51 protein-coding genes and 1 pseudogene are annotated in these 49,993 nt (G+C 55.7%); 34 read left to right on the forward strand and 18 right to left on the reverse strand.

Annotated features, from left to right (window positions below; all coding sequences use genetic code 11):
- Window positions 1–213 (forward strand): annotated as a pseudogene (locus tag GRPL_RS19305) (ATP-binding protein); the annotation flags it as partial.
- A gap of 92 nt (window positions 214–305) precedes the next feature.
- Here GRPL_RS19305 and pckA read toward each other — a convergent pair.
- The 5 genes from pckA to GRPL_RS19280 form a co-directional block, all read right to left on the reverse strand.
- On the reverse strand, window positions 306–1,928 hold the full coding sequence (gene pckA, locus GRPL_RS19300) for a phosphoenolpyruvate carboxykinase (ATP) (protein ID WP_032690447.1): 1,623 nt from the start codon (window positions 1,926–1,928) through the stop codon (window positions 306–308).
- Window positions 1,929–2,291: 363 nt separating this feature from the next.
- Window positions 2,292–3,170 carry an Hsp33 family molecular chaperone HslO gene (gene hslO / locus GRPL_RS19295; RefSeq protein ID WP_032690448.1) on the reverse strand — a complete coding sequence of 293 codons (879 nt, stop codon included), beginning with the start codon at window positions 3,168–3,170 and terminating at the stop codon, window positions 2,292–2,294.
- 46 nt (window positions 3,171–3,216) lie between these two features.
- On the reverse strand, window positions 3,217–3,618 hold the full coding sequence (hslR, locus tag GRPL_RS19290; protein ID WP_032690449.1) for a ribosome-associated heat shock protein Hsp15: 402 nt from the start codon (window positions 3,616–3,618) through the stop codon (window positions 3,217–3,219).
- Complete coding sequence (yrfG, locus tag GRPL_RS19285; RefSeq protein ID WP_032690450.1) at window positions 3,615–4,298, reverse strand: GMP/IMP nucleotidase; 684 nt, start codon at window positions 4,296–4,298, stop codon at window positions 3,615–3,617. The genes hslR and yrfG overlap by 4 nt, the downstream gene beginning before the upstream one ends.
- Window positions 4,299–4,357: 59 nt before the next feature.
- A complete protein-coding gene (locus tag GRPL_RS19280; protein WP_032698696.1) occupies window positions 4,358–6,487 on the reverse strand; it encodes an intracellular growth attenuator family protein in 2,130 nt (709 codons plus the stop codon).
- Window positions 6,488–6,816: 329 nt separating this feature from the next.
- Between GRPL_RS19280 and nudE the strand changes: the two genes are divergently transcribed.
- Window positions 6,817–7,377, forward strand: a complete 561-nt coding sequence (gene nudE / locus GRPL_RS19275; protein ID WP_032696898.1) for an ADP compounds hydrolase NudE — start codon at window positions 6,817–6,819, stop codon at window positions 7,375–7,377.
- Window positions 7,378–7,464: 87 nt separating this feature from the next.
- Here nudE and mrcA read toward each other — a convergent pair whose 3' ends face one another.
- A complete protein-coding gene (mrcA, locus tag GRPL_RS19270) occupies window positions 7,465–10,023 on the reverse strand; it encodes a peptidoglycan glycosyltransferase/peptidoglycan DD-transpeptidase MrcA (protein ID WP_032698697.1) in 2,559 nt (852 codons plus the stop codon).
- A 118-nt stretch (window positions 10,024–10,141) separates the two neighbouring features.
- Here mrcA and GRPL_RS19265 point away from each other — a divergent pair, with 118 nt between their 5' ends.
- The 12 genes from GRPL_RS19265 (at window position 10,142) to trpS (ending at window position 20,245) form a co-directional block, all read left to right on the forward strand.
- Window positions 10,142–10,927: a type IV pilus biogenesis protein PilM gene (locus GRPL_RS19265; RefSeq protein ID WP_032696896.1), complete on the forward strand. Its 786-nt coding sequence runs from the start codon at window positions 10,142–10,144 to the stop codon at window positions 10,925–10,927.
- Between the two features lie 2 nt (window positions 10,928–10,929).
- Window positions 10,930–11,469, forward strand: a complete 540-nt coding sequence (locus tag GRPL_RS19260) for a PilN domain-containing protein (protein WP_032698699.1) — start codon at window positions 10,930–10,932, stop codon at window positions 11,467–11,469.
- Between the two features lie 155 nt (window positions 11,470–11,624).
- The gene (locus GRPL_RS28210; protein WP_228134572.1) at window positions 11,625–11,900 is read left to right on the forward strand and encodes a HofO family protein; all 276 of its coding nucleotides are present in this window, start codon (window positions 11,625–11,627) and stop codon (window positions 11,898–11,900) included.
- Window positions 11,890–12,279: a HofP DNA utilization family protein gene (locus GRPL_RS19255; protein WP_032690457.1), complete on the forward strand. Its 390-nt coding sequence runs from the start codon at window positions 11,890–11,892 to the stop codon at window positions 12,277–12,279. The genes GRPL_RS28210 and GRPL_RS19255 overlap by 11 nt, the downstream gene beginning before the upstream one ends.
- A complete protein-coding gene (hofQ, locus tag GRPL_RS19250) occupies window positions 12,218–13,456 on the forward strand; it encodes a DNA uptake porin HofQ (protein ID WP_032690458.1) in 1,239 nt (412 codons plus the stop codon). The genes GRPL_RS19255 and hofQ overlap by 62 nt, the downstream gene beginning before the upstream one ends.
- A 393-nt stretch (window positions 13,457–13,849) precedes the next feature.
- Complete coding sequence (aroK, locus tag GRPL_RS19245) at window positions 13,850–14,371, forward strand: shikimate kinase AroK (RefSeq protein WP_004868452.1); 522 nt, start codon at window positions 13,850–13,852, stop codon at window positions 14,369–14,371.
- 55 nt (window positions 14,372–14,426) lie between these two features.
- Window positions 14,427–15,521 carry a 3-dehydroquinate synthase gene (gene aroB, locus GRPL_RS19240; protein ID WP_032698701.1) on the forward strand — a complete coding sequence of 365 codons (1,095 nt, stop codon included), beginning with the start codon at window positions 14,427–14,429 and terminating at the stop codon, window positions 15,519–15,521.
- Window positions 15,522–15,605: 84 nt separating this feature from the next.
- Window positions 15,606–16,898 (forward strand): cell division protein DamX, encoded by a 1,293-nt coding sequence (gene damX, locus GRPL_RS19235; protein WP_032698703.1) that lies wholly within the window; start codon window positions 15,606–15,608, stop codon window positions 16,896–16,898.
- 77 nt (window positions 16,899–16,975) lie between these two features.
- On the forward strand, window positions 16,976–17,800 hold the full coding sequence (dam, locus tag GRPL_RS19230; protein WP_032690461.1) for an adenine-specific DNA-methyltransferase: 825 nt from the start codon (window positions 16,976–16,978) through the stop codon (window positions 17,798–17,800).
- Between the two features lie 16 nt (window positions 17,801–17,816).
- Window positions 17,817–18,494, forward strand: coding sequence for a ribulose-phosphate 3-epimerase (gene rpe, locus GRPL_RS19225; RefSeq protein WP_004868444.1), 678 nt, complete (start codon window positions 17,817–17,819; stop codon window positions 18,492–18,494).
- Entirely contained in the window at window positions 18,487–19,248 is a 762-nt protein-coding gene (gph, locus tag GRPL_RS19220; protein ID WP_032696894.1) for a phosphoglycolate phosphatase, read from the forward strand. The genes rpe and gph overlap by 8 nt, the downstream gene beginning before the upstream one ends.
- Window positions 19,241–20,245, forward strand: coding sequence for a tryptophan--tRNA ligase (gene trpS / locus GRPL_RS19215; protein ID WP_032696893.1), 1,005 nt, complete (start codon window positions 19,241–19,243; stop codon window positions 20,243–20,245). The genes gph and trpS overlap by 8 nt, the downstream gene beginning before the upstream one ends.
- Before the next feature lie 120 nt (window positions 20,246–20,365).
- Here the strand turns inward: trpS and cysG are convergent, their stop codons facing one another.
- The 3 genes from cysG to nirB form a co-directional block, all read right to left on the reverse strand.
- A complete protein-coding gene (gene cysG / locus GRPL_RS19210; RefSeq protein WP_032690464.1) occupies window positions 20,366–21,739 on the reverse strand; it encodes a siroheme synthase CysG in 1,374 nt (457 codons plus the stop codon).
- A gap of 155 nt (window positions 21,740–21,894) precedes the next feature.
- Complete coding sequence (gene nirD, locus GRPL_RS19205) at window positions 21,895–22,221, reverse strand: nitrite reductase small subunit NirD (protein WP_004868437.1); 327 nt, start codon at window positions 22,219–22,221, stop codon at window positions 21,895–21,897.
- A complete protein-coding gene (gene nirB / locus GRPL_RS19200) occupies window positions 22,218–24,761 on the reverse strand; it encodes a nitrite reductase large subunit NirB (protein WP_004868435.1) in 2,544 nt (847 codons plus the stop codon). The genes nirD and nirB overlap by 4 nt, the downstream gene beginning before the upstream one ends.
- A gap of 240 nt (window positions 24,762–25,001) precedes the next feature.
- Here nirB and GRPL_RS19195 point away from each other — a divergent pair, with 240 nt between their 5' ends.
- Window positions 25,002–26,327 carry a cytosine deaminase gene (locus GRPL_RS19195; protein ID WP_032690465.1) on the forward strand — a complete coding sequence of 442 codons (1,326 nt, stop codon included), beginning with the start codon at window positions 25,002–25,004 and terminating at the stop codon, window positions 26,325–26,327.
- On the opposite strand, the gene tsgA is transcribed toward GRPL_RS19195, so the two are convergent.
- The gene (tsgA, locus tag GRPL_RS19190) at window positions 26,324–27,508 is read right to left on the reverse strand and encodes an MFS transporter TsgA (RefSeq protein ID WP_032690466.1); all 1,185 of its coding nucleotides are present in this window, start codon (window positions 27,506–27,508) and stop codon (window positions 26,324–26,326) included. The genes GRPL_RS19195 and tsgA overlap by 4 nt on opposite strands.
- A 276-nt stretch (window positions 27,509–27,784) precedes the next feature.
- Between tsgA and ppiA the strand changes: the two genes are divergently transcribed.
- The 5 genes from ppiA (at window position 27,785) to argD (ending at window position 31,127) form a co-directional block, all read left to right on the forward strand.
- Complete coding sequence (ppiA, locus tag GRPL_RS19185; RefSeq protein ID WP_004868429.1) at window positions 27,785–28,354, forward strand: peptidylprolyl isomerase A; 570 nt, start codon at window positions 27,785–27,787, stop codon at window positions 28,352–28,354.
- A gap of 107 nt (window positions 28,355–28,461) precedes the next feature.
- On the forward strand, window positions 28,462–28,629 hold the full coding sequence (locus GRPL_RS26595) for a YhfG family protein (protein WP_049267913.1): 168 nt from the start codon (window positions 28,462–28,464) through the stop codon (window positions 28,627–28,629).
- Window positions 28,619–29,209, forward strand: a complete 591-nt coding sequence (locus tag GRPL_RS19180; RefSeq protein WP_032698705.1) for a putative adenosine monophosphate-protein transferase Fic — start codon at window positions 28,619–28,621, stop codon at window positions 29,207–29,209. Before GRPL_RS26595 ends, GRPL_RS19180 begins: the two co-directional genes overlap by 11 nt.
- Window positions 29,210–29,253: 44 nt before the next feature.
- Complete coding sequence (pabA, locus tag GRPL_RS19175) at window positions 29,254–29,817, forward strand: aminodeoxychorismate synthase component 2 (protein ID WP_032698707.1); 564 nt, start codon at window positions 29,254–29,256, stop codon at window positions 29,815–29,817.
- Between the two features lie 89 nt (window positions 29,818–29,906).
- The gene (argD, locus tag GRPL_RS19170; protein WP_032696889.1) at window positions 29,907–31,127 is read left to right on the forward strand and encodes a bifunctional acetylornithine/succinyldiaminopimelate transaminase; all 1,221 of its coding nucleotides are present in this window, start codon (window positions 29,907–29,909) and stop codon (window positions 31,125–31,127) included.
- Here argD and GRPL_RS19165 read toward each other — a convergent pair.
- Both GRPL_RS19165 and crp read right to left on the reverse strand, forming a co-directional pair.
- Window positions 31,117–33,195 carry a YccS/YhfK family putative transporter gene (locus GRPL_RS19165; RefSeq protein ID WP_032698708.1) on the reverse strand — a complete coding sequence of 693 codons (2,079 nt, stop codon included), beginning with the start codon at window positions 33,193–33,195 and terminating at the stop codon, window positions 31,117–31,119. The genes argD and GRPL_RS19165 overlap by 11 nt on opposite strands.
- A 52-nt stretch (window positions 33,196–33,247) precedes the next feature.
- Window positions 33,248–33,880 (reverse strand): cAMP-activated global transcriptional regulator CRP, encoded by a 633-nt coding sequence (gene crp / locus GRPL_RS19160; RefSeq protein ID WP_000242758.1) that lies wholly within the window; start codon window positions 33,878–33,880, stop codon window positions 33,248–33,250.
- Between the two features lie 305 nt (window positions 33,881–34,185).
- Here crp and GRPL_RS19155 point away from each other — a divergent pair, with 305 nt between their 5' ends.
- Window positions 34,186–34,590 (forward strand): OsmC family protein, encoded by a 405-nt coding sequence (locus GRPL_RS19155; protein WP_032690471.1) that lies wholly within the window; start codon window positions 34,186–34,188, stop codon window positions 34,588–34,590.
- Between the two features lie 100 nt (window positions 34,591–34,690).
- Here the strand turns inward: GRPL_RS19155 and GRPL_RS19150 are convergent, their stop codons facing one another.
- From GRPL_RS19150 to GRPL_RS19130, 5 genes are all read right to left on the reverse strand, one after another.
- Complete coding sequence (locus tag GRPL_RS19150; RefSeq protein WP_032690472.1) at window positions 34,691–35,560, reverse strand: phosphoribulokinase; 870 nt, start codon at window positions 35,558–35,560, stop codon at window positions 34,691–34,693.
- Window positions 35,561–35,595: 35 nt separating this feature from the next.
- Window positions 35,596–35,814, reverse strand: a complete 219-nt coding sequence (locus tag GRPL_RS19145) for a YheU family protein (RefSeq protein ID WP_004868412.1) — start codon at window positions 35,812–35,814, stop codon at window positions 35,596–35,598.
- Window positions 35,811–36,809, reverse strand: a complete 999-nt coding sequence (locus GRPL_RS19140; protein ID WP_181890754.1) for a hydrolase — start codon at window positions 36,807–36,809, stop codon at window positions 35,811–35,813. The genes GRPL_RS19145 and GRPL_RS19140 overlap by 4 nt, the downstream gene beginning before the upstream one ends.
- A gap of 232 nt (window positions 36,810–37,041) precedes the next feature.
- On the reverse strand, window positions 37,042–37,494 hold the full coding sequence (locus GRPL_RS19135; RefSeq protein WP_032690473.1) for a nuclear transport factor 2 family protein: 453 nt from the start codon (window positions 37,492–37,494) through the stop codon (window positions 37,042–37,044).
- Window positions 37,495–37,606: 112 nt separating this feature from the next.
- Entirely contained in the window at window positions 37,607–39,511 is a 1,905-nt protein-coding gene (locus GRPL_RS19130) for an ABC transporter ATP-binding protein (protein WP_032698709.1), read from the reverse strand.
- Window positions 39,512–39,684: 173 nt separating this feature from the next.
- Between GRPL_RS19130 and kefG the strand changes: the two genes are divergently transcribed.
- From kefG to slyD, 4 genes are all read left to right on the forward strand, one after another.
- Entirely contained in the window at window positions 39,685–40,248 is a 564-nt protein-coding gene (kefG, locus tag GRPL_RS0125555) for a glutathione-regulated potassium-efflux system ancillary protein KefG (protein WP_032690475.1), read from the forward strand.
- Window positions 40,235–42,040, forward strand: a complete 1,806-nt coding sequence (gene kefB, locus GRPL_RS19125) for a glutathione-regulated potassium-efflux system protein KefB (protein WP_032690476.1) — start codon at window positions 40,235–40,237, stop codon at window positions 42,038–42,040. The genes kefG and kefB overlap by 14 nt, the downstream gene beginning before the upstream one ends.
- A 13-nt stretch (window positions 42,041–42,053) precedes the next feature.
- Complete coding sequence (locus GRPL_RS19120; RefSeq protein ID WP_013364433.1) at window positions 42,054–42,254, forward strand: YheV family putative zinc ribbon protein; 201 nt, start codon at window positions 42,054–42,056, stop codon at window positions 42,252–42,254.
- Window positions 42,255–42,348: 94 nt separating this feature from the next.
- Window positions 42,349–42,933, forward strand: a complete 585-nt coding sequence (slyD, locus tag GRPL_RS19115; protein WP_004868397.1) for a peptidylprolyl isomerase — start codon at window positions 42,349–42,351, stop codon at window positions 42,931–42,933.
- A 187-nt stretch (window positions 42,934–43,120) separates the two neighbouring features.
- On the opposite strand, the gene GRPL_RS19110 is transcribed toward slyD, so the two are convergent.
- The gene (locus tag GRPL_RS19110) at window positions 43,121–43,339 is read right to left on the reverse strand and encodes a protein SlyX (RefSeq protein WP_004868395.1); all 219 of its coding nucleotides are present in this window, start codon (window positions 43,337–43,339) and stop codon (window positions 43,121–43,123) included.
- A gap of 222 nt (window positions 43,340–43,561) precedes the next feature.
- Between GRPL_RS19110 and fkpA the strand changes: the two genes are divergently transcribed.
- From fkpA to GRPL_RS26600, 9 genes are all read left to right on the forward strand, one after another.
- Entirely contained in the window at window positions 43,562–44,392 is an 831-nt protein-coding gene (gene fkpA / locus GRPL_RS19105; RefSeq protein WP_015585625.1) for an FKBP-type peptidyl-prolyl cis-trans isomerase, read from the forward strand.
- A gap of 357 nt (window positions 44,393–44,749) precedes the next feature.
- A complete protein-coding gene (locus GRPL_RS19100; RefSeq protein WP_004868391.1) occupies window positions 44,750–45,472 on the forward strand; it encodes a helix-turn-helix transcriptional regulator in 723 nt (240 codons plus the stop codon).
- Complete coding sequence (tusD, locus tag GRPL_RS19095) at window positions 45,472–45,858, forward strand: sulfurtransferase complex subunit TusD (RefSeq protein WP_032690478.1); 387 nt, start codon at window positions 45,472–45,474, stop codon at window positions 45,856–45,858. The genes GRPL_RS19100 and tusD overlap by 1 nt, the downstream gene beginning before the upstream one ends.
- Window positions 45,858–46,217 carry a sulfurtransferase complex subunit TusC gene (gene tusC, locus GRPL_RS19090; RefSeq protein WP_032690479.1) on the forward strand — a complete coding sequence of 120 codons (360 nt, stop codon included), beginning with the start codon at window positions 45,858–45,860 and terminating at the stop codon, window positions 46,215–46,217. The genes tusD and tusC overlap by 1 nt, the downstream gene beginning before the upstream one ends.
- 7 nt (window positions 46,218–46,224) lie before the next feature.
- Window positions 46,225–46,512, forward strand: coding sequence for a sulfurtransferase complex subunit TusB (gene tusB / locus GRPL_RS19085; protein WP_032690480.1), 288 nt, complete (start codon window positions 46,225–46,227; stop codon window positions 46,510–46,512).
- A gap of 124 nt (window positions 46,513–46,636) precedes the next feature.
- Complete coding sequence (gene rpsL / locus GRPL_RS19080) at window positions 46,637–47,011, forward strand: 30S ribosomal protein S12 (protein WP_002920115.1); 375 nt, start codon at window positions 46,637–46,639, stop codon at window positions 47,009–47,011.
- Between the two features lie 95 nt (window positions 47,012–47,106).
- Window positions 47,107–47,577, forward strand: coding sequence for a 30S ribosomal protein S7 (gene rpsG / locus GRPL_RS19075; protein ID WP_004106370.1), 471 nt, complete (start codon window positions 47,107–47,109; stop codon window positions 47,575–47,577).
- A 96-nt stretch (window positions 47,578–47,673) separates the two neighbouring features.
- Window positions 47,674–49,788: an elongation factor G gene (fusA, locus tag GRPL_RS19070; protein ID WP_004868382.1), complete on the forward strand. Its 2,115-nt coding sequence runs from the start codon at window positions 47,674–47,676 to the stop codon at window positions 49,786–49,788.
- A 70-nt stretch (window positions 49,789–49,858) separates the two neighbouring features.
- Window positions 49,859–49,993: GTP-binding protein (locus GRPL_RS26600; RefSeq protein ID WP_009484166.1), on the forward strand; the 135-nt coding region annotated here is incomplete at its 3' end.

A 49,993-nucleotide genomic window follows, 5' to 3' on the forward strand; every position in this document is an offset into this window, starting at 1 on the left:
CGAGCATCTGTTCCAGCCGTTGTGCGTGGCGATAGCGCCCGCAGCACCAGCGGTACCGGGCTGGGACTGGCGATTGTGCAGCGTATTATCGATAACCATAACGGTCGCCTGGAGATTGGCTCCAGCGAGCGGGGCGGGCTGTTAATTCGCGCCTGGCTGCCGGTTCCGGTTCAACGTGCGTTAATGCCGACGAAACAGAGCAAAGAGAGTTAAGCGGCCGCTCGCGGCCGCCTGAATCGCGCGAGTCGGCGCGAGAGCATAAAAAAAGCCGGGCATTGCCCGGCTTATTCTTTATGGATACACGGTTAGCGTTTCGGACCGGCAGCGACCAGCGCGGCGCCCGCTGGCGTATCGGTGTACTTCTCGAAGTTCTCTACGAACAGCTTCGCCAGCTGCTCGGCCTTCTCCTGCCACTGCTCTGGCGAACCGTAGGTGTTGCGCGGGTCGAGGATGTGCGTATCGACACCTGGCAGCGAGATTGGGATCTGCAAATCGAACATCGGCAGCGTGAAGGTTTCCGCATCGTCCAGCGACCCGTCAAGAATGGCGTCGATAATGGCGCGAGTATCTTTAATCGAGATACGTTTGCCGGTGCCATTCCAGCCGGTGTTGACCAGATAAGCCTGCGCGCCGGACGCCTGCATGCGCTTCACCAGGACTTCCGCATACTGCGTCGGGTGCAGCGACAAAAACGCGGCGCCGAAGCAGGCGGAGAAGGTTGGCGTCGGCTCGGTGACGCCACGCTCGGTACCGGCCAGTTTAGCGGTAAAGCCAGAGAGGAAGTGATACTGGGTCTGATCTGCCGTCAGGCGCGATACCGGCGGCAGTACGCCGAATGCATCCGCGGTCAGGAAGATAACTTTGGTGGCATGGCCCGCTTTCGAGATCGGCTTAACGATGTTCTCGATATGATCGATCGGGTAGGAGACACGGGTGTTCTCGGTTTTCGAACCATCGTCGAAATCAATCGTGCCGTCCGCGCGAACCACCACGTTTTCCAGCAGCGCATCACGACGAATCGCGTGATAGATATCTGGCTCTGCGGCTTCGGAGAGTTTAATGGTCTTGGCATAGCAGCCGCCTTCGAAGTTGAAGACGCCATCGTCATCCCAGCCGTGCTCGTCATCGCCGATCAGGCGGCGTTTCGGATCGGTGGAAAGGGTGGTTTTGCCGGTGCCGGAGAGGCCAAAGAAGACCGCCACGTCGCCTTTCTCGCCGACGTTAGCGGAACAGTGCATCGACGCGATACCCTGCAGCGGCAGCAGGTAGTTCATGATAGAGAACATCCCTTTCTTCATTTCGCCGCCGTACCAGGTCCCGCCGATCAGCTGGATCCGCTCCGTCAGGTTGAAGGCAACGAAGTTTTCAGAGTTGAGTCCCTGCTCCTTCCACTGCGGGTTGGTGCATTTGGCGCCGTTCATCACGATGAAATCCGGCTTAAAGTTGGCCAGTTCTTCATCGCCTGGGCGAATAAACATGTTCTTGACGAAGTGTGCCTGCCAGGCCACTTCGGTAATGAAGCGTACGCTCAGACGTGTGTCGGCATTGGCGCCGCAGAACGCATCAACGATGAACAGACGCTTGCCGGAAAGCTGATGAGTGACCAGATCTTTCAGGTGCTGCCAGGTTTCCTGAGAGAGCGGTTTGTTGTCGTTTTTACCGTTGCCTTTATCAGACCACCACACGGTATCGCGAGTTGTATCGTCACGAACGATATATTTATCTTTCGGCGAGCGACCGGTAAAAATACCGGTATCGACGGCGATCGCTCCCAGATTGGTTAGTACGCCGCGCTCATACCCTTCCAGAGTGGGATCGAGTTCTTCTTGATACAACGTATCGTAACTAGGGTTGTGGACGATATCCTGGACGTCATTGATACCATAAGCCTTGAGATCCTGCGGGGTTAAACCATTATTAACGCGCATGTCACTGCTCCTTAGCCAATAATATATACTGCTTTAAATTGTAGGGGTTCTTTCGGGGTATAGACCGCGACCAGGCTCATAGATTTACGTATCTCGACAAACGCCTTACTTACGAAAAACACGGTGACTCCTGTCACGAAACATGCGTGATTATCTCAGGAAATTGGCCGTTGGTGGGGATAGATGTTTCTTATTGGTTAAAAAGTAATTAAAAAAACTGCTGAATTGTGAATGTAATCGCTTTCTTGAAAGAAAATTACGTAACTCTTTCAGTGAAAATCGATTCATCACGCGAGGAAATGTTTGACAACAGGCGCGGCGGAGGCTGAAAACCTCCGCCGCGAGCTCTGGCGGACAGGATTATCAGTGAACCTGCGGGTCAGCCGGAGAGGCATTATTGCGAATCTCGGCGATATCCATGGCGTTGAAGAGATAATGATTGCCGCAGTAATCGCAGTGCATATCAATTTCCCCTTCGTCTGCGAGAATGCTGTCGATCTCTTCATCCGGCAGCGTTTTCAGCGCCCCGGCGCAGCGTTCGCGGGAACAGGTACATTTAAATTCCACATTCTGCGGATCGTACACGGTCACTTCTTCTTCGTGATACAGACGCCACAGGACGTCAGTGGCAGAGAGGGTGAACAGCTCCTCGGCTTTGATGGTCTCAGTGAGCGTAGCCAGATGTTCGAAATCATTGGCCTGGGTCTCTTGTGCCGGCATGACCTGAAGCAGCATGCCGCCCGCCATCGGTTTCCCTTCATGTTCGCCGGTGCGAATGATAAGGCGCGTCGGCAACTGTTCTGAGCGCTGGAAATAATCTTCCAGGCAAGCCGCCAGGGTGTCGCCTTCCAGACCGACCACGCCCTGATAGCGCTCACCTTCATCCGGTGAAATGGTGATGACCAGGTACCCGTTACCGACCAGCGTTTTCAGGTCCGCATCTTCCGGAATATCGCCCTGAGTCCGCGCTACGCCGCGCAGCTGCTGCTGATTCGTCCCGTTGATAACCGCCAGAGACAGAGGACCATCGCCCTGCAGCTGCACGGTGATATCGCCGGCAAACTTCAGCGTGGCGGTCAGCAGGCTGGTGGCGACGAGCAGCTCTGCCAGCACGGTTTTGACCGGCTGCGGGTAGCTGTGGTTCGCCAGAATCTGTTCCAGGGTTTCCGAGACGGTAACCAGTTCACCGCGTACGGCATAGTTTTCAAACAGATAACGATGTAATTGATCGTGTTGAGTCATAATGGTCTCTCTTGCTGGCAACAGCGGTGCCTACAGGTATAGGCGGTTACTCACTGTCGCCGTGTTTAAATCTCATCAGGTCGCGGCGTTCTTTCTTGTCCGGACGTCTGTCGGGATGCGGCATGGTCAGCGCGTTCATTTTGCGCGCCAGCGCCATTTTCTCGCGTTTCTCGATGCTCTCTGCCGTCTCTTCATACAACGCGACGGCTTCACTGGCAGGTCGGCGCTGTTCCGTTATCCCTTTGACCAGCAGGGTACGTTCGTCGTTGCCCTGGCGTAGCGTCAGGGTGGCGCCCTGTTCAACGACTTTACCCGGCTTGCTGCGTTGGCCGTTGTAATGCACCTTGCCGCCTTCAATCATCTCGCGCGCCAGCGCACGGGTTTTATAAATGCGGGCTGCCCAAAGCCATTTGTCCAGCCTGACGGCTTCGACGGGCTTCTCTTTCATGGCCTCTCCTTTAGGGTCAGCGAAGGGATCAGGCGCCGGTAGTCGTTCAGTCCCGGATGGCGGGCATAGCTTTTTTCCGCCAGTCCGGAATCCGGATTCGTGACGCCCAGGCAGTAACGAATACCAAACTGAGCCGCGGCATCGAGAATCGCCTCGCTATCGTCAACAAAGAGCGTTTTGCGCGCATCGAAGCCGGTTTCTTCCGCTACCGCACGCCACAGACGCTGATCTTCTTTCGGATAACCAAATGTGTGGGTAGAAAGCAATAAATCAAGGTGTGCGTCGAGACCGGTATGTTCAAGCTTTACCGCCAGATTGTGCGGATGGGCGTTGGTCAGCAGGATGCGCCGCTTGCCGCTGGCCTTGAGGGCATCAAGGAACGGGACGGTATCTTCACGCAGCGCCGCTCGCGGCCCCTGCTCGCTGGTCATCGCACGAATATCCAAATTCAGGCGCTCGCTCCAGTAGTCCAGACAGTACCAGTTTAGCGTATGCTGCACCGCGTGATACTCCTGGTGCATCGCCTCTTTGGCCTCCTGCAGGTTGAGGCCACGTGCCGCCCCCCAGGTTTCCGGCACCAGCTTTTGCCAGAAATAGTTGTCGAAGGCGAGGTCGAGCAGCGTGCCATCCATATCCAGCAGAACGGTATCAACCTCCTGCCAGGCGATATCAAAATGCATGGTGAGTCTCCAGCGAGGGGAAATGCGCGACAGGGTATCACACCCCGCCGCGCAGGGAATTACTCTTGATGTTCCGGCGAGGGGATGAGTACCGGATTCAGACAGCTTTCATAGTATTTCTGAATATCTTCCATTCGCTGGCGATGACGCTGGTAGCGACGAATCGTCAGGATCCCGTGCCACGACAAGCAGCCCAGCATGGTCAGCAGAAGCAGCGTCGTCCCCAGATAGCGCCACAGACCTGAACGGTCCGGAATGCGATGCAGGTTGATGTGCTGCGTGCCATTGGCATCGGTATAGAGATTGGTAACAATCCCCTCGGCGTGGAATGGCGTATGCATCAGCATTCTGGCCAGCCGCTGCAGTTCGCCCCACTGTTCATGCGCCGGATAGTCATACAAGCTGGTGGTCGGCCACGGCTGATTTACCAGATCGCTGCCTTCGTCACTGACAATCAGGAAACCGCCGGGAGCCGGACTGTTAAGGGCCTGCGCTGCGCGTGAGGTCTCACGAATGACAAACGGTGCCGTTGAGGTGGTCACCAGATTTTCCAGCGACTCGGCGCTTACCGGGCGCAGCAGAACGTTGACGCCATCCAGCTTGCCCGAGTTGGCGCGTTTGGTCAGCGCTTCCCAGTTACGCGTATTGCCCAGGTTAACCAGCGCGTTTTTCAAACGGGTGCAGTCATCTTTTGCCGCGCACAGGTTGTTGGTTTTAATGACGATATCGCCAAAATCATCCAGCAGCACCATCCCTGATTTCTGAATCGCCGAGCGTAGCGCGGGGCTGACGTGCGAATCATCGTCCGGATCGGGATGTAGCTGGCGCTGCACGGATTGCATCAGCGCCGTGGCTTTGCTGACGACGTCGGACTCCGGGAGCGGTAGGGGAGGCGCGCCATTCCAGATGATCTGCGAGCAATCAAACGGCATAAACGGCGAGTTCTCTTTCGCCGTCCAGGTATCCGGCGAGTGGATATTGCAGGTTCCGGTACCTTTCAATCGCAGCGTATCGCCAAGACGAACCTGCGACTTCTCCAGTTGGGCGACGGTGGTCGCTTCAATGGTTTGCGCCCCTTTCAGCCACGAAAGCGTAAACTTAAACGGCATATTCAACGGTACGCTGGCCCACAGCATCACCACCACCAGCAGTGCGCCGGTGGCGATAATGGCGCTACGCAGCCAGTACTGAAGCGGGAAGTGTTTCACTTCATCGTGCAACGACAGGAAGCGGCCCTGGCGCACGACGTGACGGCTGAGATAGATATCGATATCCGTCTGCTGGCCGAGATCCTGGGCAATCCAGGGCTGCCAGTGGCGCGGATAGATCAGATCGATAATCCCCAGGGAGATATTATTGATATGCTCCTGGTCATTTTCGCCAAACAGACCCCAGCGTTTGGGCATCCCGCGCAGGCAGTGGATCTCCCGGAGCGCCGTTTTACGCGGCGGCGCGTAGATCCCCCACAGGCCCGCAGCCAGTAACAGCAGCCCGCCGAGCATTAGCCACGGGGTAAACACGTAGGGGCTTATCAGGCTGAAGTAAAACAGCAGGAACGAGGTGACGATAAAGATCGCTTCACGCAGCCCATCCGGCCGACTCAGCGCGTATTCCTCAGCCGTTTCCTGGCGAATACTTAACAGCTCGATCTGCTCGCTCTCTTCCCCGCGGATTGACGCCTGGGTTGACGACGCCCGTTCAAGGGCGTAACCGCGGCTCTCCTGCGGGTAGTCGCTGAGCGCGTGGCCATTGAGCGCAATGACCAGCGGCAGGCTGTCGGTGGGTATCAGCTCAACGCTATTTTCGTCATTGATATACTGCTCCCAGAAGGGCGGCAGATGCACCTCCACCGAGTCGAGGAAGTAGCGCCATTTGTTCGGGTCATCGGTGGTAATGCCATAGCGCGTAATGGCGCGGGTCACCGTGAAGACGGTATCGCTCTGTTGAGTGAGAGACAGTGCGGCAGGGGCAACGCTTGCCCCCGATGCCGGCATCTGTCGGGCGTGGTTGAGACCTTCAAGGTACTTTTCCACCGCGCGGCGTTCTTGCTCAGAAAGCTTGCGGGTGACGGCATCGCTAAAGGCATGCAGGAGGGGGAGGCGGCGACGTCTGGCATGCGATCGATACCACCACCCGATAAGCAATGCGCAGATTAGCAGAGCTGTGAAAGAAATCAGAAAGGTGCCCATGCCCATCCCATCGTAGTTATTCTTTTCTTACAGGTGTCTTTAGTTGCTTAACACTTTGCGTGAACCTGCAGTGTGCTCTCGGCAGATAGCGTATGTATACGGGAAAATTTATTGTGCGATACAGCAGCATACAAGCTTATCAAAATCGTTAAAATCCAGGAATCAGTAAATTCTCAAAAACATTTCAACCTATTGACTTTTTTATCTTTCTGATTCTCGTGTTTTGGGCGTGCAAGTTGCAACTATGTAAATAAGTGGCGAATTGAATTGCCGAAACCGTGCTGCGTATCGCACAATGACTTCTGGAATCACAGCATAGATCGATAACAATGAGCAAATCATTACAAAAACCCACCATTCTCAATGTTGAAACAGTAGCGCGTTCGCGTCTTTTTAACGTTGAAAGCGTGGACCTGGAATTCAGCAACGGCGTGCGTCGCGTTTATGAACGCATGCGCCCTTCGACGCGTGAAGCCGTGATGATTGTACCGATTGTCGATGACCATCTCATTCTGATTCGTGAATATGCCGTTGGCACCGAATCTTATGAGCTTGGGTTTTCTAAAGGGCTGATTGATCCGGGCGAAACCGTTATGGAAGCCGCGAACCGTGAGCTGAAAGAAGAGGTCGGTTTCGGCGCGAATAAGCTGACGTTCCTGAAAAAACTGAGCATGGCACCGTCCTATTTCTCCAGCAAGATGAATATCCTGGTGGCTGAAGATCTGTACCCGGAATCGCTGCCTGGCGATGAGCCGGAACCCTTACCGCAGGTACGCTGGCCGCTGTCGCAGCTGATGACGCTGTTGGATGATGAAGATTTTAATGAAGCGCGCAACGTCAGCGCCCTGTTTTTGGTCCGCGAGTGGCTGCGGGCTCAGGGACGCTTGTAGACTGCCCGACGCCTTGCCAGACATCTGGCCTGCAACCATGGCCTGCAAACAGAAGCAGAAAAAAAGCGCCCGCAGGCGCTTTTTTTATCAGAACAATTCGTGGGTCTCACCGCCACCATCGGTGATGGTGGTCCCCACTTCATGCACCGCCTGATGGGTCGGCTGTGTGCCGTCAATGAAGTATTCGGCGCGGCTGTTACCACCGCTTGCCAACTGGCCGGTGCTGCGGTCGATATTGACCGTTACCACGCCAGGCGGCGGGGTTAATGGCTCTTCAGGTACGCCTTCCAGCACGCGTTTCATAAAGTCATCCCAGGCTGGCTGGGCGCTTTTGGCTCCCCCCTCATAGCCAGAGATCTGATCTTTAATCGCCCCGGATGCGGTGGTTCGCCCCAGATCGCGGCGGTGATCGTCAAAACCAATCCATACCGACGTCACGACACCCGGACCATAACCGGAGAACCACGCATCTTTTGAACTGTTGGTGGTCCCCGTTTTACCGCCGATATCGTGGCGCTGCAGATCGCGACCGGCGCGCCAGCCGGTCCCCATCCAGCCCGGTTCGCCGAAGATGTTACTGTTCAGGGCGCTTTTAATCAGGAATGACAGCGGCGTGCTGATCACATGCGGCGCGTATTCCGGGGCGCCGGTTTGCGCTACCAGCGCCTGGTTGACCTGTTCAAGCTCTGGCTGCGGCGGCAGCGCGGAGTTCTGCGGTGTTGCAGAGGTCGCGACATCTTCGACATCTTTATTTTCCAGCACGTCGGATTTCGGCGTATCGCCGTAAATTACCGGCAGGTTGCACTGCGGACAGGCAACTTTAGGCCGCTCTTCAAAGATCACGCCGCCCTGATCGGTCTCGATTTTGCTGATAAAGAACGGCGTTACCAGGAAGCCGCCGTTGGCCATCACCGAATAACCGCGCGCAACCTGCAGCGGCGTAAAGGATGCGGACCCCAGCGCCAGCGACTCGGTATGCACGATATTCCCCGCCGGGAAACCGAAACGCTGTAGATACTCCGCCGCGTAATCCACGCCCATGGCACGCATGGCGCGAACCATCACGACGTTCTTCGACTGCCCCAGTCCCTGACGCAAGCGAATCGGGCCGGCGTACTGCGGCGGGGAGTTTTTCGGCTGCCAGTCGGAACCTGCGCCGGCGTCCCAACGGGAAATCGGCACATCGTTAAGCATACTGGCCAGCGTCAGGCCTTTATCCATCGCCGCAGTGTAGAGGAACGGCTTAATGTTTGAGCCTACCTGGCGCAGGGCCTGGGTCGCGCGGTTGAATTTACTTTGATTGAAGTCGAACCCGCCGACCAGGGCGATAATGGCGCCGTTCTGCGGGTTAATGGAAACCAACGCCGAGTTTACATCCGGTACCTGCGACAACCACCAGCTGTCGCCGACCTGACGGACCCAAACCTGCTGCCCGGACTGCAGGACATCGGTGACTTTCCGCGGAGTCGCTCCTTGCTGGGTATCGGAGATAAAGCGACGCGCCCAGCGGACGCCCTCCATGTTCAGCGTGACCGACGTTCCATTACTTAATAATGCGACCGCTTCCTGGGGATTTGCCGAGGTAATTACCGCCGGAGCAAGCGGCCCGTAGCCGGGCAGGCTTTTCAGCGATGCGATGATTTTCGCGTGATCCCAGGGCGTTTCGCCCACTTTCCACAGCACGTTGGCCGGGCCGCGGTAGCCATGGCGCATATCGTAATCCAGCACGTTATTGCGGACGGCCTGCTGAGCAGACTGCTGGTTTTTACGCGTGATAGTGGTGTAAACGCGATAGCCATCTTCATACGCCTGTTCGCCATAGCGGTTAACCATCTCCTGGCGCACCATTTCACTGAGATAAGGTGCCGAGAAGGCGATTTCCGGTGCGTGGTAGCGGGCGTCAATGGCTTCGTTGCGCGCCTGATCGTATTGCGCCTGCGTGATATAGCCTTCGCTCAGCATACGTGCCAGAACAACGTTGCGACGCGCGGTCGCGCGGTCCATGGAATAGAGCGGGTTAAATGTCGATGGTGCTTTAGGCAGGCCAGCGATAACGGCCATTTCGCTCAGGCTAAGCTGGTCGATAGATTTACCAAAGTAAACCTGCGCCGCCGCGCCGACGCCATAGGCGCGGTAGCCGAGATAGATTTTATTCAGGTACAGCTCAAGGATTTCGTCTTTATTCAGCAACTGCTCGATGCGAATCGCCAGGAAGGCCTCTTTGATCTTACGCATCAGCGTCTTCTCTGGGCTCAGGAAGAAGTTACGCGCTAACTGCTGGGTGATCGTACTGGCGCCCTGTGAGGCATGGCCTGAGAACATGGCAACGCTGGCTGCACGAAAAATACCGACTGGATCGACGCCGTGATGCTCATAGAAACGACTATCTTCGGTGGCAATAAACGCTTTGATCAGCTCGGGCGGCATTTGCTGCAACGTGACGGGAATACGGCGTTTCTCGCCATACTGCGCAATAAGCTCACCATCCGCGCTATAGACCTGCATCGGGATCTGCAAACGCACATCCTTCAAGGTCGCGACGTCAGGGAGTTGCGGCTCAATATATTTATAGAGGCCAAAAACCGAGCCTGCTCCCAGCAGTACGCAACAGACTGCAAGGATCAATAGATACTTTACGAACTTCACCGGAGATTTCCCATTAAGTTTAATTTGGGCAGTTTATAAACAAACGCGCGGTAGTATAAAGGCAAGCCTGGTGCATTGATAGAGTCGAGCCGTAATGGCGGACAAGGAGATCGTAAGCATGGCTTTCAGCAACTGGCGAATCGGGATGCATATTCAACAGGACGCAATCGTGCTGGTCGCACTGCGCTATGCGCGTTCCCGCTGGGCGTTATGCCGCTGGTGGGACATCGAACTGGCGCCCGGCATCGTGCGTCATGGCATGGTGGTTGACGTGACTGCGCTGGCTGAACGGTTGCAGAACTGGCGGCGGGAACTGCCTTTGCAACATCAGGTCAGCATTGCGTTTCCGGCCAGCCGAACGCTACAAAAGCAGCTGCCGCGTCCGCAGCTGTCTCTGAGCGACAGGGAGCGGGCAACCTGGATAGCCAGCGTGATGGCGCAACAGCTGGAGATGCCCGCCGCCTCGCTGTGCGTCGATTATTCCGCCGCGCCGGCAAATAACGCGTGGCGGGTGACGGCGGCACAACGCCTGGATATCGACGTTCTGCGTCAGCTCGCCGCCCGCCTGAAGCTGAGCATCGCAGGCATTGTCCCGGATGCCAGCGCGCTGGCGGCGTTCCTCCCCTGGTTACCCTCTGGCTCGCAAGGCCTGGCGTGGCGCAACGAGCCTCATTGGCTGTGGGCAACTCGGGAGGGCTGGGGCAGTTTGCCGTGCGCTGAAGCCTCTTCGTTTTCACAACTCTCCCGGCTTATCGATGCCCAATCACTCCAGCGCTGCGCCACGCGTTCTGGCGATGAGACCGCTTTTGACCCCTGGCGCGTGATTCATCGCCTGCAACCACCGCTGCCGAGCTGTGGAGACCGCTATGCCGTGGCGATTGCGCTGGCGTTAGGAGGGCGATAACGATGACGACGGCGGTGAATTTTTTGCCATGGCGTGAAGCGCGTCGCCGCCAGCAGCTGCGTGTCGCGCTGCTGTACGCGGTGGGGTTTCTACTGCTCTTGCTGACGATGGCTCAGGTTAACCGGGCTGAGCGTCACGCGGTTGAGGCGCTGGCGGCGGTGAGAACCGCGGCTGAAAACCAGCTCTGGTCCGCACTCCGTCAGCGCGAAAGCATGATGCTGGAGCGACAGCAGCAAGCACAGCGGCTGCGGCTGAGACAGCAAAGAAGGGCATTAACCGAGGCCTGGCGGCCCCGATTGCAGGCAATCGCCGCGCAACTACCGGAGCAGGCCTGGTTAACCCGGCTGGAGTATCAGCGCGATACCCTGATGTTGAGCGGTCTGGCGCTGAATCTTAATGCCGTGGCGGGGCTGGAAAAAGCGCTGGGTGCGGTTGCCGGGTTCAAACCGGCCAAAGCCGGTGAAACGCGCCGCGGTGAGTCGGGGCGCTGGCAGTTTCGCTTTTCCCTGAGCGGAGAGCACGCTGATGCAGGCACTCATTGAACGTGGAATGACGGCATTGTTTTCTCTGCGTGGCGGGCGGCTCGCGCTGCCGATTATTCTGGGGCTGCTCGTGGTGATTTTTTCGGCTGTCGGCTTCGCCTCCACCGACAGAAACCGACGGACATCTCCGGCTGCGTCAGCAGTGGCTTCGGTTAATGCCGCTGCAGACTGCCTTGCAAAATGTCCTTCCTGATGAGCAACAGCGCTCGCTGTTCTCGCCGGTTGCGCTGCCGGTATCAGGCGCCATGCTGGTGACCTGGCGCCCGTCGGGGCATGGCGGTGAGCTGCTGCTGGAGGCCAGCTGGCAGGCGGTCCCGCCGCTGTTTTCCTGGCTGGCGGAGTGCGGGATGCGCGTAACGGGCTTTTCGCTGCGTCCGGAAAAAGAGGCACTGCTGATGACGTTACAGCTGGAGGCCGAAGATGTGGGGTAAGGGTTGGCGCTTTCTATGGCTGTTGCCGCTTTCGCTACCATTGCTGGCCGGCGATCGCGATCCGTTTCTGCCTCCGGAGGATCGCTGCCAGACGGCACAGCTGGCGCAATGGCGCTATGGTGGCGCGGTCGGTCATCCGCAATATTGGGTGGGTTATTTACTGGACCATCGTAACCAATGGCTACGGGTGCGACAAGATGACGCTTTGCCGGGGGGCTGGCGAATCCATGTGCTGACGGCGGAGCGAATTGAAATAACAACAGGGCCTGGATGCGAACCTGCGCATTGGGAATGGCTGCGGGAAAAAGGAGCAAAAAATGATGCGATGGATAAGCCTGCTGTTTCTACTGTTGCCAGCGCTAGCGGCGGCAAAAAATGAGCAACTCGTGTCGCTGGTGGTTGATGATGTGCCGGTAGCCCAGGTGCTGCAAACGCTGGCCGAGATGCAGCAAAAAAATCTGGTCGTAGCGCCTGACGTCAGCGGTACGGTGTCGCTTCATCTGAAAAACGTTCCCTGGCAGCAGGCATTGCGCGCGGTGATTGATAGCGCCGGGCTGATGTATAACCAGCAGGGCACGGTCCTGCATGTGCATACGCTGGGCTGGCAAAATGCGCGGCAGGCGCAACAAGAGGCGGCGCGCGCGAAGCAATTGCAGAATCTGCCTTTGCAAAGGCATAGCGTGATGCTGCAGCATGCCGATGCGAGCGAGCTGGCAAAGTCCGGGGACAAATTGCTCAGCGCCCGGGGCAGCCTGACGGTGGATAAACGCACCAATCGACTGTTCATTCACGACGATGCCGCGCATCTGTCGACGTTGACAGCGTGGGCCCAGGAGATGGATCTGCCGGTCGGTCAGGTCGAACTGGCGGCACATATCGTCTCGATGAGTGAAACCAGCCTGCGTGAACTTGGGGTGAAATGGAGCATGGCCGAAGCCAGCAGCGCGCCGGGTTCCGGTAAGCTGACGACCTTAAGCAGCCATCAGGCGGTGAACGATGCCAGCACTCGCGTGGGGTTTAATATCGGTCGTCTGAGCGGGCGATTGCTGGAGCTGGAGCTTTCGGCGCTGGAGCAAAAACAGCAGGTGGAAATCATCGCCAGCCCGCGTTTGCTGGCTTCTCATATGCAGCCTGCCAGCATCAAGCAGGGTAGCGAAATTCCCTATCAGGTCTCCAGCGGGGAAAGCGGCGCAACATCGGTTGAGTTTAAAGAGGCGGTTCTGGGAATGGAGGTCACGCCAACGGTTCTGCAACAGAATCGCGTGCGCCTGAAGCTACGCATTACTGAGAATACGCCAGGTCAGGTTCTGAAGCAGGAAAACGGCGAAGCGTTGGCTATCGATAAACAGGAAATTGAGACGCAGGTTGAAGTTAAAAGCGGCGAAACGCTGGCTCTGGGCGGAATCTTTTCGCAAAAAAAGAAATCTGCCCGCGACAGTATTCCGCTACTGGGTGACATTCCGCTGCTCGGCCAGCTGTTTCGTCGCGACGGTAAAGATAACGAACGGCGCGAACTGGTTGTCTTCATTACCCCACGAATTCTGGCAGTGCATTAAGCGGTTTTTCTTGCTAAACACGTTTCAGGTGTTTGACGTGAGGACGGATTTAGCATACAAGGGGTACCGATTTGAGAGTCGGGTTCGGCATCAATCCTCCCTTTTTGTCCGGTGATTTATCCACACGATCATTCAGGATGCGTCGAGGCGGTAAGCTGGTTTACCCCCAGAAACATAGATAACTATGCACCTGGAGGCGGATAAGTGCAGCCGACGGCGAGGTAGTTTGAATAATGACGAGTATATTCAGTTGCCAAACCTGCCTGAGTATTGAGATAATTTTTAGTCTGACTCTCGCTCTATTGCATATGAGGTTTCAGTTCATGTCCTGCTGCGCTGGGTATTCGCGAAGCGGGTTTACCATTAACGAATAGTCTTAGTAGTACCGAAAAAATGGCAGAGAAACGCAATATCTTTCTGGTTGGGCCTATGGGTGCCGGCAAAAGCACTATTGGGCGCCAGTTAGCCCAACAGCTCAATATGGAATTTTACGATTCTGATCAAGAGATTGAGAAACGCACTGGCGCAGATGTGGGCTGGGTTTTCGATGTCGAAGGTGAAGACGGCTTCCGCGACCGTGAAGAAAAGATCATCAATGAGTTGACGGAAAAACAGGGAATTGTGCTGGCGACTGGCGGCGGCTCTGTGAAATCCCGTGAAACGCGTAACCGTCTCTCCGCCCGCGGCGTGGTGGTGTACCTGGAAACAACGATCGAAAAGCAGCTTGCCCGTACGCAGCGCGATAAAAAGCGTCCTCTATTACAAGTTGAAGCGCCGCCTCGCGAAGTTCTTGAAGCGTTGGCCGACGAACGCAACCCACTGTATGAAGAGATTGCTGACGTCACTATCCGTACCGACGATCAGAGCGCAAAAGTAGTGGCAAACCAGATTATTCATATGCTGGAAAGCAATTGATTCTGGCTTAATAAAGAGCGTCAGAGTAAAAAGCAACTGAGGTGGACGTCGCGTTATGGAGAGGCTTACTGTAACCCTCGGGGAACGTAGTTACCCGATTACCATCGCGGCTGGTTTGTTTAACGATCCAGCTTCCTTCCAGCCACTGAAATCAGGCGACCAGGTTATGCTGGTCACCAATGAAACGCTGGCGCCGCTTTATCTGGATAACGTTCGCTCTGTACTGGAGCAGGCGGGGGTTAACGTAGATAGCGTCATTCTACCCGACGGCGAGCAGTACAAAAGCCTGACGGTGATGGACTCCGTCTTTACCGCTTTACTGAAAAAACCGCACGGCCGTGACACCACTCTGGTGGCGCTCGGCGGTGGCGTGGTCGGTGATCTAACCGGCTTTGCTGCGGCTAGCTATCAGCGCGGCGTGCGTTTTATCCAGGTTCCAACCACCCTGCTGTCGCAGGTGGACTCTTCGGTCGGCGGTAAGACGGCCGTCAATCACCCTCTTGGTAAAAACATGATTGGTGCCTTCTGGCAGCCGGTTTCCGTGGTCGTCGATCTCAACTGTCTTAAGACGTTGCCGGCCCGTGAACTCTCTTCCGGACTGGCCGAAGTGATCAAGTACGGCATTATCCTCGACGGTGAATTCTTCAGCTGGCTGGAAAGCAATATCGATGCGCTGATGGCGCTTGATGAGAAGGCGATGGCGTACTGTATTCGTCGTTGCTGTGAGCTGAAAGCCGAAGTTGTTGCTGCCGACGAGCGCGAAACCGGGTTACGTGCTTTACTCAATCTTGGGCATACTTTTGGTCATGCTATTGAAGCCGAAATGGGCTACGGTAACTGGCTACACGGTGAAGCCGTTGCTGCCGGTATGGTGATGGCTGCGCATACGTCCGAGCGATTAGGGCAGTTCAGCGCACAGGATACACAGCGTATCGTGACGCTGCTGCAGCGTGCGGGCTTGCCGGTACGTGGGCCGCAGGAGATGACTGCGCAGGCGTATCTGCCCCACATGATGCGTGATAAAAAGGTGCTGGCAGGCGAGATGCGGCTGGTGCTACCGCTGGCAATAGGGAAAAGCGAAGTTCGCGGCGGAGTGTCGCATGATGTAGTTCTTGGCGCGATTGCTGATACACAGCTAGCGCAACAATAAGAAGGTCTAGCCGCGTCCGCGCGGCGTTATCATTTCAGGTGACATGCAATAGTCGTGAGCATAAGCCTTTTAGTGGGGTGTTAAATGGATGAATTAAAACCAGAAGATGATCTGAAAGCCGATCGCAGCGATCGTCGTACTGGTCGTTCCCGTCAATCTTCCGAGCGCGATAGCGATCCGCAGATCAATTTTGATGATGTCGATCTTGATGCGGACGACAGCCGTCCGACGCGCGCCAGCAAAGCACGCCGTGAGCGCGATGAAGAAGAGTATGAAGCGGACGTAGAGTCTGAAGAAGACGAAGAGTCCGAAGAGCAGCAGGTTGAGCGTCGTCCGCGCAAGCGTAAGAAAGCGCCCGCGAAGCCAGCCTCCCGCCAGTATATTATGATGGGGGTGGGGATTCTCGTGCTGCTGCTGCTGATCGTCGGCATTGGCTCTGCACTGAAGTCGCCATCCTCTTCCAGTGAACAAACCGCGTCAGGCGAGAAGAGCATTAACCTGTCAGGCGATCAGTCTGACAATGGACAGTCTGGCAATGGCCAGCCTGCCGCTCAGGACCAGACAACGGCAAACAACGCGCAGCAGGATGTTTCTCTGCCGCCGATCGCCTCTAACCCGACTCAGGGCCAGACTGCCGCTGAGCCGCAGGGACAGCAGCGTGTTGAAGTACAGGGCGATCTGAATAATGCCTTGACTCAGCAGCAGGGCCAGATTGACAGCGCCGTAGCGAACTCTACGCTGCCGACTGAACCGGCAACCGTTGCTCCTGTCCGTAATGGCGCCGCCCCGCGTCAGGCAACAACTGAACGTCAGACTGCCGCCGCTCCGCGTCCGGTAGAGCGTAAGCATACGGTGATTGAGCCGAAACCAGTGGCGAAAGCCCCGGTTGAAGCGAAACCGGTTCAGCCGAAGCGTGTTGAAAGCACTGCCGCGGCCGCGCCGGTGAAAGCGCCTGTCACTCAGCCGAGCAAACCTGTTGCCACCGCACAGACAACTAAGCCGGCTCCGACGACAACGACAACCGCGACCGCACCAGCGGCTACCGCTGCGGCGACGGCGGCTCCGGCTGCGACTGCCGGGGGTAAAACTGCCGGTGATGTCAGCTCGATGAAAGCGGCGCCGTCGGGTAACTACACTCTGCAACTCAGCAGCTCCTCCAACTACAACAACCTGAATAGCTGGGCGAAGAAAGAGAAGCTGGATAAATATGTCGTCTACGAGACCACGCGTAACGGTCAGCCATGGTATGTACTGGTCAGCGGTATCTACGCTTCGAAAGATGAAGCGAAGCGTGCTGTTGCCACTCTGCCAGCGGATGTGCAGGCGAAAAACCCGTGGGCGAAACCGCTGCATCAGGTTCAGGCTGATCTGAAGTAAGTGCGGTGTAGTCTTAAGCGCAGGGTGCTGTCGGAGCTTTCTCCACAGCCGGAGAATGTGGTAATTAGTTAGGCAGCATGAAAAAGAATCGCGCTTTTCTGAAATGGGCAGGGGGGAAATACCCCCTGCTTGACGATATAAAGAAACACTTGCCGCAAGGCGATTGTCTGATTGAGCCCTTTGTGGGCGCAGGGTCGGTATTTCTGAATACCGACTTTTCTCGTTATATTCTGGCGGACATCAACAGCGACCTGATCGGTCTTTACAACATCGTTAAATTGCAGACGGATGAGTATGTTGCGGCGGCGCGTGAAATGTTTACGCCTGAGAATAACGCGGCAGAGCAGTACTATCAGTTCCGTACTGAATTCAATCAAAGTCAGGATCCGCTGCGTCGTGCGGTGCTGTTCCTGTATCTGAACCGCCATGGTTACAATGGCCTGTGTCGCTATAATCTGCGCGGCGAATTTAACGTACCGTTCGGCCGTTATAAGAAGCCCTACTTCCCGGAAGCTGAGCTGTATCATTTTGCCCAGAAGGCGCAGAATGCGTACTTCTACTGCGAGTCGTATGCCGACAGCATGGCGCGCGCGGACGGTTCTTCGGTGGTCTATTGCGATCCTCCGTATGCGCCATTGTCGTCTACCGCCAATTTTACGGCCTATCATACGAACAGCTTTAACGCCGAGCAGCAGGCCCATCTGGCGCAGCTGGCGGAGAACCTGCTGGAACAGCGGGTTCCGGTTCTGATTTCCAACCACGATACCGCGCTCACGCGCGAATGGTATCGTCAGGCTAAACTGCATGTCGTCAAAGTTCGACGCAGTATCAGCAGCAACGGTGGTACACGAAAGAAGGTGGACGAGCTTCTGGCTCTTTACCGTCCGCCCAAGACTAAATAATTTCAAGGAGATGCGGATGAAGCAGTATTTGATTGCCCCTTCGATTCTGTCGGCTGATTTTGCCCGCCTGGGCGAGGATACCGCCAAAGCGCTGGCTGCAGGTGCGGACGTTGTGCACTTTGACGTGATGGACAACCACTACGTGCCGAATCTGACCATCGGCCCTATGGTGCTGAAAGCACTACGCAACTATGGCATCACCGCCCCGATCGACGTGCACCTGATGGTGAAACCGGTCGACCGCATCATCCCTGATTTCGCCGCGGCGGGCGCCAGCATTATCACCTTCCATCCGGAAGCCTCTGAGCACGTCGATCGCAGCCTGCAGCTCATCAAAGAACATGGCTGTAAAGCCGGTCTGGTGTTTAACCCGGCCACGCCGCTGAGTTACCTTGATTATGTGATGGATAAGCTGGACGTTATCCTGCTGATGTCCGTTAACCCAGGTTTCGGCGGTCAGTCCTTCATCCCCCAGACGCTGGATAAACTGCGCGAAGTGCGCCAGCGCATCGATGCGTCGGGTTATGACATTCGTCTGGAAGTCGACGGCGGCGTGAAGGTCAGCAATATTGCGGACATTGCGGCGGCAGGCGCAGATATGTTTGTTGCCGGCTCCGCGATATTCGACCGTCCTGACTACAAGGAGGTTATTGATCAAATGCGTAGTGAATTAGCAAAGGTTAGTCATGGATAAATTACACTCTGTTCGCGGTGTCGCCTTTGACCTTGACGGCACGCTGGTCGACAGCGCACCGGGTTTGACGGCTGCGGTTGATAGCGCGCTCTATGCGCTGGAGCTGCCGATGGCGGGCGAGGCGCGCGTCGTAACCTGGATCGGCAACGGTGCGGATGTTCTGATGGAGCGGGCCCTGAGCTGGGCGCGTCAGGAACGCGCAACCCAGCGTGCTGCAATGGGGAAACCCTCCGTCGATCATGACGATATTCCACGGGCAGAGCAGCTGATGGTGCTGCGTAAGCTGTTCGATCGCTACTATGCTGAAGCGGCGGAAGAAGGCAGTTTTCTGTTCCCGGCAGTGGCTGATACGCTTGGCGCACTACATGCGAAAGGCCTGCCGCTGGCGCTGGTGACCAACAAGCCGACGCCGTTCGTTGCGCCAATTCTGGCAGCGTTGGATATCGCGAAATATTTTACGGTCGTCATCGGTGGCGATGATGTGAAGAATAAAAAACCACATCCGGATCCGCTGCTGCTTGTGGCGCAGAAGCTGGGTCTGGCGCCTGCTGAGCTGCTGTTCGTTGGCGATTCACGTAATGATATTCAGGCGGCTAAAGCCGCTGGCTGCAGCTCTGTCGGACTGACCTACGGGTATAACTACGGCGAGTCGATCGCGCTCAGCGAACCGGACTACATCTTCGACCAATTTAATGAACTCTTGCCCGCTCTCGGGCTACCGTACAGTGAAACTCAGGAATTGAAAAATGACTAAGCCCATCGTTTTTAGTGGCGCACAGCCCTCAGGTGAATTGACCATTGGCAACTATATGGGTGCGCTGCGTCAATGGGTGAGCATGCAGGATGATTATCACTGCATCTACTGCATCGTGGATTTGCATGCCATCACCGCGCGTCAGGATCCTGAGAAACTGCGTAAAGCGACGCTGGATACTCTGGCGCTTTACCTGGCATGTGGTATCGACCCGGAGAAAAGCACCATCTTCGTTCAGTCGCACGTGCCGGAACACGCACAGCTGGGCTGGGCGCTGAACTGCTACACCTATTTCGGTGAACTGAGCCGGATGACTCAGTTCAAAGACAAATCTGCGCGCTATTCGGAAAACATTAACGCCGGTCTGTTTGACTATCCGGTGCTGATGGCGGCGGACATTCTGCTGTATCAGACCAACCAGGTTCCGGTTGGCGAAGATCAGAAACAGCACCTGGAGCTGAGCCGCGATATCGCGCAGCGCTTCAACGCTCTTTACGGCGAGGTGTTTAAAGTGCCTGAGCCGTTTATTCCTGCATCCGGTGCCCGCGTGATGTCCTTGCTTGAACCGACAAAGAAAATGTCCAAGTCAGACGACAACCGCAATAACGTGATCGGTCTGCTGGAAGACCCGAAATCGGTGGTGAAAAAGATCAAGCGCGCCGTGACGGACTCCGATGAGCCGCCTGTTGTCCGCTATGACCAGCAGAATAAAGCCGGTGTCTCCAACCTGCTGGATATTCTTTCCGGGGTTACCGGTCAGAGCATCGCGGAGCTGGAGCAGCATTTCGAAGGCAAAATGTATGGTCACCTGAAAGGCGAAGTGGCTGATGCGGTGTCCGGTATGCTGCTGGAGCTGCAGGAGCGCTATAACCGCTTCCGTAACGACGAAGCGTTCCTCAATCAGGTGATGAAAGACGGGGCTGAAAAAGCCAGCGCTCGTGCGTCGCAAACGCTGAAAGCAGTCTATGAAGCCATTGGTTTTGTGGCTAAGCCGTAAGCGATAGCCGGACGATAAACAGAAAAGGGCGGGTAAATCCCGCCCTTTTGCATGTTAAGCGTATGCGACGTTTGCCGGTCAGTTTCTCAGCATTCGCGAGCTGAACCCGGAACGTCAGTATCAGTGATGTGAGAACCAGTTCAGCTTGTCGCGCAGGCTGACCACGCGGCCAACGATAATCAGCGCCGGGCTGGCCATCTGCTGCGCCAGAATATCCAGCTGATCTAAGGTGCCGGCGACCACTCTTTGGCTGACCGCCGTACCGTTTTCAACGATAGCCGCGGGCATATCCGCCGCCATGCCGTGAGCAATCAGGTTCTCCCGGATAGCAGAGGCCTGGTTCAGCCCCATATAAAACACCAGCGTCTGCTTCTCTACCGCCAGGTTTTCCCAATCCAGCTCGCCGCCGGTCTTCAGATGGCCGGTGATCAGGCGGACGCCCTGGGCGAAATCGCGATGGGTCAACGGGATACCTGAATAGGCGGAACAGCCTGAAGCCGCGGTAATTCCTGGCACCACCGAGAAGGGGATTCCGGCGTTGCACAGGGTTTCCAGCTCTTCGCCGCCGCGGCCAAAAATAAAGGGATCGCCGCCTTTCAGGCGCACCACGCGACGTCCGTTCTGCGCCTCGCGCAGCAGGATCTGGTTAATCTCTTCCTGGGGTACGCAGTGATAGCCCGCGCGTTTGCCGACGAAAATCCGATCGGCGTCGCGACGTACCAGATTCATAATGTCGTCAGAAACCAGACGGTCATACACCACGACGTCCGCCTGCTGAATCTGCTGGAGCCCTTTGAGGGTCAGCAGCCCGGCATCGCCGGGACCGGCGCCGACCAGCACCACTTCGCCACGATGATCCAGCGGCTCCGTTAACAGTTGCTCGGTAGTATCGGCAACGGCCTGGCGGTCTTCATTGGCCAGCGATTGCGCCAGACGGTCGTTGACGAACAACTTTTCCCAGAAACGTCGACGTTCGCCGACCGTCGCAAACTGTTTTTTCACCCGCGAACGCAGCTGGCCGGCATAGTGGGCCAGCTGGCCTAAGTGGAGCGGCAGAATCGACTCCAGCTTTTCCCGCAGCAGCCGCGCCAGCACCGGTGAGGTACCGCCAGAGGAGACGGCGACCATCAGCGGCGAGCGGTCAATGATCGACGGCATAATAAAACTGGCCTGCTGCGGCGCATCCACCACGTTACAGAATATCCGCCGTGCCTCTGCCGCGTCGCTGACCCGCTGATTGACATCCTCATCGTCGGTGGCGGCGATGGCCAGCCAGCAGGTGTCGAGAAGCGCCGGGTTAAACGGCGCTTGCACCAGGGTCAGCATCTGCGAATCAGCCCACGCATGGAACTGCGGCGAGAACACCAGCGCGTTGACCGTGACTCTGGCGCCGGCATCAAGCAGCAGGCGTGCCTTGCGTTCGGCAACATCACCGCCGCCGACCAGTAAGCAGTCGCGGCCGCGCAGCTGACAGAAAATAGGTAAGTGATCCACGGAACATCCTCGCAGCAAGCAGTGGGAGAGGGGTAAGCGGTCGTAGCATAGCAGCAGAGGGTTAGCACAATATACGATTTTTCGGGCGCCTACCGCTTAGTTGGCATAAGAAGAAAATATGGTTCCCGCCGGAGCGCGGCGGGAACCTCAGGGCATCATGCCTTCAGCTGAACGTTGCCGTCTTTCACGCGCGCATCGAAATGTGCAATGGAGTGGCTTGCATCTTCCATGCACAGGCCGTCGCGCAGACGGAAGCGCTGTTTCTTCAATGGGCTGGCGACCCACAGCTCACCCTCATGTTCAGCAATGATGCCTCGCGACAGCACGCTGGCGTTGAAGAACGGGTCGATATTGCTGATCGCATAGACCCGATCGTCATGGTAAGGCCGGAACAGGGCGACCTGCTGCTGGCCCAGCAGCGCACAGACGCCGGTTGCAGGCAGAATATCGTCAATCTTGCAGATGTTTACCCACTGGCTCATGCGTTCTCCTCCACCAGAGTGACCGGGATACGCTCATACGGCGTTGCCGGACGGTGCTGCTCGCGTTCCGGTACGACCTGTACATTCGGGTCGCGCTGGTTGCTGTTGATAAAATGTTTGAAGCGGGTTTGTGCCGCCGGATTGTTGACCGTCTCGGTCCACTCGCAGGCGACAGCGGCACGCAGACGCGCCAGCTCTTCTTCCAGGTGGGCGTTCAGGCCCAGCTTGTCGTCGATAATGACGCTACGCAGGTAGTCGATGCCGCCTTCCATGTTGTCTAACCACGGCGCGGTACGCGTCAGCTTATCGGCGGTACGGATATAGAACATCATAAAGCGATCGAGATAGCTGAGCAGCGTTTCGCGATCGAGATCGGCGGCCAGCAGGTCGGCGTGGCGCGGCTTCATCCCGCCGTTCCCGCAGACGTACAGGTTCCAGCCTTTCTCGGTAGCGATAATGCCGACGTCTTTCCCCTGCGCTTCCGCACATTCACGGGTGCAGCCGGAGACGCCAAACTTCATTTTGTGCGGCGTACGGATGCCTTTGTAGCGGTTTTCCAGCTCGACGCCGAAGCCCACGCTGTCGCCGACGCCGTAGCGGCACCAGGTGCTGCCGACGCAGGTTTTCGCCATACGCAGCGCTTTGGCATACGCGTGGCCGGTTTCGAAGCCCGCTTCAATCAGCTGACGCCAGATTTCCGGCAGGTCGTCTTTTTGTGCGCCGAACAGGCCGATACGCTGTGAACCGGTGATTTTAGTGTAGAGGTTATATTCGCGCGCGATGCGCCCTACGGCCACCAGGCCTTCCGGCGTAATTTCGCCGCCGGCGGAGCGCGGGATAACCGAATAGGTCCCGTCTTTCTGGATGTTGGCGAGGAAATTATCGTTCGTGTCCTGCAGCGGCGTATGCTGAGGCTTGAGAATGTACTCATTCCAGCAGGAGGCCAACAGCGAGCCAACGGTCGGTTTACACACTTCGCAGCCGTAGCCTTTTCCGTGTTTCGCCAGCAGCTCTTCGAAGGTTTTAATCCCTTCTACGCGAATCAGGTGGAACAGCTCCTGGCGGGAGTAGGCAAAGTGTTCGCACAGATTGTGGTTCACTTCGATCCCCTGTTTCGCCAGCTCCGCGTTCAGCACCTGGGTCACCAGCGGAATACAGCCGCCGCAGCCGGTACCGGCTTTGGTTTCTGCTTTCAGCGCGGCGACGGTATGGCAGCCTTTGTTGATGGCGGAAATCAGCATCCCTTTGGTCACGTCGAAGCAGGAACAGATTTGCGCGCTGTCCGGCAGTTTATCGACGCCGATTGACGGCTTACCGCTGCCTGCGTGTGCCGGCAGAATCAGCGAGTCCGGGTTTTCCGGCAGTTCAATGCCGTTGAGCACCAGCTGCAGCAGATTGCCGTAATCGCTGGTGTCACCGACCAGCACCGCGCCAAGCAGAGTTTTATTGTCTTCGCTGACGATCAGTCGTTTGTAGACTTCTTTGCTTTCATCAAGATAGACGTAGCTGCGGGCGCCAGGCGTGCGGCCATGCGCATCGCCGATGCCGCCCACGTCAACGCCAAGCAGCTTCAGTTTAGCGCTGAGATCGGCCCCGATGAAGCGGTTGTCGTTGCCGAGGAGATGGTCGACGGTCACCTGGGCCATTTTATAACCCGGCGCCACCAGACCGTAGACGCGGTTGTTCCAGCTGGCGCATTCGCCGATAGCATAGATATCCGGATCGGAAGTCTGGCAGGTGTCATTGACCACGATACCGCCGCGCTGCGCCACGGCCAGACCGCACTGGGTCGCCAGCTTGTCGCGTGGACGAATACCGGTGGAGAAGACGATAAAATCGACCTGCAGCTCGCTGCCATCGGCGAACTGCATGGTTTTTCTGGCCTCGCTGCCCTGCTGGACAATCTCTTTGGTGTTTTTGCTGGTATGGACCTTCACGCCCATACTTTCGATTTTACGCTTGAGCTGCTCGCCACCCATATTATCCAGCTGTTCGGCCATCAGCATGGGCGCAAATTCGATGACGTGGGTTTCCACGCCGAGGTTCTTCAGCGCGCCGGCAGCTTCGAGGCCCAGCAGGCCGCCGCCGACTACGGCGCCGCGTTTGCTGCGACGCGCGCAGGATTCAATCGCGTTCAGATCTTCAATGGTGCGGTACACAAAGCAGTCCTGAGTGTCCGCGCCTTTGATTGGCGGGATCCACGGATAGGAGCCCGTCGCCATCACCAGCTTGTCGTAAAATACGGTGCGTCCCGCGCTGGAGTGAATCACTTTCTCCTGGCGGTTAATGGTAATAGCGCGTTCACCGATCAGGACTTTAACGCCATGTTTCTCGTAAAAACCTTCACGGACCAGCGAGAGCTCTTCGGCGGTGTGATGGGAGAAGTAAGACGACAGGTGGACGCGGTCGTAAGCGATACGGGGTTCTTCACAGAACACGGTAATGTCGAACTGTCCGGCAGGCGCCTTATCAAGAAGCTCTTCGATAAAGCGATGGCCAACCATGCCGTTACCGATAATAGCGATTCTGACTTTGCTCATTTTTGCCTCGATTTCTTTTCTATTACCGCCTACCTTAACGATTCAGCCAGGACACTTATTGATACAAATCAAGAACGCCCGCGCCTACCACTTAATGGGTATGCTTATGATTTTCCTGGATTTTTATAAGTTATGGAAAACTCAGGCTTTTCCTCGCTGTTGCTTTTGTGTACAAAATGGATGCGGGGGAACGTTCATGGGTTGGGCGAAAAAACGGCAATATTCACGGGAGTCATCAAGATGACAGCAGTTCCGCTTTGGTTGATTGAGAACGTACGTTTGCCTGACCGCGAAGGGCTGTGGCAGATCGCGATAGATAAAGGCTGTTTTGGTGATATCACCCCGATGGGCGATGCGCGCAGCGAAAGTTATGAAGTGCTCAACGCCCGCGGCGGGCTCGCGATTCCACCATTTATTGAACCGCATATTCATCTCGATACCACCCAAACTGCCGGCGAGCCAAACTGGAACCAGTCCGGGACGCTGTTCGAGGGGATTGAGCGCTGGGCAGAGCGTAAGGCGCTGTTGAGTCACGAAGATGTGAAGGCCCGGGCGTGGAAGACGCTGAAATGGCAAATCGGCAACGGGATTCAGTTTGTCCGGACGCACGTTGACGTGTCTGACCCGACGTTGACGGCATTAAAGGCGATGCTGGAGGTGAAACAGGAGGTAGCGCCATGGGTAGATTTGCAGATAGTCGCCTTCCCCCAGGAGGGGATCTTATCCTACCCCAATGGTGAGGCCTTGCTGGAGGAGGCCCTGCGACTCGGGGCCGATGTGGTCGGCGCCATTCCGCACTTTGAGTTTACTCGCGAGTATGGCGTGGAATCGCTGCATATCGCGTTCCGTCTGGCGCAGCAGTATCAGCGTCCGCTGGATATTCACTGCGATGAGATTGACGACGAGCAGTCGCGGTTTGTCGAAACGGTGGCGGCTCTGGCGTTGAAAGAGGGGATTGGCCCACGGGTTACGGCCAGCCATACCACCGCGATGCACTCCTATAACGGCGCCTATACTTCGCGGTTGTTTCGGTTACTGAAGCTCTCGGGAATCAACTTTGTCGCTAACCCGCTGGTGAATATTCATCTTCAGGGGCGTTTTGACGATTATCCAAAGCGCCGTGGCATCACCCGGGTGAAGGAGCTGATGGCGGCGGGCATTAATGTCTGTTTCGGCCACGATGATGTTTTCGACCCGTGGTACCCGCTGGGTACTGGCAATATGCTGCAGGTGCTGCATATGGGGTTGCATGTCTGTCAGCTGATGGGCTATCAGCAGATTAACGATGGGCTGAAGCTGATTACCGACAACAGCGCCCGCACCTTTGGCCTGCACGATTACGGCATTGTGCCGGGCTATCCCGCAAATCTGGTTATTCTACCGGCGGAGAATGGTTTTGAAGCGGTTCGCTGCCAGGTGCCGGTTCGCTGGTCGATTCGTCAGGGACGGGTAATTGCCACAACGCAACTGGCACAGACCTGGATCCAGACCGACAGAGGAGGAGAGGAGCTGTTCTTTAGCCGAAACAGCCCCTTCACTGACGCAAAGGGGCCAACAAAGGCTTAGTGGGAGGCCGCCGCCGCATTGTGCTGGCGGTGGCGGGAGACGAAGCCAAGGATTAAGCACATCACAAAGACGACGGCGTAGAGGCCGTTAGCGGTGTGCAGCGCTGCCAGCGGGCCGCTGGCAGCCACAATCGGACCGGTCACCACGAAGGTCAGCATTGTGCCGATGGTGCCGCAGGTCAGTACAAAGTTCACCAGTTTCGGCGACGCGACTTTGGTTTGTAGCGAACCCAGCGTAATAAGCGAGGTGTAAATCGCGCTGGAGAAGAAGCCGAGGGTCAGAATAAACCACGGCATATGCTCCGGTGAACCGTTGATGAACAGGTACATCAGCACGGTGGCGAGACCAGCCAGGACGGTCAGGATCCGCTGCAGGTCGAAGAAGCGCAGGATGAAGCTGAACGACCACATGCCAATCATGTACGACATCCAGAAATCACTCACCAGCTTACCGCCATCGGCCAGGCTCATGCCCAGGGTCTTGGCATACTCCGGTACCCAGGAGATAAAGCCCAGCTGACCGAGGATGTAGCACAGCGCCGCAATGGCGAGGAACAGCACGCCGATGCCCCATTTTTCTTTCACGACCGGCTGGTTGTCCTGCTGCCCTTTTTTGCCAAGAACCGGGAACTCACAGCCGAAGGTCAGAATAAAGATGGCAACGTAGACCAGACCAATGCAGGCATAAACCCAGTACCACTCAATGCTGCGGGCCAACAGGAATGCGGCGACCATCGGGAAGATCATCCCCGCCATGCTGAAGAAGGAGTCGGTAAACAGCAGACGCGCGCCACGCTGGCGGCCTTCATACATGTGGGTGATCAGGAAGGTCCCGATCGACATGGTGATCCCGCTGACCAGTCCCAGAACGAACATGGACGCGGAGAACAGAGCCAGGCTGTGGCTAAACATCAGCCCGGCAACGGCCAGTACCATCAGAATGAAGCCAAAACGCAGCTGGGTTTTCAGCGGCACAATTTCCATCAGCCAGGCGTTCAGGAAGATAGAGATCAGGATACCGGCGTTGAGGAAAGTAAAGGTGTTGCTCATGCTGGAGACGGGCAAATGGAAATAATCGGCGATATTTCCCATCACCATTCCGGTGACGATCACCAGCGCGCCGGTGAGGGCGTAGGAAAAGAAGCTGATCCATGTGAGCTTGATACGATTGCTGTTAGTCATGACTGGCCTGTGAATAGAAATGTAAAGCGCATTGACTGCGCCAGGGCGGACAGATTTTATTCATTCGAGTGATGTAAGCAAACGTTTATTATGCAATGAAATGCTTTTTGCATAGATTAGTGTGATTTGGATCGCTTTTATTGATCGCGCTGGTCAAGGCGTGCGCCGTAACAACTGTTTCAGCTACGTAAAATTAGGTAAAAGGCTGGCCCAGGATGCAAAGGCTCTTTAGAATCAAAGCACTTGCTTTTTATTCTGCTCCGTTAAGGAATTCCCATGCTCAAATCAACTCTGGCGGCGGTGGTTGCCGTTTTCGCCATTTCAGCTTTCTCTCCGGCAATGGCAGCGAAGGGCGATCCTCATGTACTGCTGACGACGTCTGCGGGCAATATTGAGCTGGAGTTAAATAGCCAGAAAGCACCGATTTCCGTGGATAACTTCCTGAAGTACGTGAACAGCGGCTTCTATAACAACACCACCTTCCATCGCGTGATTCCGGGCTTCATGGTGCAGGGCGGCGGCTTCAACGAACAGATGCAGCAAAAGCAGCCGAACCCGCCGATTAAAAACGAAGCCGATAACGGTCTGCGCAATACCCGCGGCACTATCGCGATGGCGCGTACCGCCGATCAGGACAGCGCGACCAGCCAGTTCTTCATTAACATTGCGGACAACGCCTTCCTTGACCACGGGCAGCGTGATTTTGGCTATGCGGTCTTCGGCAAAGTGGTGAAAGGCATGGACGTGGCGGATAAGATTTCTCAGGTTCAGACGCACAACGTCGGACCGTACCAGAATGTACCGTCCAAACCTGTCGTCATCCTCTCAGCGAAAGTCCTGCCGTAAGCCTTTCTGTGCGCGGGTAACATCGCCCGCGCCACATCGGCCTCTCTGCGTAACCCGAAATTGCTGCTTATACTTGTGGCAAACAGGGGACGATAAGGGAGGCGACCATGCGTTCACTCACCGATAAGCAAAAATCCCAACTCTGGGAACAGACCCGCAATGTGAATTTTCAGGCCAGCCGTCGCCTTGAGGGCGCAGCGATCCCGCTGGTGACGCTGACTGCCGAACAAGCGCTGGCGCGTGTCGCCGAGATCAGGAGGCGTCATGAGCAGTAAATATGGCGACGATCGCGACCCTTACCTCTACCCTGCGCTCAATGTGATGCGTAACCGTCTCGGCATTCGTCAGGCGCAGCGGCTGGAGCAAACGGCCTGGGAAATCACCTCCCTGCGTGCGGCGACGCTGCCGCTGGGACCGCGTGGCCGCGGGCTACCTTACCTCTGTTTCATTCATCATCAGCTGTATCAGGATATCTTCGACTGGGCGGGGCAATTCAGAGAAGTCGATATCTATCAGGGTGATACCCCTTTCTGTCATTTTGCGTGGATTGAGAAAGAGGGCAATGCGCTGATGCGGGCGCTGGAGGACGAGGACTATCTCAGCGGAATCAGCCGCGCGACGTTTGTCACGCGTCTGAGCTGGTACTACGGGGAAATCAACGTCCTGCACCCGTTTCGCGTCGGTAGCGGCCTGGTTCAGCGGATTTTCTTTGAACAGTTGGCTCTTCACGCCGGGTTTGTGCTCGACTGGCGGGATATCGACCCCGATACCTGGAGCCAGGCTAACCAGCTGGGGGCGATGGGCGATCCCGAACCCCTTGAGCGGATCTTTCGCAAAGTGGTAAGCGAAGCGTGAGAATCTGAGTAGAATAGCCCGGTTTTATTCTTTCCGGAGCCGCTATGATCCTGCTTATCGACAACTATGATTCTTTCACCTGGAACTTGTACCAGTACTTCTGTGAACTGGGGGCGGAAGTGCTGGTCAGGCGTAATGATGAGCTGACGCTTGAGGAGATAGCGGCGTTGCTGCCGGAGAAAATCGTGATCTCTCCCGGGCCCTGTACACCAAATGAGTCAGGCATTTCGCTGGCGGTGATTGCCCGTTATGCCGGTCAGATTCCGCTGCTGGGCGTTTGTCTTGGCCATCAGGCTATCGCCCAGGTCTTTGGGGCCACTATCGTGAGAGCGGCGAAAGTGATGCACGGCAAGACTTCCCCCATCCATCATAACGGGCAGGGGGTCTTTCAGGGGCTGAATAATCCGCTGACCGTCACTCGCTACCACTCTCTGCTGATTGATCCCGCGACGCTTCCCGAATGTTTTGAGGTGACGGCCCGCAGCGAAAGCGGGGAGATTATGGCCATTCGCCATCGGGAGTGGGATCTCGAAGGGGTACAGTTCCACCCGGAGAGTATTCTCAGCGAGCAGGGACATCAGCTGCTGGCAAACTTCCTCAACCGGTGATTTGTAGTTGCCATTGACTGATTTTTTATGCATATTTTGTGATTATATTATCACAATAATGACCGCATAACGAAGAAGGATGGCATGACATGGCAACTGAGCAACCGGTAATTACCCGCGCCACATTCGATGAAGTTATTTTGCCGATTTATGCACCGGCAGAATTCATCCCGGTCAAAGGTAAAGGTAGCCGCGTTTGGGATCAGCAGGGCAAAGAGTACGTTGATTTCGCCGGCGGGATTGCGGTGACGGCGTTAGGGCATTGTCATCCGGCTCTGGTCGCGGCGCTGCATGAGCAGGGAGAAACCTTGTGGCATACCAGCAATGTCTTTACCAACGAGCCGGCGCTGCGTCTGGGCCGCAAGCTGGTGGATGCCACCTTCGCCGAGCGCGTGGTGTTCATGAACTCCGGCACCGAAGCGAACGAAACGGCGTTCAAGCTGGCGCGCCACTACACCATTACCCGTCACAGCCCGTATAAGACCAAAATCATCGCCTTCCATAATGCCTTCCACGGCCGTTCGCTGTTCACGGTATCGGTGGGCGGGCAGCCAAAATATTCTGATGGCTTCGGCCCGAAACCGGCGGACATTATCCACGTGCCGTTTAACGATCTGCATGCGGTGAAGGCGGTGATGGATGACCACACCTGTGCGGTAGTGGTTGAGCCAATTCAGGGGGAAGGCGGGGTGATGGCCGCGACGCCGGCGTTCCTGAAAGGACTGCGTGAACTGTGCGATGAGCATCAGGCGCTGCTGGTGTTTGATGAAGTGCAGTGCGGCATGGGGCGTACCGGTTCGCTGTTTGCATATATGCACTACGGCGTGACGCCAGACATTCTTACCAGCGCTAAAGCGCTGGGCGGCGGCTTCCCGATCAGCGCTGTACTGACCACCAGTGATATTGCCAGCGCATTCCACGCCGGTTCCCACGGTTCGACCTACGGCGGTAACCCGCTGGCCTGCGCCGTGGCCGGGGCGGCATTTGATCTGATTAATACGCCGGAGGTGCTGGAGGGCGTGAAGGCGAAGCGCGAGCTGTTTGTGCAACATCTCCAGCAAATTGACGCGCAGTTTGACCTGTTCAGCGACATCCGCGGTATGGGGCTGTTGATTGGCGCGGAGCTTAAGCCGCAGTATAAAGGCCGGGCACGCGATTTTCTCTATGCCGCAGCAGATGCGGGCGTGATGGTGCTGAATGCCGGGCCGGATGTGATGCGCTTTGTCCCTTCGCTGGTCATCGACGAGAAGGATATTGCTGAAGGCATGGCCCGCTTTGCCCAGGCGATAAAGCAGGTTCTTAACGCTTAATCGCGCGTAGCCAGATACCGTGATGCGGGCGCTGACGCCATGCCACCGAGGAGATGGTGTGCATGGTGTTCAGATGGTCGAGGATCCGCTGCAGATGCTGCTCCATTGTACTTAACGGGCCCCGGCTCACCTCCACATCCTGCGACTCCATAATATTCACATCGCCAGCGCTGCCGGGACCGTCGGAGTCCAGCCGCTGTTGACAGCGCTGGAGCGCAATCTCACAGGATTCCAGGTAACGCCGGGCCAGCTCCGGCGTCAGCATATTGTGCTCGCGGGCGAGGGTGGTCATGGCGTTGATATGCTCAACAATAAACTGGCTGTGGGTGACCCACAGTTTCATATCATCAAGATAATGTGTGTTAAAACCGGGTTCCTGCATGGCCTGATTCAGCGAGTTATACAGCGAGTTATGTGCCTGATTGACGCGCATCCGGCGATAGGCCAGCGCCGGGGCCTGATGATCGTCGCTGAGAATTAGCCTGATCGCTTCCTGATCGGCTTCCAGCGCGTCGTGAGCGTTTTTACGCAGTAGCCCGCTTTGCCATTGCGGCCATAGCCAGACCATGCCGCCAAAGGCGATAAGGCAGCCGATAAGCGTATCGATAAGCCTGGCGACAATATACTGCTCGCCGTTGAGCGTCAGAAGCTGCAGGGTATACACCGCCGTCACGGTAAAGCCAACCATCGCCCAGCCATAATGCTTGCGAATAATCAGGTAGCTCAGCAGCGTGACGAGCAGCATCGCGGAGAGCGTATAACCCTCCGGGACGTGAAAGTGCAGCGCCAGGCCGGCGATAGCCAGACCGGCAAGTGTACCTGCCGCCCGATGGACGATACGTACCCGCGTCGCGCCGTAGCCGTTTTGGGTCACAAAAAGCACCGTCATCAGGATCCAGTAAGGCTTGGGAAGGTTCAGGGCGCTTCCCATCAGGCTCGCGGCCGTTAACATCACGCAGATACGCGCAGCGTTACGTAGCGCCGGCGATTTTAATGAGAGATAGCTCTTTAGCGCGGGCAGCAGCGGCAGACGGCGCTCTTTATCCGCCATCAGGTTGCGAGCATACAGCGGGCGCTGGGTACGCAGCACCCGGGCTATTCGGCTGAAGTGCCAGGCGCAGAACTGCCCTACCGGGTTGTCCGGATGCTGCCAGGCGATTTTCTCCAGCGCGCCGATTTGCTTATCCATATGAAAGCGTTGCGGGTAGCGGTGGTAGAGAATGTCATCGGCCAGCACCCGCAGGCGTGCGGCAACGGTTTGTGCGTTCCAGCGGATCACCGCCTCGGCATGGCTGCGCTCTACCAGTTTTTGTACTTCTTCGGGTTGGTGCAGGCTGACGGAGATATGTTCCTGCAAATCCAGCGCCATCTGAAATGCCCGCAGCAGGCGCTTGTGGTCATTGCGCTGGTTCGCCGCCAGCATATGCATCTGCTGGTAGCATTGGGTGATCAGGTCCACCACCTTCTGCTGGCGCGTGAGCAGCGGCGGCAGTGAAGTGGTGGGATCGATATGCTGGGTCAGCAGGCTGTATTTGGCTTCGCAGTAGTTAGCCAGCTCGCGATAAAGCAGGCTCAGCGATTCGCGCAGCGGCTGCTCGCGCCATAGCCAAAACCAGAACCAGTTAAACAGGCCGTACCACAGCGTCCCGAGGGCGTAGATCAGCAGTGGCTCCCAGACGGGCATGTTCCCGGCAAGGCTCAGGGTAAAGATTGCGGCAATTAACGACGCGGGCAGAAGCCTGGCGTGCAGAGAGCTGATCTCCGCCGTTACGCCCAGCAGTAGCGCCAGGCCGCTGAGAATCAAGGGCAGCGGGATATCCTGCTGAAGAAGAAGCTGGACCACCAGGCTACAGCCGGCAAACAGCGAGCCGCCAATAATCAGACGTTTAAAAAAGCGTTTGTGCGGCGTATCCAGACCGGCGACGTTACAGCAGGCGGGCACCAGCGAAAACAGCAGACCTTGCTGTAAGTGACCGAGAAGGAGACCGATTGCGACAGGCAAACACAACACCAGCGTTTGCCGCAGTGCATAGTTGACTTCCGGGTGGTAAATCAGCCTGCGCCACATAGAGGGAAAACAAAAACGGCGTGTTGCGCAAGCAACACGCCGTTTTATCGACTTAACGCGTACCGTATACGACGATAGTTTTACCGTGTGCGGAGATCAGGTTCTGATCTTCCAGCATCTTCAGGATACGGCCAACGGTTTCGCGGGAACAGCCAACGATCTGACCAATTTCCTGACGGGTAATTTTAATTTGCATACCATCAGGGTGGGTCATCGCATCCGGCTGTTTTGCCAGGTTCAACAGCGTCTGAGCGATGCGCCCGGTGACGTCGAGGAAGGCAAGGTTACCCACTTTTTCTGAGGTCACCTGCAGACGGCGAGCCATCTGCGACGACAGGCGCATCAGGATATCCGGGTTAACCTGAATGAGCTGACGGAATTTTTTGTAGGAGATTTCGGCCACTTCACATGCGGTTTTCGCACGTACCCAGGCGCTACGCTCCTGGCCTTCTTCAAACAAGCCTAATTCACCGATGAAATCGCCCTGGTTGAGGTAAGAGAGGATCATCTCTTTACCTTCTTCATCCTTGATGAGCACAGCCACAGAGCCTTTGACGATGTAGTACAACGTTTCTGCTTTTTCACCCTGGTGGATCAGCGTGCTTTTAGATGGGTACTTATGAATGTGGCAATGAGACAAGAACCATTCGAGGGTAGGGTCTGTTTGCGGTTTGCCAAGCACCATGCGCGGTTATCCTCTGTTATAAGCTATCTCCGGGTGCCGACACTACACGGCATCCGGGCATGCAATCGTATTGTTTCCCTATGCCTGGGAAACGGCTGGTGAGTTTTCTTCAGCCTGTAATGTGAACTCCTCTGCATACATGCAGTACATCAATGTAATACTGTAGCATCCCGACTGTTTTAGCATAGCTTTTGCCGCATGTCTCCTGGTGTCTCGCTTCAGCATGATGCAGGTCGCCTTCCGTTGCGAGAATTGTTATGTACGCGTAATCTGTCAGGAAAATTGCAACCTCGGAGTTAAATTTTATGCAAGCTCGTGTGAAATGGGTTGAAGGGTTAACCTTCATCGGAGAGTCGGCGTCAGGTCACCAGATTCTGATGGACGGCAACTCCGGAGATAAAGCGCCAAGCCCAATGGAGATGGTGCTGATGGCGGCGGGCGGATGTAGCGCGATCGATGTCGTGTCTATTTTGCAGAAAGGTCGTCACAACGTGACCAACTGTGAAGTCAAGCTGACGTCTGAACGTCGGGAAGAGGCGCCGCGCCTGTTTACCCATATCAACATGCATTTTATCGTCACCGGTAAGGAGCTGAAAGAGGCGGCCGTTTCCCGTGCGGTGGATCTGTCGGCGGAGAAATACTGCTCGGTGGCGCTGATGCTGCAAAAAGCGGTGAATATCACCCACACCTATGAAGTGGTGGAAGGCTAAGCAGCCTTCCCGGAGAGCGGCGCAAACGCCTTATCCGGGAGCCGTGAGTGAAGGACGAAAACCCCGCTTAGCGCCAGGCGCTCGGGGTTTTTTAACGTGGTTAACTGATTTTCTTCCCTTCCATCAGCCGTTCGACTAGCGGCGTCATGATGAGCTCCATCGCCAGCCCCATTTTCCCGCCAGGCACCACCAGCGTATTGATATGCGAGATAAACGACCCCTGCAGCATCGCCAGCAGCCAGGGGAAATCGATATCCTGCAGGTTGCGGAAATGGATCACCACAAAGCTTTCATCCAATGACGGAATGCCCTTCGCCGCAAACGGGTTGGAGGTGTCGACAGTGGGGACGCGCTGGAAGTTGATATGGGTGCGCGAAAACTGCGGCGTAATGAAGTTGATATAGTCTTCCATTGAACGGACCACGGAATCCATCACCGCTTCACGGGAGTGGCCGCGTTCACTGGTATCGCGGATGAGCTTCTGAATCCATTCCAGGTTGACGATAGGCACCACGCCGACCAGCAGGTCGACATTCTGCGCGACGTTATACTGCGGCGTAACAACCCCGCCGTGCAGCCCTTCATAAAACAGGACATCGGTCGGTTCCGGTAGCGGTTGCCACGGTGTGAATGTGCCCGGCACCTGATTCCACGGCACCGCCTCATCATAGGTATGCAAATACTTGCGCGACTGGCCGCTACCGTTACGCCCGTACTCAAGGAAGGTGTTTTCCAACAGACCGAAGTCGTTGGCTTCCGGACCGAAGTAGCTGATGTGTTTCCCCTGATCGCGCGCTTTGCGGATCGCCATGTCCATTTCCGGGCGGGTATAGCGATGGAAGCTGTCGCCTTCCACCTCAGCGGCACGCAGGTTTAGCTGTGCGAAAATTTTACGAAAGGCGAGGCTGGTGGTCGTGGTTCCCGCGCCGCTGGAGCCCGTGACGGCAATCACCGGATGTTTGGCAGACATAACAACTCCCAGATTAAACGATGTGTGGCGCCGCCTTAGCCGTGAAACTGCTTGCGGGGCATGATGTTGACCGTCTCGTGCAGTTCTGACCACACCAGTACGGCTTCTCCGCTTTTCAATTGCTGTTTGACGTCGGCGACTTTATCCGCCAGCGAGCGTTCATGTTCACCATAATCGGTGCCTTCACGCAACACAAAGCTTTCGATCAGGTTATCCAGCGTTTCGGGATCCAGATCGTGCCAGGGAATAATCATTTTTGTGCTCCCAACCAACGGGTTAACCAGTCCGGGATACGCTTTTCCAGCCACATTTCCGGCTTGCGCAGCGTGCCGCCAACGAATCCGACGTGTCCGCCATTTTCTGTCAGCTGATACTCGACGTTTACCGGGAGTTGCTCTTGCGGCGGAATGGAGTGGTGGTCCATAAAAGGATCGTCCTTCGCATGAATGATCAACGTCGGTTTAGTAATGTCGCTGAGCCGCGGCATTGCGCTACACTGGCGATAGTAGTCCAGCGCATCCGCAAATCCGTGAATCCGGGCAGTGATCATATCGTCAAACTCGCGGATGCGGCGCATACCTTTGAGCTGGCGCAGATCAACCGGTAGCGAGCCGGGATAGGCTTTCAGCTTACGCGCGGCGTTGGCCTTTAACAGATTGAGCAGATAACGTTGATAGACCCGGGAAAAGCCCTTGTCCATATGATAGCTGCAGGCTTCGAGCATGAACGGGGCTGAGACAATAACCGCGGCATCCAGCGGGACATTATCGCCTTCTTCGGCCAGCAGGCAGCCCAGCATATTGCCGCCCAGCGAATAGCCGACGGCGGCGGTCGGCACCGCACCCCATTCGCGTTGTAGCCAGTGCAGGAACCAACTGCCATCTTCGGTTTCACCCGAATGATAGATGCGGTTATTGCGATTGGGTTCGCCGCTACAGCCGCGGAAATGCATCACCACGCCCAGCCAGCCGCGCTGCATGGCTGCATGGATAAGGCCATGAGCATAGGGGCTGTGCAGGCTGCCCTCCAGCCCGTGGAACACGACCAGTCGCGGTTTATGTTGCGCCCCGGCGGGGTCTTCGCTCCACGCCAGATCGACAAAATCACCGTCCGGGAGTTCAAGTCGCTGCCAGTGCGGCGTGAATCCCAGCTTACGGCGAATCAGGCGCGGCAGCATGGTCTGCAGATGACGATTGCCCACGCCGCGCATAGGGTGAAACTCGCGCGAGTCGTCTTCGGGGGGCGTCATTTCTGTGGGGGTGATTTCAACCATAGCACCAGAGCAGTTAATCATCTTATAAAACAGTATACCGCGCATGAAGTGCGCAGGTTATCCAATATGTGGTCTTGCGGCCTGCGCTATAGGTTACACGAAATTGAAGCCGGATGAGGACTGCTCTTGCGGGATAAGGATGACCCGCTACCCGGGAGGGCTGGAAGGGGAAACGGCCCCGCCAGGAGCGAATGGCCGTGGGGCTGGCTCAAAACATGCTGTTGCCGCTGGCGGTTTTTTCCGGAACCGTCTGAATAACATCCCAGTGCTCAACGATCTTGTTCTGCGCATCGAGGCGGAAAATATCGATAATCGCCCGGGTGACGCCCGGCTCGCGGCCGGTGGACGCAACGTGCAGAACGACATAGTCGCCGTCGACAATCACCCGTTTAATCTCGCTGTGAGAGTCGGGGAATTTCTCTTTCAGAAAGGCGATGAATTGACGAAAGCCTTCAGGCCCATCCTTCGCGCCAGGATTATGCTGGATATACTCCTGCCCGAGGTAGGTTTTTGCGGCATCAAAGTCTTTATCGTTCAGCGCCTTATTATAAAAAGCGATGACGTTTTCTTTGTTCTTTAATTCGCTTGCGGTGTAGGCGGCAAAAGCAGAGTGGGTCAGGGCGCAAAGCAGTGAGAGGGAGATGAGCGTTTTTTTTACCATGGCAATGCCTCTTCGCAGATGAGTGTTGCGGTTTTTAGCAGGGGAATATCACGGCGTGTTCCCATAACCTGGCGCCGCTGCGTTTATGCCCCCTGCCCGATCATAACCGGTCTTAACCTTCCTGCAGCATCTGTTCCAGCTGCTCTTGTGCATCCAGCCAGGCCATTTCACACTCTTCCAGACCGGATTTGGCACTGGCCTGCTGCTGCAGACAGGTGGTCAGCTCGGCTTTGCGGGAGGCATCATACAGCCCGCTGTCGCCGAGCTTCTCTTCCGCCTGGGCGAGCTGCGCGTTGAGCTTATCCATCTCTTTTTCGAGGCGGGTAATCTCTTTACGCAGCGGTTGAGTGAGCGTGCGTAATTCCGCTTCCCGACGTTTCTGGTCTTTGCGGGCCTGCGCGCTGTTACCGCTCTCTTTCGCCACGTCAGACGACGAGCTCTCCTGTTTCTGTGAGTCGCTGAGCCACTGCTGATAATCCTCCAGGTCGCCATCGAACTGCTCGACTTTGCCGTCATGCACCAGATAGAGATCGTCGGTGGTGGAACGGATCAGGTGGCGATCGTGCGAGACCACAACCAACGCGCCTTCGAAATCAATCAGCGCTTCGGTCAAGGCCTGACGCATATCGAGATCGAGGTGGTTCGTCGGTTCATCGAGCAGCAGAAGGTTAGGGCGCTGCCAGACGATTAACGCCAGCACCAGACGGGCCTTTTCACCGCCGGAGAAACGCTGAGTCTCTTCGTTGACCTTATCGCTCTGGAAACCAAATCCGCCGAGATAGTCGCGCAGCTTCTGCTCTGTCTCCTGAGGCGCCAGGCGAGCCAGATGCTGTAATGGGGATTCGTCAGCGCGCAGAAACTCCAGCTGATGCTGAGCGAAGTAGCCGAGCTTAATGCCTTTAGCGAGGCCAATCTCGCCATGCAGCGGCTGGAGTTCGCCAGCCAGCAGTTTGATCAGCGTCGACTTGCCGGCGCCGTTGCGCCCTAACAGGCCAATGCGCGAACCGGGCACCAGGTTTAACTTGATCGAGTCCAGAATCACCCGTTCGCCGTAGCCGGCGCTGACTTTTTCCATTTTCAGCAGCGGGTTTGGCAGGCTTTCCGGCGCGCGGAAACTGAAGTGGAACGGGTTATCGACGTGAGCCGGAGCGATAAGCTCCATACGCTCCAGCATCTTAATACGGCTTTGCGCCTGCTTGGCCTTGGTGGCCTTGGCGCGAAAGCGGTCGATATAACTTTGCAGATGCGCGACGCGCAGTTGCTGGCTTTCATACATCGACTGCTGCTGTGACAGACGGGTTGCGCGCTGCACTTCAAACGAGCTGTAGTTGCCGGTGTATTCGAACATCGTTTGCTGTTCGATATGAATAATTTTATCAACGATCGGGTCCAGGAAGTCACGATCGTGAGAGATCAGAATCAGCGTGCCGGTGTAGCTTTTCAGCCATTTTTCCAGCCAGATGACCGCATCGAGATCGAGGTGGTTAGTCGGTTCATCGAGCAGCAGCAGATCGGAACGACAAATCAGCGCCTGCGCGAGGTTCAGGCGCATACGCCAACCGCCGGAAAAGTCGCTGACCGGGCTTTCAAGCTGCTCATTACTGAACCCCAGCCCGTGCAGCAGGCTGGCGGCGCGCGAACGGATGGTCCAGGCATCAATGGCATCCAGTTTACCGTGCACCGTTGCGATGGCGTGGCCGTCATTGCGCTCGTTGGCCAGGTTTAAATCGGCTTCGAGCTGGCGGTATTCGCGATCGCCATCAATAACATAATCAATGGCTGGCTGCGGCAGCGCAGGGGTTTCCTGATTAACCCACGCCAGCTGCCAGTTACCCGGAAAGGTCATACTGCCGCCGTCGGCGCTAATCTCGTTTTTCAAAAGCGACAGCAGCGTGGATTTGCCGCAGCCGTTTTTTCCCACCAGGCCGACCTTCTGGCCAGGATTGATGGTTGCGGTGGCGTTGTCCAGGAGGACCCGTACGCCGCGACGAATTTGTAACGAGGAGAAAACAATCATAAGGCGCCGTATGTTCTGACTATGTTAGTTTGTCATTATGATAATGTAATGTGGTAGCAAATTGCTCCACCGGGCCGCAATGGTAGCCCAAAACGAAGACGATACACAAAGTCATTCTGGTTGCGTCGGGACGCAGCCGTTGTACAGGCCACCAGAAGACGTTCGGGAGGGGAATGATGTCTCAGACAGCGAAGGTTTTGCTGCTGTATGCCCACCCAGAATCCCAGGATTCCGTGGCCAACCGGGTTTTACTTGAACCGGCTTTACAGTTGCCTAATGTCACCGTGCACGATCTCTATGCACACTACCCAGATTTTTTTATCGATATTGCTCACGAGCAGGATCTGTTGCGCCAGCATGAGGTGATTGTTTTCCAGCACCCGCTTTATACGTGGAGCTGCCCGGCATTGCTGAAGGAGTGGCTGGACAGAGTGCTGACCCGCGGCTTTGCCAGCGGCGCCGGAGGGAACCAGCTTGCGGGAAAGTACTGGCGTAGCGTGATTACCACCGGTGAGCCCGAGAGCGCCTACCGACGCGATGCCAATCGCTATCCCATGAACGACATCCTGCGCCCATTTGAACTGACTGCCGGCATGTGCCGGATGCACTGGATGAGTCCGATTATTGTCTACTGGGCTCGCCGACAATCGCCTGCCGATCTGAAAAATCACGCGCGTGCTTATCGCGACTGGCTGGCTAATCCCATCGCGGCAGGAGGCATAAATGGAGGGCGCTGATCTGCTGTTAGCGGGAGTCTTGTTTCTGTTTTCTGCCGTGGTGGCGGTGCCGTTGGCCGCCCGGCTGGGCATCGGTGCGGTATTAGGCTATCTGCTGGCCGGCATTGCGATTGGTCCCTGGGGGCTGGGATTTATTAGCGATGTCGATGAGATTTTGCACTTCTCCGAACTGGGCGTTGTGTTCCTGATGTTCATCATCGGACTGGAGCTGAATCCGGCTAAGCTCTGGCGCCTGCGCAGCTCCATTTTTGGCGTCGGGGCGGCGCAGGTCGTGCTCAGCGCGGGTATCCTCGGCGGATTACTGATAGTGACCGGGTTTTCCTGGCAGGCGGCGGTAGTCGGCGGTATTGGTCTGGCGATGTCGTCCACGGCAATGGCGCTGCAGCTGATGCGTGAGAAAGGAATGAGTCGCAGCGAGTCCGGCCAGCTGGGTTTTTCCGTGCTGCTGTTCCAGGATCTGGCGGTGATCCCCGCGCTGGCTCTGGTTCCGCTGTTGGCCGGTTCCGGTGATGACCATCTTAACTGGGTGACCGTCGGGCTGAAGGTTTTGGCCTTCGCGGGGATGCTTATTGGCGGCCGTTTTCTGCTGCGACCTGTTTTTCGGTTTATCGCCGGCTCCGGGGTCCGAGAAGTATTTACCGCCGCGACGCTGCTGCTGGTACTGGGATCGGCCTTGTTTATGGACGCGCTCGGTCTGTCTATGGCGCTCGGTACCTTCATCGCCGGCGTTCTGCTGGCTGAAAGCGAGTATCGCCATGAGCTGGAGATCGCCATTGAGCCGTTTAAAGGGCTCTTGCTCGGGTTGTTCTTTATTTCCGTCGGCATGGCATTGAATCTGGGCGTGCTCTATACCCACTTACTGTGGGTGGCGGCAAGCGTTGCCGTGCTGGTGGCGGTGAAAAGCCTCGTGCTGTACAGCCTGGCGCGGGTATACGGGTTGCGTAGCTCGGAACGGATGCAGTTTGCGGGAGTGCTGAGCCAGGGGGGCGAGTTTGCGTTTGTGCTGTTCTCACTGCCGGCCTCGCTGCGACTGTTCGAAAACGATCAGATGGCGCTGCTGCTGGTGACGGTCACGCTATCGATGATGACGACGCCGCTGCTGATGACGCTTATCGATCAAATTCTCTCCCGGCGCTTTAACCAACCGGAAGAAGAAGATGAAGCGCCGTGGGTTGAGGACGATAAACCGCAGGTGATTATTGTCGGCTTTGGCCGCTTCGGGCAGGTTATTGGTCGTTTGCTGATGGCCAATAAAATGCGGATTACCGTGCTGGAGCGCGATATCAGTGCGGTTAACCTGATGCGTAAATATGGCTATAAAGTCTATTTTGGCGATGCGACGCAACTGGAGCTGCTGCGCTCGGCGGGGGCGGAGGATGCGCAGTCGATTGTTATCACCTGCAACGAGCCGGAAGATACCATGAAGCTGGTGGAGATGTGTCAGCAACACTTTCCGCATCTGAATATTCTGGCGCGCGCCCGGGGGCGTGTTGAGGCGCATGAATTGCTGCAGGCCGGCGTGAAACAGTTTTCGCGTGAAACGTTTTCCAGCGCGCTGGAGTTGGGGCGCAAGGCATTGATTACCCTGGGCATGCATCCGCATCAGGCTCAGCGTGCGCAGCTGCACTTCCGTCGTCTGGATATGCGAATGCTGCGTGAGTTAATGCCCGTGAATACTGATACGCTGCAGATATCACGCGTGCGGGAGGCTCGCCGGGAGCTGGAAGAGATTTTCCAGCGCGAGATGCAGAAAGAGAGCAGGCAGCTTGACGGTTGGGATGAGTTTGAATAAGGGTCAAATAATGATGGCTGTACGTAAACGTTTTATTGCCGGGGCAAAATGTCCGGCGTGCCAGGCGCAGGATTCTCTGGCAATGTGGCGTGAGAATAATGTCGATATTGTTGAGTGTGTTAAGTGTGGTCACCAGATGCGTGAGGCGGATAAAGAGGCGCGCGAGCACGTCCGCAAAGATGAACAAGTGATTGGCATTTTTCATCCGGACTAGCGTTATCTGTCGCCTTTTTTTAAGCTAGAGGGTACACGGCTGCAGAATTCCGCTACAATCTGCGCCACTATTCTTCCCATGCTCAGGAGATATCATGAAAGTAGCAAAAGACCTGGTGGTCAGCCTGGCCTATCAGGTACGTACAGAAGACGGTGTGTTGGTTGATGAGTCTCCGGTAAGCGCGCCGCTGGACTACCTGCATGGTCACGGCTCCCTGATTTCCGGCCTGGAAAATGCGCTGGATGGTCATGAAGTGGGCGACAAATTTGACGTAGAAGTCGGCGCGAACGATGCGTACGGCCAGTACGACGAAAATCTGGTTCAGCGTGTTCCTAAAGACGTCTTCATGGGCGTTGACGAACTGCAGGTTGGCATGCGTTTCCTGGCGGAAACCGACCAGGGTCCAGTGCCGGTTGAAATCACCGAAGTGGACGATGAGCACGTAGTGGTTGACGGTAACCACATGCTGGCTGGCCAGAATCTGAAGTTCAACGTTGAAGTTGTTGCGATTCGCGAAGCGACTGCAGAAGAGCTGGAGCACGGTCACGTGCACGGCGCCCACGGCCACGATCATGACCACGATCATGAAGGTTGCTGCGGCGGCCACGGCCACGATCACGACCACGGTCATGAACATGGCAAAGGTGGTTGTGGTAACGGCGGCTGTGGTTGCCACTAATCCCCGTCGTCTTTCAGGCCGCAGGCGCGTTGGCCTGGCTTTCAAACCCCGGTGACATTGTTCTCTATGCTGCCGGGAGTTCTCAAGCCTGCCGCCGTTCTGCGAATCGAAATTCTTAGGGTATTCAATCCGGTAGACATAGCGCTGCCGGAGATAGTCAAGCGGGGAAACCCGCTTTTTTTACGCCTCAATAATGTGGTGGGGGCGTTTCTTCTGCCTGTGATGCGATATGCGATGATTGGGTCGCTTTCAGTTTTTCAACCATCAAGCGCATATGTTCACGCATCTTCGCCATTTCTATCTCATGGGCGGTGACGGTCTTGTTGAGGTCTTCAATGGTGATTTCCTGAAACGCCAGCCGGCTTTCCAGCTCCGCCAGGCGAGTCTCCAGTGTACTGTCGTGCATGAGTCACCTCTTCTGTCTTATTTCGCGAGCGGATTCTACTCAACTTTCACCCTTCGCGCAGCAACCTCGCGTAAGACAGGAAACTTATTTATACAAAAATAGTCTGAAAACTGGCGATATTCAGGAAGGTCTGTATGTAGATTTGCTCTGCAACGTTCTATAGTACCTTTTTTGCTTTTTACGATAACCCTGGGGTGAGATGCCCCGGCCCTGGAGAAATGGATGAAATCACTGTTTAAAGTAACGCTGCTGGCGACCACGATGGCTGTCGCCCTGAATGCACCGCTGACCTTTGCGGCTGATACTGCCGCGAAGACGGCACCTGCAACGGATAGCAAAGCGGCATTTAAAAATGACGATCAAAAATCTGCTTATGCGCTGGGTGCTTCACTGGGACGTTACATGGAAAACTCCCTGAAAGAACAAGAAAAACTGGGTATCAAGCTGGATAAAGATCAGCTGATTGCCGGTGTTCAGGATGCGTTTGCGAATAAAAGCAAACTGTCCGATCAAGAAATCGAGCAGACTCTGCAAACCTTCGAGACTCGCGTAAAAACTGCTGCTCAGCAGAAAATGGAAAAAGACGCGACTGAAAACGATGCTAAAGGCAAAGCCTATCGCGACACCTTCGCAAAAGAGAAGGGCGTAAAAACCTCTAAATCTGGCCTGCTGTACAAAGTTGAAAAAGAAGGGACCGGCGACGCACCGAAAGACAGCGATACTGTTGTCGTGAACTACAAAGGTACGCTGATTGACGGTAAAGAGTTCGATAACTCCTACACCCGCGGTGAGCCGCTCTCCTTCCGTCTGGATGGCGTTATCCCTGGCTGGACTGAAGGCCTGAAAAATATCAAGAAAGGCGGCAAAATCAAGCTGGTCATCCCACCGGATCTGGCTTACGGCAAAACTGGCGTCCCGGGTATTCCGGCTAACTCCACGCTGGTCTTCGACGTAGAACTGCTGGATATCAAACCGGCACCGAAAGCCGATGCCAAGCCTGAAGCGGCGGCTGATGCCAAAGCTGACGCACAAAGCGCAGACGCGAAGAAGTAATCTGGTCTAAGCCGCCGCCGTTAAAGGCGGCGGCTTTTTTATTTGGGGCAGATATAATTAAAACTGGAAAGTGCCTCAAGCGCTGTATTACTTTAGTTAGCTTAATAATGATGATGAGCCTGCCCTGACAAGCTACACCTCATCCTTCAAGCTGCCTCTGCATTGGCTGCATCCGCTTATTCCGGTTACGCACTGGAGTCAGCCCTGAGACGTGATAAGAGACATGTTTGCCTCTTACCTCGCCAGCTTACGGCTGGTCAAATTCGTGGTGACGAATGTCTCGGACGTGCACCTCAGCGCATCTTGAACGGTTTTGTGTAAAAAATGACAGGCTCCTGAAAAGGAGTGCTTTTTTTCATGTCCAGGTCGCTTTTAACCAACGAAACCAGTGAGCTTGACCTGCTGGATCAACGTCCTTTCGACCAGACCGACTTCGATATCCTCAAATCCTATGAAGCGGTTGTGGACGGGTTAGCGATGCTCATTGGTTCCCATTGCGAGATCGTGCTGCATTCTTTACAGGATCTGAAATGCTCCGCCATCCGCATCGCCAACGGTGAGCATACCGGGCGCCAAATCGGCTCGCCGATTACCGATCTTGCGCTGCGCATGCTGCATGATATGACGGGGGCCGATAGCAGCGTATCCAAGTGTTACTTTACGCGGGCGAAGAGCGGCGTCCTGATGAAGTCCGTCACGATCGCGATTCGCAACCGTGAACATCGGGTCATCGGTCTGCTGTGCATCAACATGAACCTTGATGTGCCGTTCTCACAGATAATGAGCACCTTTATTCCGCCGGAAACGCCAGAGGTGAACTCTCAGGTTAACTTTGCCTCCTCCGTCGACGATTTGGTCGCTCAAACTCTTGAGTTCACTATCGAAGAAGTGAATGCTGACCGTAATGTTTCCAACAATGCTAAAAATCGCCAGATTGTCCTGAATCTCTACGAGAAAGGGATCTTTGATATCAAAGATGCCATCAACCAGGTTGCCGATCGGCTGAATATTTCCAAACATACGGTCTATCTCTATATCCGTCAGTTTAAGAGCGGCGATTTCCAGGGGCTGGATAAGTAATGCGTTTTGCCATTACGGTGACGGGGCCAGCCTACGGTACGCAGCAGGCCAGCAGCGCCTGGCAGTTTGCCCAGGCCATTTTGCAAGAGGGTCATGAGCTGGACTGTGTCTTCTTCTATCGTGAAGGCGTCTACAACGCCAACCAGCTGACTGCACCCGCCAGCGATGAATTTGACCTGGTACGCGCGTGGCAGCGGCTGCATGACGATCATGCTGTCGCGCTGCACATCTGCGTGGCGGCAGCCCTGCGTCGCGGTGTCACCGATGAACAAGAAGCTCAGCAGCTGGGGTTGCCGGGTCATAATCTGCAGCCCGGATTTACGCTGAGCGGCTTGGGTGCGCTGGCGGAAGCCTCATTAACCTGCGATCGGATGGTGCAGTTCTGATGAAACGCGTTGCCTTTGTTTTTTCTTCTGCCCCACATGGTTCTGCGTCGGGTCGGGAAGGTCTGGATGCGCTGCTGGCGACTTCCGCGCTGACCGATGAGATCGGCGTATTCTTTGTCGGCGACGGCGTCTTCCAACTGCTGCCCGGGCAACAACCGTCGGCGGTGCTTGCCCGCGATTACATCGCGACCTTTAAACTTTTGCCGCTGTACGATATCGACGCGTGCTGGATATGCGCAGCGTCTGCCCGCGAACGCGGCCTGAATGCCGGGACGGCGTGGGTAGTGGATGCCGGGTGGCTTGAACCCGAAGCGCTGCGCGCCCGACTCGATGATTTCAACGTGATTTTACGTTTCTGAGGACTGAATGCTCCACACACTCAGCTCGTCCCCGTGGCACACCGATCTCCGTGCGATGCTGCGCCTGGTAAAGGATGGCGACGATCTCCTGCTGCTTTCTGATGGCGTGATTGCGGCTATTGCCGGCGGACCCTTCCTTGAAATCCTGCACTCTGCCCCCATAACCATTCATGCTCTGCAAGACGATATCGATGCCCGCGGGCTGGCTGGTCAAATTGCGGACAGTGTCATCAGGGTTAGCTATACTGATTTCGTCAGAATGTCGGTCAAACATCCTGGACAGTTGTCCTGGTAATGGCGGGATCGTTGTATATTTCTTGACACCTTTTCGGCACCGCCCTAAAATTCTGCGTCCTCATATTATATGAGGCGATTTATTACGTGTTTACGAAGCAAAAGCTAAAACCAGGAGCTATTTAATGGCAACAATTAACCAGCTGGTACGCAAACCACGCGCACGCAAAGTTGCAAAGAGCAACGTGCCTGCACTGGAAGCCTGCCCGCAGAAACGTGGCGTATGTACTCGCGTATATACCACCACTCCTAAAAAACCGAACTCCGCACTGCGTAAAGTTTGCCGTGTTCGTCTGACTAACGGTTTCGAAGTCACCTCCTACATCGGCGGTGAAGGTCACAACCTGCAGGAACACTCCGTGATCCTGATCCGTGGCGGTCGTGTAAAAGACCTTCCGGGTGTTCGTTACCACACCGTTCGTGGTGCGCTTGACTGCTCCGGCGTTAAAGACCGTAAGCAAGCTCGCTCCAAGTATGGCGTGAAGCGTCCTAAGGCTTAATGGTTCTCCGTTAAGTAAGGCCAAACGTTTTATATTAATGTCAAACTAAACTCTTTGAGTTTTGGACAATCCTGAATTAACAACGGAGTATTTCCATGCCACGTCGTCGCGTCATTGGTCAGCGTAAAATCCTTCCAGATCCTAAGTTCGGATCAGAACTGCTGGCAAAATTTGTAAACATCCTGATGGTAGATGGTAAAAAATCTACTGCAGAAGCTATCGTATACAGCGCGCTGGAGACCCTGGCTCAGCGCTCTGGTAAAAATGAACTGGAAGCTTTCGAAGTCGCTCTGGACAACGTCCGTCCGACCGTCGAAGTTAAGTCCCGCCGCGTAGGTGGTTCTACTTACCAGGTTCCAGTTGAAGTCCGTCCGGTTCGTCGTAATGCCCTGGCAATGCGTTGGATCGTAGAAGCTGCTCGTAAACGTGGTGATAAATCCATGGCTCTGCGTCTGGCGAACGAACTTTCTGACGCTGCAGACAACAAAGGTACTGCAGTTAAGAAACGTGAAGACGTTCACCGCATGGCAGAAGCCAACAAGGCGTTCGCTCACTACCGTTGGTAATCCCTTCGGAGTCATAGTCACCAGGCGGGCGCTTCAGGTAAGTCGCCCGTGCTGGATAACTTAACTGAACGCCTAAAGAAATAAACGAGGAATCAAATGGCTCGTACAACACCCATCGCACGCTACCGTAACATCGGTATCAGTGCGCACATCGACGCCGGTAAAACCACTACTACCGAACGTATTCTGTTCTACACCGGTGTAAACCACAAAATCGGTGAAGTTCATGACGGCGCAGCAACCATGGACTGGATGGAGCAGGAGCAGGAGCGTGGTATCACTATCACCTCCGCAGCGACTACTGCATTCTGGTCTGGTATGGCTAAGCAGTATGAACCGCATCGCGTTAACATCATCGACACCCCGGGGCACGTTGACTTCACTATCGAAGTAGAACGTTCCATGCGTGTGCTTGATGGTGCGGTAATGGTTTACTGCGCAGTTGGTGGTGTTCAGCCGCAGTCTGAAACCGTATGGCGTCAGGCAAACAAATATAAAGTTCCGCGCATTGCGTTCGTTAACAAAATGGACCGCATGGGTGCGAACTTCCTGAAAGTTGTTGGTCAGATCAAAACCCGTCTGGGCGCGAACCCGGTTCCGCTGCAGCTGGCAATTGGTGCTGAAGAAGGTTTCACCGGTGTTGTTGACCTGGTGAAAATGAAAGCCATCAACTGGAACGAAGAAGACGCAGGCGTAACCTTCACCTATGAAGATATCCCGGCTGACATGCAGGATCTGGCTGAAGAATGGCACCAGAACCTGATCGAGTCCGCTGCAGAAGCTTCAGAAGAGCTGATGGAGAAATACCTGGGTGGTGAAGAACTGACTGAAGAAGAGATCAAAAAAGCTCTGCGTCAGCGTGTTCTGAACAACGAAATCATCCTGGTAACCTGTGGTTCTGCATTTAAGAACAAAGGTGTTCAGGCGATGCTGGATGCGGTAATTGATTACCTGCCATCCCCGGTTGATGTACCTGCGATCAACGGTATTCTGGACGACGGTAAAGATACTCCGGCTGAGCGTCACGCTAGCGATGAAGAGCCGTTTGCTGCTCTGGCATTTAAAATCGCTACCGACCCGTTCGTGGGTAACCTGACCTTCTTCCGCGTTTACTCCGGTGTGGTTAACTCTGGTGATACCATCCTGAACTCCGTGAAATCTGCACGTGAGCGTTTCGGTCGTATCGTACAGATGCACGCTAACAAACGTGAAGAGATCAAAGAAGTTCGCGCGGGCGACATCGCTGCTGCTATCGGTCTGAAAGACGTGACTACTGGTGACACCCTGTGTAACCCGGATCACCCGATCATTCTGGAGCGTATGGAATTCCCTGAGCCGGTAATCTCCATCGCTGTTGAACCGAAAACCAAAGCTGACCAGGAAAAAATGGGTCTGGCTCTGGGTCGTCTGGCGAAAGAAGACCCGTCATTCCGCGTATGGACTGACGAAGAATCTAACCAGACCATTATCGCCGGTATGGGTGAGCTGCACCTCGACATCATCGTTGACCGTATGAAGCGTGAATTCAACGTTGAAGCGAACGTCGGTAAACCTCAGGTTGCTTACCGCGAAGCGATTCGTGCGAAAGTTACCGATATCGAAGGTAAACATGCCAAGCAGTCTGGTGGTCGCGGTCAGTATGGTCACGTTGTGATCGACATGTACCCGCTGGAGCCGGGCTCAAATCCGAAAGGATACGAGTTCATCAACGACATCAAAGGTGGTGTAATTCCTGGCGAATACATCCCGGCCGTTGATAAAGGCATCCAGGAACAGCTGAAAGCTGGTCCGCTGGCAGGTTACCCGGTAGTTGATCTCGGCGTGCGTCTGCACTTCGGTTCTTACCATGACGTTGACTCCTCTGAACTGGCGTTTAAACTGGCCGCTTCTATTGCCTTCAAAGATGGCTTTAAGAAAGCGAAACCAGTTCTGCTTGAGCCGATCATGAAGGTTGAAGTAGAAACTCCGGAAGAGAACACTGGTGACGTCATCGGTGACCTTAGCCGTCGTCGTGGTATGCTGCGTGGTCAAGAATCCAACGTGACTGGCGTTGTGATTCACGCTGAAGTTCCGCTGTCTGAAATGTTCGGATATGCAACTCAGCTGCGTTCCCTGACCAAAGGTCGTGCTTCTTACTCCATGGAGTTCCTGAAGTATGATGACGCGCCGAACAACGTTGCTCAGGCCGTAATTGAAGCCCGTGGTAAATAAGCCGTAGGGTTGAAACCAAAATCCCGTGCTCTCTCCTGAAGGGGAGAGCGCTATAGTAAGGAATATAGCCGTGTCTAAAGAAAAATTTGAACGTACAAAACCGCACGTCAACGTCGGTACTATCGGCCACGTTGACCATGGTAAAACTACTCTGACCGCTGCAATCACTACCGTTCTGGCTAAAACCTACGGTGGTTCTGCTCGT

Source organism: Klebsiella planticola ATCC 33531 (assembly GCF_000735435.1).
Classification (GTDB): Bacteria; Pseudomonadota; Gammaproteobacteria; order Enterobacterales; family Enterobacteriaceae; genus Klebsiella; species Klebsiella planticola.

Bases quoted from the DNA above. Each gene is read 5' to 3' on its own strand.
- pckA (WP_032690447.1), bottom strand. From the start codon at position 1,928: ATGCGCGTTAATAATGGTTTAACCCCGCAGGATCTCAAGGCTTATGGT.
- hslO (WP_032690448.1), bottom strand. From the start codon at position 3,170: ATGACTCAACACGATCAATTACATCGTTATCTGTTTGAAAACTATGCC.
- hslR (WP_032690449.1), bottom strand. From the start codon at position 3,618: ATGAAAGAGAAGCCCGTCGAAGCCGTCAGGCTGGACAAATGGCTTTGG.
- yrfG (WP_032690450.1), bottom strand. From the start codon at position 4,298: ATGCATTTTGATATCGCCTGGCAGGAGGTTGATACCGTTCTGCTGGAT.
- GRPL_RS19280 (WP_032698696.1), bottom strand. From the start codon at position 6,487: ATGGGCACCTTTCTGATTTCTTTCACAGCTCTGCTAATCTGCGCATTG.
- nudE (WP_032696898.1), top strand. From the start codon at position 6,817: ATGAGCAAATCATTACAAAAACCCACCATTCTCAATGTTGAAACAGTA.
- GRPL_RS19265 (WP_032696896.1), top strand. From the start codon at position 10,142: ATGGCTTTCAGCAACTGGCGAATCGGGATGCATATTCAACAGGACGCA.
- GRPL_RS19260 (WP_032698699.1), top strand. From the start codon at position 10,930: ATGACGACGGCGGTGAATTTTTTGCCATGGCGTGAAGCGCGTCGCCGC.
- GRPL_RS28210 (WP_228134572.1), top strand. From the start codon at position 11,625: ATGCCGCTGCAGACTGCCTTGCAAAATGTCCTTCCTGATGAGCAACAG.
- GRPL_RS19255 (WP_032690457.1), top strand. From the start codon at position 11,890: ATGTGGGGTAAGGGTTGGCGCTTTCTATGGCTGTTGCCGCTTTCGCTA.
- hofQ (WP_032690458.1), top strand. From the start codon at position 12,218: ATGATGCGATGGATAAGCCTGCTGTTTCTACTGTTGCCAGCGCTAGCG.
- aroK (WP_004868452.1), top strand. From the start codon at position 13,850: ATGGCAGAGAAACGCAATATCTTTCTGGTTGGGCCTATGGGTGCCGGC.
- aroB (WP_032698701.1), top strand. From the start codon at position 14,427: ATGGAGAGGCTTACTGTAACCCTCGGGGAACGTAGTTACCCGATTACC.
- damX (WP_032698703.1), top strand. From the start codon at position 15,606: ATGGATGAATTAAAACCAGAAGATGATCTGAAAGCCGATCGCAGCGAT.
- dam (WP_032690461.1), top strand. From the start codon at position 16,976: ATGAAAAAGAATCGCGCTTTTCTGAAATGGGCAGGGGGGAAATACCCC.
- rpe (WP_004868444.1), top strand. From the start codon at position 17,817: ATGAAGCAGTATTTGATTGCCCCTTCGATTCTGTCGGCTGATTTTGCC.
- gph (WP_032696894.1), top strand. From the start codon at position 18,487: ATGGATAAATTACACTCTGTTCGCGGTGTCGCCTTTGACCTTGACGGC.
- trpS (WP_032696893.1), top strand. From the start codon at position 19,241: ATGACTAAGCCCATCGTTTTTAGTGGCGCACAGCCCTCAGGTGAATTG.
- nirD (WP_004868437.1), bottom strand. From the start codon at position 22,221: ATGAGCCAGTGGGTAAACATCTGCAAGATTGACGATATTCTGCCTGCA.
- nirB (WP_004868435.1), bottom strand. From the start codon at position 24,761: ATGAGCAAAGTCAGAATCGCTATTATCGGTAACGGCATGGTTGGCCAT.
- GRPL_RS19195 (WP_032690465.1), top strand. From the start codon at position 25,002: ATGACAGCAGTTCCGCTTTGGTTGATTGAGAACGTACGTTTGCCTGAC.
- tsgA (WP_032690466.1), bottom strand. From the start codon at position 27,508: ATGACTAACAGCAATCGTATCAAGCTCACATGGATCAGCTTCTTTTCC.
- ppiA (WP_004868429.1), top strand. From the start codon at position 27,785: ATGCTCAAATCAACTCTGGCGGCGGTGGTTGCCGTTTTCGCCATTTCA.
- GRPL_RS26595 (WP_049267913.1), top strand. From the start codon at position 28,462: ATGCGTTCACTCACCGATAAGCAAAAATCCCAACTCTGGGAACAGACC.
- GRPL_RS19180 (WP_032698705.1), top strand. From the start codon at position 28,619: ATGAGCAGTAAATATGGCGACGATCGCGACCCTTACCTCTACCCTGCG.
- pabA (WP_032698707.1), top strand. From the start codon at position 29,254: ATGATCCTGCTTATCGACAACTATGATTCTTTCACCTGGAACTTGTAC.
- argD (WP_032696889.1), top strand. From the start codon at position 29,907: ATGGCAACTGAGCAACCGGTAATTACCCGCGCCACATTCGATGAAGTT.
- GRPL_RS19165 (WP_032698708.1), bottom strand. From the start codon at position 33,195: ATGTGGCGCAGGCTGATTTACCACCCGGAAGTCAACTATGCACTGCGG.
- crp (WP_000242758.1), bottom strand. From the start codon at position 33,880: ATGGTGCTTGGCAAACCGCAAACAGACCCTACCCTCGAATGGTTCTTG.
- GRPL_RS19155 (WP_032690471.1), top strand. From the start codon at position 34,186: ATGCAAGCTCGTGTGAAATGGGTTGAAGGGTTAACCTTCATCGGAGAG.
- GRPL_RS19150 (WP_032690472.1), bottom strand. From the start codon at position 35,560: ATGTCTGCCAAACATCCGGTGATTGCCGTCACGGGCTCCAGCGGCGCG.
- GRPL_RS19145 (WP_004868412.1), bottom strand. From the start codon at position 35,814: ATGATTATTCCCTGGCACGATCTGGATCCCGAAACGCTGGATAACCTG.
- GRPL_RS19140 (WP_181890754.1), bottom strand. From the start codon at position 36,809: ATGACGCCCCCCGAAGACGACTCGCGCGAGTTTCACCCTATGCGCGGC.
- GRPL_RS19135 (WP_032690473.1), bottom strand. From the start codon at position 37,494: ATGGTAAAAAAAACGCTCATCTCCCTCTCACTGCTTTGCGCCCTGACC.
- GRPL_RS19130 (WP_032698709.1), bottom strand. From the start codon at position 39,511: ATGATTGTTTTCTCCTCGTTACAAATTCGTCGCGGCGTACGGGTCCTC.
- kefG (WP_032690475.1), top strand. From the start codon at position 39,685: ATGATGTCTCAGACAGCGAAGGTTTTGCTGCTGTATGCCCACCCAGAA.
- kefB (WP_032690476.1), top strand. From the start codon at position 40,235: ATGGAGGGCGCTGATCTGCTGTTAGCGGGAGTCTTGTTTCTGTTTTCT.
- GRPL_RS19120 (WP_013364433.1), top strand. From the start codon at position 42,054: ATGGCTGTACGTAAACGTTTTATTGCCGGGGCAAAATGTCCGGCGTGC.
- slyD (WP_004868397.1), top strand. From the start codon at position 42,349: ATGAAAGTAGCAAAAGACCTGGTGGTCAGCCTGGCCTATCAGGTACGT.
- GRPL_RS19110 (WP_004868395.1), bottom strand. From the start codon at position 43,339: ATGCACGACAGTACACTGGAGACTCGCCTGGCGGAGCTGGAAAGCCGG.
- fkpA (WP_015585625.1), top strand. From the start codon at position 43,562: ATGAAATCACTGTTTAAAGTAACGCTGCTGGCGACCACGATGGCTGTC.
- GRPL_RS19100 (WP_004868391.1), top strand. From the start codon at position 44,750: ATGTCCAGGTCGCTTTTAACCAACGAAACCAGTGAGCTTGACCTGCTG.
- tusD (WP_032690478.1), top strand. From the start codon at position 45,472: ATGCGTTTTGCCATTACGGTGACGGGGCCAGCCTACGGTACGCAGCAG.
- tusC (WP_032690479.1), top strand. From the start codon at position 45,858: ATGAAACGCGTTGCCTTTGTTTTTTCTTCTGCCCCACATGGTTCTGCG.
- tusB (WP_032690480.1), top strand. From the start codon at position 46,225: ATGCTCCACACACTCAGCTCGTCCCCGTGGCACACCGATCTCCGTGCG.
- rpsL (WP_002920115.1), top strand. From the start codon at position 46,637: ATGGCAACAATTAACCAGCTGGTACGCAAACCACGCGCACGCAAAGTT.
- rpsG (WP_004106370.1), top strand. From the start codon at position 47,107: ATGCCACGTCGTCGCGTCATTGGTCAGCGTAAAATCCTTCCAGATCCT.
- fusA (WP_004868382.1), top strand. From the start codon at position 47,674: ATGGCTCGTACAACACCCATCGCACGCTACCGTAACATCGGTATCAGT.